Source organism: Paenibacillus eucommiae (genome assembly GCF_017874215.1).
GTDB lineage: Bacteria > Bacillota > Bacilli > Paenibacillales > NBRC-103111 > Paenibacillus_AI > Paenibacillus_AI eucommiae.
On the sequence record NZ_JAGGLB010000017.1, the window covers coordinates 57,672 to 115,342 of the forward strand.

44 protein-coding genes (2 of these 44 cut by a window edge) are annotated in these 57,671 nt (G+C 49.8%); 36 read left to right on the forward strand and 8 right to left on the reverse strand.

From position 1 onward, the window contains the following. On the reverse strand, positions 1-388 hold the 5' portion of the coding sequence (locus J2Z66_RS22870; protein ID WP_209974717.1) for a SprT family protein. Its footprint begins 86 nt before the window's first position; 388 of the gene's 474 nt are visible here — the first part of the coding sequence; the start codon lies at positions 386-388; its stop codon lies beyond the left edge, outside the window. Positions 389-495: 107 nt separating this feature from the next. On the opposite strand from J2Z66_RS22870, the gene J2Z66_RS22875 reads away from it, so the two are divergent. The 8 genes from J2Z66_RS22875 (at position 496) to J2Z66_RS22910 (ending at position 7,388) form a co-directional block, all read left to right on the forward strand. Continuing rightward, the gene (locus J2Z66_RS22875) at positions 496-849 is read left to right on the forward strand and encodes a hydrolase/acyltransferase (protein WP_209974719.1); all 354 of its coding nucleotides are present in this window, start codon (positions 496-498) and stop codon (positions 847-849) included. 70 nt (positions 850-919) lie between these two features. Continuing rightward, positions 920-1,084 carry a cortex morphogenetic protein CmpA gene (gene cmpA, locus J2Z66_RS22880; protein WP_209974722.1) on the forward strand — a complete coding sequence of 55 codons (165 nt, stop codon included), beginning with the start codon at positions 920-922 and terminating at the stop codon, positions 1,082-1,084. Positions 1,085-1,763: 679 nt separating this feature from the next. Next, positions 1,764-2,603: an HpcH/HpaI aldolase family protein gene (locus J2Z66_RS22885; RefSeq protein ID WP_209974724.1), complete on the forward strand. Its 840-nt coding sequence runs from the start codon at positions 1,764-1,766 to the stop codon at positions 2,601-2,603. Beyond that, positions 2,600-3,382, forward strand: a complete 783-nt coding sequence (locus J2Z66_RS22890) for an SDR family oxidoreductase (RefSeq protein WP_209974727.1) — start codon at positions 2,600-2,602, stop codon at positions 3,380-3,382. Before J2Z66_RS22885 ends, J2Z66_RS22890 begins: the two co-directional genes overlap by 4 nt. A 48-nt stretch (positions 3,383-3,430) precedes the next feature. Beyond that, positions 3,431-4,642 (forward strand): N-acetylglucosamine-6-phosphate deacetylase, encoded by a 1,212-nt coding sequence (locus tag J2Z66_RS22895; protein ID WP_209974729.1) that lies wholly within the window; start codon positions 3,431-3,433, stop codon positions 4,640-4,642. A gap of 74 nt (positions 4,643-4,716) precedes the next feature. Beyond that, positions 4,717-5,547: an IclR family transcriptional regulator gene (locus tag J2Z66_RS22900; RefSeq protein WP_209974732.1), complete on the forward strand. Its 831-nt coding sequence runs from the start codon at positions 4,717-4,719 to the stop codon at positions 5,545-5,547. 42 nt (positions 5,548-5,589) lie between these two features. Then, positions 5,590-6,537, forward strand: a complete 948-nt coding sequence (locus J2Z66_RS22905) for a Gfo/Idh/MocA family oxidoreductase (protein WP_245375765.1) — start codon at positions 5,590-5,592, stop codon at positions 6,535-6,537. Positions 6,538-6,611: 74 nt separating this feature from the next. Next, the gene (locus J2Z66_RS22910) at positions 6,612-7,388 is read left to right on the forward strand and encodes an SDR family oxidoreductase (RefSeq protein WP_209974736.1); all 777 of its coding nucleotides are present in this window, start codon (positions 6,612-6,614) and stop codon (positions 7,386-7,388) included. Between the two features lie 450 nt (positions 7,389-7,838). On the opposite strand, the gene murQ is transcribed toward J2Z66_RS22910, so the two are convergent. Together murQ and J2Z66_RS22920 are read right to left on the reverse strand one after the other, a co-directional pair. Continuing rightward, a complete protein-coding gene (gene murQ / locus J2Z66_RS22915) occupies positions 7,839-8,753 on the reverse strand; it encodes an N-acetylmuramic acid 6-phosphate etherase (protein WP_209974738.1) in 915 nt (304 codons plus the stop codon). 313 nt (positions 8,754-9,066) lie between these two features. After that, positions 9,067-10,206, reverse strand: a complete 1,140-nt coding sequence (locus tag J2Z66_RS22920; protein WP_209974740.1) for an N-acetylglucosamine kinase — start codon at positions 10,204-10,206, stop codon at positions 9,067-9,069. 377 nt (positions 10,207-10,583) lie between these two features. Here J2Z66_RS22920 and J2Z66_RS22925 point away from each other — a divergent pair, with 377 nt between their 5' ends. The 18 genes from J2Z66_RS22925 (at position 10,584) to J2Z66_RS23010 (ending at position 36,586) form a co-directional block, all read left to right on the forward strand. Next, positions 10,584-11,771 carry an exo-beta-N-acetylmuramidase NamZ family protein gene (locus tag J2Z66_RS22925; protein WP_209974742.1) on the forward strand — a complete coding sequence of 396 codons (1,188 nt, stop codon included), beginning with the start codon at positions 10,584-10,586 and terminating at the stop codon, positions 11,769-11,771. Next, positions 11,764-12,873: a serine hydrolase domain-containing protein gene (locus tag J2Z66_RS22930; RefSeq protein ID WP_209974744.1), complete on the forward strand. Its 1,110-nt coding sequence runs from the start codon at positions 11,764-11,766 to the stop codon at positions 12,871-12,873. The genes J2Z66_RS22925 and J2Z66_RS22930 overlap by 8 nt, the downstream gene beginning before the upstream one ends. 46 nt (positions 12,874-12,919) lie before the next feature. Further along, positions 12,920-14,224, forward strand: a complete 1,305-nt coding sequence (locus J2Z66_RS22935) for an ABC transporter substrate-binding protein (protein ID WP_209974745.1) — start codon at positions 12,920-12,922, stop codon at positions 14,222-14,224. A 226-nt stretch (positions 14,225-14,450) separates the two neighbouring features. Further along, a complete protein-coding gene (locus J2Z66_RS22940) occupies positions 14,451-15,392 on the forward strand; it encodes a carbohydrate ABC transporter permease (RefSeq protein ID WP_209974747.1) in 942 nt (313 codons plus the stop codon). Between the two features lie 17 nt (positions 15,393-15,409). Beyond that, a complete protein-coding gene (locus J2Z66_RS22945) occupies positions 15,410-16,234 on the forward strand; it encodes a carbohydrate ABC transporter permease (RefSeq protein ID WP_209974749.1) in 825 nt (274 codons plus the stop codon). Between the two features lie 37 nt (positions 16,235-16,271). Further along, entirely contained in the window at positions 16,272-17,126 is an 855-nt protein-coding gene (locus J2Z66_RS22950; RefSeq protein ID WP_209974751.1) for a MurR/RpiR family transcriptional regulator, read from the forward strand. 948 nt (positions 17,127-18,074) lie between these two features. Beyond that, positions 18,075-19,250 carry an alanine racemase gene (locus J2Z66_RS22955; RefSeq protein WP_209974753.1) on the forward strand — a complete coding sequence of 392 codons (1,176 nt, stop codon included), beginning with the start codon at positions 18,075-18,077 and terminating at the stop codon, positions 19,248-19,250. Between the two features lie 48 nt (positions 19,251-19,298). Further along, positions 19,299-20,894, forward strand: a complete 1,596-nt coding sequence (locus tag J2Z66_RS22960; RefSeq protein ID WP_209974755.1) for an N-acyl-D-amino-acid deacylase family protein — start codon at positions 19,299-19,301, stop codon at positions 20,892-20,894. A gap of 256 nt (positions 20,895-21,150) precedes the next feature. Beyond that, positions 21,151-21,612, forward strand: a complete 462-nt coding sequence (locus tag J2Z66_RS22965; protein WP_209974756.1) for a RidA family protein — start codon at positions 21,151-21,153, stop codon at positions 21,610-21,612. An 821-nt stretch (positions 21,613-22,433) separates the two neighbouring features. Further along, positions 22,434-22,646 carry a hypothetical protein gene (locus J2Z66_RS22970; RefSeq protein WP_209974758.1) on the forward strand — a complete coding sequence of 71 codons (213 nt, stop codon included), beginning with the start codon at positions 22,434-22,436 and terminating at the stop codon, positions 22,644-22,646. A gap of 200 nt (positions 22,647-22,846) precedes the next feature. Next, entirely contained in the window at positions 22,847-24,274 is a 1,428-nt protein-coding gene (locus tag J2Z66_RS22975) for a response regulator (protein WP_209974761.1), read from the forward strand. A 13-nt stretch (positions 24,275-24,287) separates the two neighbouring features. Continuing rightward, positions 24,288-26,033: a sensor histidine kinase gene (locus J2Z66_RS22980; RefSeq protein ID WP_209974763.1), complete on the forward strand. Its 1,746-nt coding sequence runs from the start codon at positions 24,288-24,290 to the stop codon at positions 26,031-26,033. 188 nt (positions 26,034-26,221) lie between these two features. Next, complete coding sequence (locus tag J2Z66_RS22985; RefSeq protein ID WP_209974765.1) at positions 26,222-27,859, forward strand: extracellular solute-binding protein; 1,638 nt, start codon at positions 26,222-26,224, stop codon at positions 27,857-27,859. An 89-nt stretch (positions 27,860-27,948) separates the two neighbouring features. Then, positions 27,949-28,902: an ABC transporter permease gene (locus J2Z66_RS22990; RefSeq protein ID WP_312894726.1), complete on the forward strand. Its 954-nt coding sequence runs from the start codon at positions 27,949-27,951 to the stop codon at positions 28,900-28,902. An 18-nt stretch (positions 28,903-28,920) separates the two neighbouring features. Next, on the forward strand, positions 28,921-29,802 hold the full coding sequence (locus tag J2Z66_RS22995) for a carbohydrate ABC transporter permease (RefSeq protein WP_209974767.1): 882 nt from the start codon (positions 28,921-28,923) through the stop codon (positions 29,800-29,802). A gap of 53 nt (positions 29,803-29,855) precedes the next feature. Beyond that, entirely contained in the window at positions 29,856-32,954 is a 3,099-nt protein-coding gene (locus tag J2Z66_RS43880) for a heparinase II/III domain-containing protein (RefSeq protein ID WP_209974769.1), read from the forward strand. 19 nt (positions 32,955-32,973) lie between these two features. Continuing rightward, on the forward strand, positions 32,974-34,629 hold the full coding sequence (locus tag J2Z66_RS23005) for a LamG-like jellyroll fold domain-containing protein (protein WP_209974771.1): 1,656 nt from the start codon (positions 32,974-32,976) through the stop codon (positions 34,627-34,629). A gap of 76 nt (positions 34,630-34,705) precedes the next feature. After that, entirely contained in the window at positions 34,706-36,586 is a 1,881-nt protein-coding gene (locus J2Z66_RS23010; RefSeq protein WP_209974773.1) for a hypothetical protein, read from the forward strand. A gap of 69 nt (positions 36,587-36,655) precedes the next feature. Here J2Z66_RS23010 and J2Z66_RS23015 read toward each other — a convergent pair whose 3' ends face one another. The 3 genes from J2Z66_RS23015 to J2Z66_RS23025 form a co-directional block, all read right to left on the reverse strand. After that, positions 36,656-38,563 carry a M56 family metallopeptidase gene (locus J2Z66_RS23015; protein WP_209974775.1) on the reverse strand — a complete coding sequence of 636 codons (1,908 nt, stop codon included), beginning with the start codon at positions 38,561-38,563 and terminating at the stop codon, positions 36,656-36,658. Continuing rightward, positions 38,556-38,927 (reverse strand): BlaI/MecI/CopY family transcriptional regulator, encoded by a 372-nt coding sequence (locus J2Z66_RS23020; protein WP_209974777.1) that lies wholly within the window; start codon positions 38,925-38,927, stop codon positions 38,556-38,558. The genes J2Z66_RS23015 and J2Z66_RS23020 overlap by 8 nt, the downstream gene beginning before the upstream one ends. Before the next feature lie 439 nt (positions 38,928-39,366). Beyond that, entirely contained in the window at positions 39,367-40,161 is a 795-nt protein-coding gene (locus tag J2Z66_RS23025; RefSeq protein WP_209974779.1) for an SDR family oxidoreductase, read from the reverse strand. Positions 40,162-40,367: 206 nt separating this feature from the next. Between J2Z66_RS23025 and J2Z66_RS43525 the strand changes: the two genes are divergently transcribed. Beyond that, positions 40,368-40,499, forward strand: coding sequence for a hypothetical protein (locus J2Z66_RS43525; RefSeq protein ID WP_281068878.1), 132 nt, complete (start codon positions 40,368-40,370; stop codon positions 40,497-40,499). A 130-nt stretch (positions 40,500-40,629) separates the two neighbouring features. On the opposite strand, the gene J2Z66_RS23030 is transcribed toward J2Z66_RS43525, so the two are convergent. Further along, positions 40,630-44,205 (reverse strand): NEAT domain-containing protein, encoded by a 3,576-nt coding sequence (locus tag J2Z66_RS23030; RefSeq protein ID WP_209974781.1) that lies wholly within the window; start codon positions 44,203-44,205, stop codon positions 40,630-40,632. Between the two features lie 125 nt (positions 44,206-44,330). Further along, a complete protein-coding gene (locus tag J2Z66_RS23035) occupies positions 44,331-44,822 on the reverse strand; it encodes an NEAT domain-containing protein (protein WP_209974783.1) in 492 nt (163 codons plus the stop codon). A 673-nt stretch (positions 44,823-45,495) separates the two neighbouring features. Between J2Z66_RS23035 and J2Z66_RS23040 the strand changes: the two genes are divergently transcribed. From J2Z66_RS23040 to J2Z66_RS23080, 9 genes are all read left to right on the forward strand, one after another. Then, entirely contained in the window at positions 45,496-48,951 is a 3,456-nt protein-coding gene (locus J2Z66_RS23040; protein ID WP_209974785.1) for an NEAT domain-containing protein, read from the forward strand. A 291-nt stretch (positions 48,952-49,242) separates the two neighbouring features. Next, a complete protein-coding gene (locus tag J2Z66_RS23045) occupies positions 49,243-50,175 on the forward strand; it encodes an ABC transporter substrate-binding protein (RefSeq protein WP_312894727.1) in 933 nt (310 codons plus the stop codon). Beyond that, on the forward strand, positions 50,172-51,170 hold the full coding sequence (locus J2Z66_RS23050; protein ID WP_209974787.1) for a FecCD family ABC transporter permease: 999 nt from the start codon (positions 50,172-50,174) through the stop codon (positions 51,168-51,170). The genes J2Z66_RS23045 and J2Z66_RS23050 overlap by 4 nt, the downstream gene beginning before the upstream one ends. Next, positions 51,171-52,298, forward strand: a complete 1,128-nt coding sequence (gene isdG, locus J2Z66_RS43530) for a heme oxygenase (RefSeq protein WP_209974790.1) — start codon at positions 51,171-51,173, stop codon at positions 52,296-52,298. Between the two features lie 198 nt (positions 52,299-52,496). Then, on the forward strand, positions 52,497-53,687 hold the full coding sequence (isdC, locus tag J2Z66_RS23060; RefSeq protein ID WP_209974792.1) for a heme uptake protein IsdC: 1,191 nt from the start codon (positions 52,497-52,499) through the stop codon (positions 53,685-53,687). A 56-nt stretch (positions 53,688-53,743) separates the two neighbouring features. Next, positions 53,744-54,718 carry a heme ABC transporter substrate-binding protein IsdE gene (gene isdE, locus J2Z66_RS23065; protein WP_209974952.1) on the forward strand — a complete coding sequence of 325 codons (975 nt, stop codon included), beginning with the start codon at positions 53,744-53,746 and terminating at the stop codon, positions 54,716-54,718. A gap of 23 nt (positions 54,719-54,741) precedes the next feature. Beyond that, complete coding sequence (locus J2Z66_RS23070; protein ID WP_209974793.1) at positions 54,742-55,722, forward strand: FecCD family ABC transporter permease; 981 nt, start codon at positions 54,742-54,744, stop codon at positions 55,720-55,722. Positions 55,723-55,755: 33 nt separating this feature from the next. Continuing rightward, the gene (locus J2Z66_RS23075; RefSeq protein WP_245375778.1) at positions 55,756-56,430 is read left to right on the forward strand and encodes a response regulator transcription factor; all 675 of its coding nucleotides are present in this window, start codon (positions 55,756-55,758) and stop codon (positions 56,428-56,430) included. Next, positions 56,427-57,671: the 5' portion of a sensor histidine kinase gene (locus tag J2Z66_RS23080; RefSeq protein ID WP_209974797.1), read on the forward strand. Its footprint extends 135 nt past the window's final position; the window shows 1,245 of its 1,380 coding nt (coding positions 1-1,245); its start codon is at positions 56,427-56,429; the stop codon falls past the right edge of the window. Before J2Z66_RS23075 ends, J2Z66_RS23080 begins: the two co-directional genes overlap by 4 nt.

Below are 57,671 nucleotides of genomic sequence, written 5' to 3' on the forward strand. Positions count from 1 at the left end.
TTTTGCGGTAATATTCAGTCTTGCAGGCTACACATTCGAGCCGGTATCGATAAGGCTGCTTGGTTGAAGCCCGCGGTGAGGCCTGACAAAATCGGGAGCCCCCGACTTGCTTCAGCAGCAGCTTGAAATCCTGATCACGGTGCATATAGCCTCTCTTCAAAATATGGAGGTGATAGTGGCAGAGCTCATGCTTGATGATTTTCTCCACTTCCACTTTGCCGAAGGTTTCCAGCTGAAGTACACTGATTTCAATGTCATGCGATTTGGTAAAATAGCGCCCCCCGGTTGACCTCAGTCTGCGGTTAAAGCGTGCCTGGTGCAGAAAGGGTCTACCGAACGATGATTGTGATATTTGCTCCACCCACTGCTGCAGCTCTGCGTCATTCATTGGAGAAACCCACCTTTTCTTAAGCTCTCACTTGAATTTGTACCCCAAGAGCCGCTATACTGTCAAGTATAAAAGAAGTTTGTACGAGAGGGGAACCAGATACTACCATGCCATCCATGAGATATGCGATACTAAAGCTGCACGATCAATTGCAATTTGTAGAAATGCCGTCCTCTTACACATACCAGCTTACCGCGCTGAACCGTAGATTGCATAAGGAGCTCGAAAAGCTTACTGCCGCCAACATCCCGCAGCTTCCCCACGTTATTGCTGAGTGCAATGATCTGGAGCTTGTAGGTACGGAATTCGTCGTTATAAATGGACTTGATTATATTAATTTATTAGAGAAAACCTTTGTTGCGGTTCGTGAGGATGCCTATCCGCTGATCTCCTTGCTGACAGAAATCAGAGCGCTTCAGGCACAGCTGGAGCAGTGGTATGAAGAAGAGTTAGAAGCTTAACAAGGACCTGCACCTATGCGCCCTTTTTCCCATATGCTGATACTACTCAAAGCGGGAAGGGGAGGGGCACATGCCGCAATGGCTCAGCAATCAAATCATGGGGGCTTTCCTGAACAAGAACAAAAGGCAAATCCGGTTACTGAACGATAGTTGGTTCTTTTACCGCACGCGCAGCTCTGATAATAAACAATGGATGGACCCTCATACGACGGAACACCCAAATAAACTTAAATAGCAGCAGCGAAGCAGCAAAAGGGCTCCTCGGGTATCATAACCTGGGGGGGCTTTTTTGGCTTTTCTCTGAGCGTATGCTTCAATTTAACGATGTTTTTCATCACTAAAGCAAGTGTTCCAGGTTAATCGTTATATGAACACGAATGGCCTCAATGGGCGGATATAAGGGATTTTAACGATGAAAATCATCGTTAAAGTAGTAGGTCCACTCGGTTGTAGACGATGGCGGGGCCGTTCTTCAGTCCCAGCGTCTTGGTCAGCCAGGAAATCTCCTCCAATCCAGAGATAAACCTTGCTTGCTGTCCGTTTGAACGTAGCGTGTTCTGCACTTTGTTGCTGAAGAGGGAAGGGCTGTGGGTGGAAGAGCGGTAGCGTCCGCATTTAAAGATAGGTTCCTACCGCCTAAGTCTAATAAAGGGGACCTATCTTTAACAGCGGCTGGAGCCCACAGTCATTCCCTCCCCCTAACACAAGCGTCACGAACACGCACCTCCAAGCACGCCGCAAGGCATGCTTTTCATTATTTACAGTCTATAGAAAGTAAGATATAATCAAAGTGGAATAATTAGATACGATGTATCACAATAAGAGACGATTTAGACGAATTAGACGACTTAACAGTAGCGAGCGATTTAGAGCTTAAGCAGAGCCAGCTACTCATACTTGGGAGGAATAACATAATGGCGGGAACAACTTATTCAATGCGCCCTAGCCGCGTGCTGCAGAAGCTTAGAGCTGGAGAAGTAGCTTATTGTACGAAGCTGAACTTAGGTGATTCGAGAGCTGCGGAGATCGCGGCTATGAGTGGTTTTGATTGTATTTGGACCGATATGGAGCATGTGCCGAATGACTGGTCTGTGGTGGAGAAACAAATTTTGGCCGCGAAGGTGCATGGCGTTGACACGATTGTCAGGGTAGCCCGCGGAAGCTATAGCGATTACATCAGGCCTCTGGAGATGGATGCTACTGGCATCATGGTGCCGCATATTATGAGCCTTGCAGATGCTAAGGCTGTTATTCGCAGCACGAAGTTTCACCCCCTCGGTCTGAGACCCGTAGATGGCGGAAATGCAGATGGCGCTTATTGTAATATAGATTTCCTGGACTATCTGAGCCAGGCCAATGAGCAGCGGTTTAATGTGCTGCAGATTGAAGATGTGGAAGCTCTGGATGAGCTTGAAGCTATTATTGCCCTTCCGGGTCTGGATATGATCTTTTTTGGCCCCGGCGACTTCAGTCAGTCTATCGGAGCTCCTGGCCAGATGGATCATCCGCTGCTGCTTGAGACGCGCAAGAAGATTGCTGAGCTCGCTCTTAAACATGGCAAATTTGCCGGAACGGTTGGTGCGGTAAGCAACTGTGAAGACTTGGTAGCGATGGGCTACAGCTTTATTAGTATTGGTGCCGATGTGATTGCGCTGAACCAATATTACCAGAACATTATTGGTCAATTGCATAAGCTTGAAAGCAAAAGCATTACAAGTGTATATTCCGATAAAACAGAGGAGGGTACTGTGTGAGTATTCTGAATTCGTTCTCTTTGGAAGGTAAGGTAGCTCTTGTTACTGGGGGAGCTGGCATGTACGGAAGGCAAATTGCTATGGCCCTGGCTCAGGCTGGTGCTGCAACGAACATAACGTCCCGCCACCTGGATCAACTTCCGGTTATGGAGGAGAGCTACGCAGAAAGCGGAGTAACTGTGAAAGCGCACAACTTGGATCAGGAGCATGAGGAATCCATACTGGCCTTGCGCGATAAGCTTATGGCTGAGCATGGCCGTATCGATATTCTCGTTAACAATGCGGTGGCAAGGACGATGGGCTCATGGAACGATCCGCTGGAAGCTTTTGCCCAAAGCATGCAGATTAATGCAACGGGTCTGTTCTCCTTAACGCGTGCGTTTGGAGATATTATGGCGGAGCAGGGCTCAGGCTCGATTATTAATATTGGCTCCATTCAAGGCATGGTTGGGCCGGATGCTACGTTGTATAAGGATATGGGCTTTCATGGCATGGTGCCGGATTATTTCTTTCATAAGGGCGGCATGATCAATTTCACCCGCTTCGTTGCCAGTTATTATGGTCCCAAAAATGTGCGCTGCAACTGCGTAAGCCCTGGAGGGCTTGCATCCCATCGAACACCAGAGGCCTTCGTGGAACGCTACAGTGATCGGACGCTGCTGGGCAGAATGGCTAATGAGACGGACTTGATGGGCAGCATCGTTTTTTTAGCTTCTGAAGCTTCTGTTTACCTTACTGGTGTTAACCTTCCTGTAGACGGCGGTTATACGGCAAAGTAAAATGTAGAAGAAAGCATTCCAAATTAGAAAGAGCAGGCGAACGGAGCTATGGACCCTAAAAACGAAAAGTTAAAGGCCATTATCAATGGGAAGCTGGTAACCACAGAGAGCGTTATTGAGCGTGGAGCTGTTGTTATTCAAGGAAAGACCATTATCGATTGCGGCCCGTACGATGAAGTTACTATTCCTGAAGATGCTGAAATTATCGACGCAGAAGGACTTCACATTGTGCCTGGATTTGTGGACATTCACTGCCATGGCGGCGGCGGGGTGCTCGCTTATCAGCATCCTTATGAATTTGCCTGCGCCCATTTGAAATTCGGAACAACGGCTATTCTTCCTACTCTTTCTTACAATGAAAGCAAGGAACAAATGGTTACAGGTGTAACCGATATTGTAGAAGTCATAAATTCCAATCGTATATATAGTGAAGCTATCATTGGCATTCATATGGAAGGGCCTTATATTAACCCTAAGTATGGGGCGATCACTTCCCCAATCAGACCTGTGGACCCGGAGGAGTATGCTGAGATTCTACGGATCGCCGGATCACACATCAAGGTGTGGACGTTAGCACCCGAGCTGGAGGGTCAGGAGGGCTTTGTGGAGGCCGCGAGCCAGTATGGCATTGCTTTATCTGTTGGACACTCGGAAGCCACGGCAGAGCAAATATACCGCTTTGTAGCGCAAGGGCTGCGTATTGGCTGCCATTGCACGAATGCTTCGGGGACGACACCTTCTCCCAGCCGTTTGGGCGGGACGCGGGAATTTGGCGTAGATGAAGCTGTACTGCTTCACGACGATATTTATGCCGAAGTTATACCGGATGCAGGCGGAAATCACGTCAGGCCCAATATGCTCAAGCTGATTCTTAAAACCAAAGGGATCGACCGGGTGATCATCATTTCAGATGCGATGGATACCCCAGCAGGCGTGCGTCCTGGCGATGCTGACCGGGCTTATGCAGAAACAGAAGCAGAAGCAGATGGACCTGATTTGTCAGATGTTAATTTTAATGAAAAAGGTCACTTGGCTGGCAGTTTGCTTACGATGGATAAAGCGGTCCGCAACATGATTCGGCATACGGGCATTGATATCGTTAAGGCATTCCGCCTGGCTTCCTTAAACCCTGCTGCAGTTATTGGTATGGATCATGAGCTGGGCAGCATAGACAAAGGAAAAATAGCCAACATCCTGCTGGTTACAGATAAAGTGGAGATTCGAAAAGTGCTGCTGCATGGCGAGGTTGTAAATTTGTAATGTAGGCGAAGCTGCAAAATTGATATAATGGAATGTATATCAAATGCCAAGCCTAAGGAGATAGTGAATTTAAGATGAAAGATAGCAAAGTGAATATAGATGACAATGAAAATATAGAGGTTAAAGAAACTAAGGCCGCTAAAGAAGCTCCTTATTTTATGATCCAGTCTGTGGATAGGACGTTAAATATTCTGCAGTGCTTTATCGAAGAGCGCCGCCCCTTAGGGGTTAGTGAGGTTGCCCGTAAATTAAAGCTGCACAAAAGCGTCGTACACCGCCTCATGCTGACCCTGCAAGCCCATAGCTATCTGGAGCAAGTGAAAAATACGGACAAATATATGGTCGGACCGAAGGCTTTTGAATTTGGATCGGTATACACGAACTCAACGAATCTGGTTGATGAAGGCAGAAGGACGCTGGTCGAGCTGGTTGACCGTCTTGGTTTTACAGCTCACCTTGCTATTCTGGAAAAGGATTCCGTGCTTTATTTATTGAACGTAGAGCCCGAGAATCTAAAATATTTATTTGGTGCGGTAGGACAGCGAAGACCTATTTACAACACAGCGCTCGGAAAATGTTTGACAGCTTGGCTGCCTGAAGAAGAAGTCGTAAAGGCGCTGGAGAATTGCAAGTTCGAGAAGATGACGGATCATACGATTTTATCCTTGGAAGCTTTCATTACCGAGCTTGAGCGGGTGCGTCAAGTAGGCTTTGCCATCGATAATGAGGAGTCGTCATTTGGAGTGCGCTGCTTTGCGGCTCCGGTCCGGAATCAAGATGGCGAGGTTATTGCTGCGATAAGCGTCAGCGGCTATGCTGTGGCCGAGGAGAAAATCAATGAATTCGGCATTACGATCAAAAGCATGGCGTCCCAATTGTCACGGAGAATGGGGCATTTTGAGTAGTTTTTTTATCCTTGAATCGAGGTGCGAATGATGGCATTACCTATGAAACAAGACACAATTCGTCTCGCTATGCTTGGAATGGTGGATGGCAACGGCCATCCCTATTCCTGGAGTGCTATGTTTAACGGATACAACCGCGAGCTGATGAATGAATGCCCGTTTGCTGGCATACCCGTTTATTTGAACAAGGAGCCCGCTGAAACGCTTCAGATTAATGGTGCCAATGTCACCCATATATGGACTGATAATCCAGATGATGCTGAAAAGGTGGCCAAGGCGTCCCTGATTCCCCATATCGTCACCAGACCAGAGGATGTCATTGGACAGGTAGACGCTGTCATCGTCGCTACAGATAAAGGGCATGAGCATGTAGAGCGCTGCCGCCCGTTCATTGAGGCGGGTATTCCCATTTTCGTGGATAAGCCGCTGGTGGACAATGAAAAGGATTTGCAAGTATTCACCGAGTGGGTCAATCAGGGGAAAGCGATTCTTTCTTCGAGCAGCATGCGCTACACCAAAGAATTTATTCCGTATCATCTTTCCACCCGTAATCTGGGGGAGCTTCGTTTTGCATCCATCACCATGGCGAAATCCTGGGAGCGTTACGGTATTCATGCCTTGGAAGGTATTTACCCGATTCTGGGACCAGGGTTTATTTCCGTGCGCAACACAGGTACTATCGATCGTAATGTTGTGCATCTGAAGCATGCGAGCGGAGCTGATGTCATCGTATCCGTTGTGTCTGATATGTATGGGGCTTTTGGGCTGCTGCAGCTTTGCGGCACGTCTGACCACGTATTCGTTAAATCCCAGGACTCCTTCTTTTCCTTTAAAACACAGCTGCAAAGCTTTATAACCTATCTGCGGACTGGGGAACTTCCATTTCCTTTTGAGGAAACTATTGAACTAATGAAGCTGATCATTGCCGGAATTCGCAGCCGCGAGGAGAATGGCAGAGAAGTATTCCTGTCAGAAATCAATGCTACCTAAGCAAAATCTTTACAAAGCGAGCAGTCACAATGTTGCCGGGCGGTAACAAAAATTGAATTGGGAGCGATCCATCCATGTATGAATCCTTGTTTTCATTAGAGCATAAAACGGTGGTTATAACAGGAGGAAACGGATTTCTGGGCAGTGCGATTGTCCGCGCGCTCTATGATTTCGGAGCCACGGTGGTCATTGCAGATTTAGAGGTAAAAGAGCAGGAGAAAGAAGATGCACGGATCATCGGTATCCGCTGTGATGTTTCGGACACTGCCTCTATCAAGGCTATGTTCGAGGAAACCAACAATCGCTGTGGCGGCATAGATGTGCTAATCAATTGTGCCAGTTATGGAGCAGGCTACGGGAAACAGGGCACTATTGAGCAGATGTCAGATGAGGATTGGCAAAAGGGGATAGACGGAGCGGCGGGTACAGCATTCCGCTGTACGAGGGAAGTGGTTCCCTATATGGAGGCGAGAGGCGGCGGCAGTATCGTCAATTTCGGCTCTATGTACGGGCTGGTTTCTCCGGATCCGTCTATTTACGGCGATAGCGGAGCGAATAATCCTGCCAACTACGGAGCGGGCAAGGCGGCAGTCACCCAGTTTACCCGTTACAGTGCAGCGCACTTAGCGGCGAAGGGCATTCGCGTTAACAGCGTATCTCCCGGACCATTCCCTAATCCACATTTTCAGCAGGACAAACAGTTTCATGAAGAGCTCAGCAAGAAAACAATGCTTAAGCGTGTAGGAAAGGCAGAGGAGATGATCGGCTCCATCCTGCTGCTGGCCTCCGGTGCTTCCAGCTATATGACGGGAACTAATATTGTAGTTGATGGCGGTTGGACTGCTTGGTAGAAGTGGTAAAGAAGCAGTAAGAAGCAGTGGTATAAAGGAAGAATGATGGTTTTAAAAAAAATACGTAGCTCTACCCAAAACAAGTATTTGACTACATTAGGCCCAAAATGCTCTCTTATTCGCGAACCAGCTTGCATCGCTCCCTTTAACGATGTTTTTCATCGTTAAAAGATGAAATACCCAGCAACCCAGCACTTTAGCGATGTTTTTCATCGCTAAAGTGCCTTTTTTTACGCGAGAACCAGGTAGTGTCGCTCCCTTTAACGATGTTTTTCATCGTTAAAAGCTGAAATCCCCGGCAATCCTGCACTTTAGCGATGTTTTTCATCGCTAAATAAGACCCTGGCCATCTGATGTCCGACGGCCAGGGTTTTCCTGCTCCAAAAAAAGGTAAACGGCTGCGCTTGTCCCATCAGGGATAAAGCGCAGCCGTTGTGCCAATTAGTTAGATTACGAATTGGAACGGGAAAGTGAAATCGCGTCCCGCACGTACCCGTTTGCCTTCTTCAGTAGTGCCGCGGCTTCTGCTCCACTGCTGCCGATCAGAATCATCACGATCGCGGTTTTCACATGATGCCCGCATTCCTCGTAAGCTTGCTCAATGGTATCGGGGTCTGCACCTGTTGCCATTTCGATGAGCCGCTTGGCCCGGTATACCAATTTCTTGTTTGAGGATTGCATATCGACCATTAAGTTATCGTACACCTTGCCGCTTAAAACCATGGATGCTGTAGTCAGCATATTCAAGATAAGCTTTTGAGCTGTGCCGGCCTTCATCCGTGTAGATCCAAGCACTGCCTCGGGTCCGACGACGGCTTCGATCATGATGTTGGCAACCTTGCCCATTTCGGAATTGCTGTTGTTTGCAACGCCGACAACGGTTGCTCCCAGCTCGAGTGCTCTCTTCATTGCGCCGATCGCATAAGGCGTGCGGCCGCTTGCAGAGATGCCGACGACGACATCAAGCGAGCTCACTGCATGCCTGTCTACATCAGTTCGGCCCAACATATCATCGTCTTCGGCGCCTTCGACCGCATTCTGAATCGCTTCAACGCCTCCGGCAATAACGCCGATGACCTGATTGGGATCAGTGCCGTAAGTAGGGGGGCATTCCGATGCATCCAATATGCCCAGCCTTCCACTAGTGCCCGCACCAAAATAAAGCAGGCGTCCCCCAGCTTTGAAGCTGCTCACAATGGCTTCGACTGCCTTGCTGATTTCTGGAATGCATGCTTCTACAGCAGCGGGAACCTTCTGATCCTCTTGATTGATAAGCTTTATAATATCGATGGCTGATTTTTCGTCCATATGGCGTGTGTATTCATTTTGTTGCTCTGAAGTTAGGTCTTGGATGTAAAGATTCATGTTAATCCTCCTTTATATATTAAGCAGAAGCACCTTGCTGGAGCGTTTGTATTGCTTAGTTTTCTTGTATTGTTTGTATTACTTGTTTGTTCGATTGCTGGATTGCTGGATTGCTGGATTGCTTGTATTACTTGAATTGCCTATATTGCTCGCTCGTACGTTTGTTTGATTTGTTGTTAGTTTGTTTCGTTTTTTTGTTGCTTGTTTTGTCTTTCATAATGATTTGTTTGTTTTATTTGTTTTGTCTTTCAAAATGATCAGTTTGTTTGTTTTGCCTTTTTATTGTTTCGTTGGTTTCGTTTGTTCGTCTTCTTTATTCAACCCTCATCGCCAGCATAGCGGCTCCGTAAGAAGGCTTCTGTTCGGACAATGTAACGTTAGGCTGCGTCCATACAGATCCCAGCTGTTCCTTGTATGTGTCCCTGAACAAACGGGAATATTTGAAGATCGAACCAGTTACGGCAACAGGGGAATTCACGAACCATTCGTCCTTTGCGTATATGGCTGCTGTCAGGCCTGCAAGCTCTGTGGCTTCATTTGTAATAATGCCCTGGGCTGCCGGATCTCCTGCCTCTGAAGCTTGTATGCACAATTCTGCAAATTCGGCGATGTGCTTTTTTTGAATATGGGATTGATATATATACGTGCGCAGCTCAAGCGGGGAACTCAAGCCGTATTTATCAAGGATTAATTCGGTAAGCGCGGTAGGCGGGCGCACGCCATCATAGCTGAACATAACCGTCTGCAAGGCTTGAAGACCGATTTCATAACCGCTTCCCTTGTCACCGAGAATATGTCCCCAACCGCCTGCGCGATAAGTATGGCCAGCTGGTGTAATGCCATAAACAATGGCGCCGGTTCCAGCGATAGCGATGATGCCCTTGTTATCACCCAGTCCGGCCATTAGCGCAATTTCCGCATCATTTGTGACCCGGACCGGAAGTGCATGCACCCCGCGAATTGCGTAATACTGGCGAATATGCTGCTGGACGAGGAGCTTTTCTTGTTCCAAAGTAATTCCTGCAAGACCGAGGCAAATTCCTTGGCACAGCCCTGGCTCCAAAGAGATAGCCTCAGTAGTTCCTGGTTCCAAAGAACCTGGCTCAGTTGAATCTGACTCATTAGATCCTTGCTTGGCAGAATCTGACTCATTAGATCCTTGCTTGGCAGAACCTGACTCTTTAGATCCCTGCTCAGCAGAACCTGACTCATTAGATCTTTGCTCAATAGAACAAGACTCAGTAGATCCGGCCTCAACAGAACCCGACTCAACAGATCCTTTTTCATATAATCCATCCAAAAGCTCAGTGATATGGTCCATGGCTTTCTCGAAGGTTACAGCCTTGGGGTTGCTGGCTCCGCCTTTACGCAGGAACAATTCATGTCCATTCATATCGACAACGACCATTTCCGTTTTTGTGCCTCCACCATCGAAGCCAATCGTGTATTTCATTCTTTTCACCCGCTTTTTACTCAATTTACATGAATTTTTGATTCGTTGAGAATATTAATAGAATAATCTATAGAGGTGTAATTGTAAAATAAAATTTTACGAATTGGGAAGGGGAGAATCATTTAAATGCGTTATCACAAGAAAAAAATAATAAAATAAATTCACTTTGTATATAGAAGTTTTACAGCATACATCCTTATTTGAAAAGGTTTTACGTATGTAACTTCTTCTTATGGTTTACTTAATTGCGGGTATATAATCCATGAAAATATTTTGAAAGAAAATTTCATATTGAAATTAAATTTCAAAATGATATAATGACGAAGTGAGGCGGCAACAACAACATACCATTAACATTCAAAGAGGGGGGATGTGGGTTGAACAAGCAGGTGCTGGTAGGAGCGGATCAGCTTCCGGCAATCGGAGGCAAGCTGCTGAGAGGTAAGCGTTTCGCCATTCTCACTAATCCGACGGGGGTCGATTCCAGGTTTCGGTCCACGATTGATCTTTGCAAAGAGATTGAGGGTGCGGAACTGGCAGCATGCTTTGCATGTGAGCATGGTTTGCGCAATGAGAAACAGGCCGGTGTTTTGTTTGAGGATGAGATCGATCCGGAATACGGTATTCCTGTATACAGCCTTTATGGAACAAACCGTAAACCGACAGCGGAAATGCTGCGGGATATCGATGTAGTCATTTTCGACATTCAGGATCTGGGCATCCGGTTTTATACTTATCTAACTACACTTATTTATACGATGCAGGCTTGTGCTGAGAACAAGGTCGCACTGATAGTGCTGGACCGTCCTAATCCGCTTGGCGGCAACCGGATTGAAGGAGGCATTTTGCAGGAACGCTTTTTCTCGATGGTGGGACTGTGGAAGATGCCGGTCATGACAGGGATGACGATAGGCGAGTTTGCAAGGCTTGTGAACGGTCAGATGGAAGTGTCTTGCGACTTGCAAGTAGTACCTCTGGAGGGCTGGAATCGTTCTATGGAGTTTACGGACACAGGGCTTCCTTGGATCATGCCTTCACCAAATATGCCTACAATCGATACCGTTCGGGTGTATGCGGGTAACTGCGTGTTTGAGGGAACTAATGTATCCGAAGGTCGCGGGACGACGAAGCCTTTTGAAATGGTAGGCGCTCCTTGGCTGAAGCATAATAAGCTATGTGATGCCATGAACGACATGAAGCTGCCGGGCGTTTGGTTTCAACCTGTTACTTTTTCTCCTTCTTTCAAGAAGCATACGGGCGTTCTTTGCAACGGTGTTATGACTTATGTAACAGATAGAACGCAATTTCAATCTACAGAAACCGGATTGCGGTTGCTTCATCAGATCATGACGATGCATCCGGACGATTTCCAGTGGGTAGGAAGCGAAGATGGAAATTTATTCATTGATATTTTGACAGGCAGCGACATTGTGCGTACTACACTGCATGAGCCTGGTGCCCTGGAAGCCATAATTGCGAATTGGCGCAAGGATAGTGCGGAGTGGGAGCAAACTAGAAAGCCGTACCTACTTTATGAAGAAACTGGAGCAACTGTGAATGGATGAACAGACGGATTTCCGGGAAGCTGCGAACTGGGGGATATCCCCTGCTCAGTTAGACGGTGTATGGGAGCCGATCCGTGAGGCGATCAGACAGAAGCTTATTCCAGGAGCAACGGCAGCCATTCTATGGAAAGGCGGGCAAATTAGCTACGCGTCAGGCTTGGCCGTTGATACCAAGGAGAAAGCAGTGCCTGCGCGGTTCAATACGATTTATGACTGTGCTTCGTTAACGAAGGTTGTTGCAACTTTGCCTGTCCTGTTACTGCTGATAGATCAGGGCAAGCTAAAGCTTGAGGATCCAGTCGTTCATTACGTCCCGGAATTCGATCATGGCGGGAAGAGAGAAATAACGATCCGCCATTTGCTAACGCATACATCCGGACTTGCTGCTTCAGAAGACTTTCATACTCAAGCATGGGATTTGGAGCGGATTCTTCGCTCGATCGGAAATAAGCCGCTTTCCTACGAACCAGGGAAGCAGGTTATCTACAGTGATCTGGGATTTATCCTGCTGGGCGTTATTGCAGCCCGTCTGCTGAATATGAACCTGGATCAGGCAGCCAAGCAATGGATTTTTTCTCCGCTCGGTATGCTTGAAACCGGTTATTGTCCACCATCTGAGCTGCTGCCGCGCATTGCGGCTACCGAGCTGTCCCAAGAAACCGGTACGTATTGGCATGGCGTGGTACACGATGAGAATGCGCGTGCTGCGGGCGGTATAAGCGGCCATGCGGGGCTGTTCTCAACTGCTGGTGATCTGCTGAAGTACGCACGCATGTGGTTGAACAGCGAAGATAGCATACATCATAGTGTACTTTCACCATCTGTGATTGCGGCTTCAACTGGCTTGCAGACCTCCGGTATAAGTGGCAGCAGACGCGGTCTCGGCTGGGTGTTGAAGGGGGATCAGGCCGATGTGTCCGGTTCTTTCTCTAGCGAGGCTTATGGACACACCGGTTTTACGGGTACCAGCCTTTACTTTGATCCTCAGCTTGATCTGGCAGCCGTATTGCTCACCAATAGGGTACACTACGGACGAGGTCAAAACATTACACAACTGAGGTCGGATTTTCACGATGCCGCAGCGGCATTGATTCGTCCTTAATACTTCTTAGTCCAAACAAAACCAATCATTAGGAGGATTTACCCAGATGAAATTCAAACAGTTAGCTCTGGTATTGCTCGCTCTGACAATTATGGTAGTAGCAGCAGGTTGCGGCAAGAAAGAAGATACGAATCCCGCAGCTTCGCCAACACCTGGCACGAACACACCTGCAGTAGATAAAGTGAAAGTGTCGATTACTTCCTGGAGATCTGAACAAAGTGAACAAGATCTGTACAAAGCCATTCAAGCAGAATTGAACAAAACATCCCCAGAAATTGAACTGGAATTCAAACCTGTTAAAGCGACTGAGTACAACACTACTTTAAATGTGGCCCTTAAAACGAATACAGCGGCAGATATTATCCACCTTCGTCCTTATGCAGGCGCCAAGGCACTTGCAGATGCTAATTACTTGGAGCCAATTGACGGCTTGAAGGGCCTCGACGTGTTCACGGATGCTCAATTGCTTGCAGCTCAAGGTACTGATGGCAAGCAATACGGCGTGCCTTACATGCTGAGCTCCACACAAATTTTGTATAACAAAAAAGTATTCGCAGACAATAATCTTACAGAGCCTGCAACTTGGGCTGATTTAATCAAAATTGCAGACACACTGAAAGAAAAGAAAATCACTCCATTTGCTTTCGGTTCCAAAGAGGGCTGGGTACTTTCATTGATGCATGGAGCAATTGGCCCGCAATTTTACGGACCTGATTTCATTGATAAATTTCTGAAGGGTGAAGTTACACTTGATAGCCCTGAATTTTTGAAATCCGTTGAAGCTATGAAGAGCCTGACACCTTACTTCCCGAACAATTTTGAAGGCTTGGGCATGGAAGATATCCGTACCATGTTCGCAACTGGTCAAACAGGAATGGTTATTAACGGACATTTCGAGATTGCATCGATTCTGGCTTTGAACCCTGATTTGGAAATTGGAGCGTTCCCTGTACCTCCGGTTGATGCTGGCGGCAAGGCTTCTGTATCCACTTGGGTAGACGGTTCCTTTGGTATTAACAAAGAATCCAAAAACAAAGAAGCTGCAAAGAAAGTTCTTGAGTTTATGACAACAGAAACATATGGCAACATGATTCTTAATGCAACGAAATCACCTTCACCAATCCCAGGCGTGAAAACAGATGATGAATTAACGAATAAAATTGCTCAATTATCTGCTACTAATGCGGTTCCTTATTTTGCAGTAACTTACCTGAACTCTGGTAACCCGACGACTAAAGCTACACTGGAAGGCTTGCTTCAAGGCATGTACTTGAATAAATTGACACCTGAACAGGTTGTTAAAGACGCTCAGAAAAATGTAGACACCTGGTTTAAACCAGCTGGCAAATAATTATAAATGTTGTAGTTCATCATAGCTGCCGCCTCTATTAGTCAGGTGTGCTTCCATCAGGAACGCGCCTGCAGGTGGCGGCAGTTGTTTATTTTGAAAATCCAAGAGAGTAAACTCTTCATTTTTCATACATGGTTTGGATTTTACCGCGGGACGGCCTTTAACTCCCTGGAGGATGCTGCAGTCGTTTACGCTTGCCTAAATTTGATTGTGAGGTGAGTACTTAATGGAAAATGTCAATAAAGCCAGTTTAAACGGCAAGAAGGTGTCCTGGAAACGTCACCTCATCCATATTTTTCCGATTCCAGCAATCGTGATTTATACGGTATTCGTCGTTTACCCGATCCTGGCTGCTTTCACCTATAGTTTATTTGATTGGAACGGCTTGACGATGGGGAGCTTCAATAATTTTGAGAACTTCGTCACCCTGTTTACCAAGGAACCGTTCAATACTTTGTTCTGGAATGCGCTCGGCCATAATATTTACTACTTTGCAGTCGAGATGGTCGTCCAGAATGGTATCGCCTTTGGACTCGCCTATATTATTTTCAAGAAAGTGAAGGGTGCGCAGTTTTTCAAAGTTGCCTACTTCCTGCCGCGGCTGTTGTCCATCATCATTGTCGGCTTTCTATGGAAATTAATTCTGAATCCGAACCTTGGTATCTTGAATGTCACGTTGAAAAAAATAGGACTCGATTCCTGGGCTGTAGCTTGGCTGGGTAATCCGGATACAGCGCTCACGGCGGTTGTTCTGATTAACAGTTGGTTTGCCATCGGATTTTTTATGCTTATCTTCCTGGCGGGGCTGCAGTCCATCTCTACAGAGGTGCTGGAAGCAGCTAAGATTGAAGGAGCAGTTGGTTTCAGACTTGTCCGCTCGATCATTCTTCCCATGATGTTCCAGCCGCTTGTTATTGTTATTGTAATGACCTTTATCCAAGCTTTCGAGGCATTTGAACTAGTATTTGCAATGCAGGGTTCAATGGGAGAGCCTTACTATTCCACAGATTTGCTGGCTGTTTTCTTCTATCGTACGGCATTCGGCAGTAGTGCAGGGGATTCGGGCGCATTAGGCATTGGTTCAGCGCTTGCCGTTGTAATGTTCGTAATTATTGCGACGATATCCGCCGTATTCATGTCTTATGTGAATAAAAAGGAATCGGCTTAAGAAAGGGGATCGACTGCATGAGCTTTAAAATAGTTAAAAGAAGTCTTTTATACACTGTAGCGATCGGATATGCGCTTATCTCGCTGTTCCCGTTGGTCCTTATGGTGATATCGTCGCTTAAGCCGAACATTGAGATCTTTACCAAACCGCTTTCCTTGCCTTCAAAAATCAGCTATACCTCTTACGAAACACTTTTTGTCAAATTAAACTATGCGAATTATATAAAAAATAGTATATTTGTGAGTGGAGTAACACTGCTCCTCCTGCTTGTATTTAGTATTATGCTTTCTTATTATCTGGCCAGATTTAAATTTAAATGGAGCGGGCTGCTGTTCTTCTACTTCTTGATTGGTATGATGCTGCCGATTAAGCTTGGTCTTGTTCCACTGTTTTTACTCATTAAAGATCTTAATTTAGTCGATTCCTTATGGTCCATCATTCTGATTCATATCGGAACGGGTATGTCGATGGCTGTATTGATATTGACCGGATTTTTCCGGACGCTGCCGAAGGAATTGGAGGAGGCTGGCCGGATAGATGGTGCTTCCAACATGGGAATACTGATGAAGATACTTATTCCTCTGATGCGTCCGGCTATCGGTACTGTGGTGATTATTAATTTCATCGGGGTTTGGAATGAATTTTTCTTCCCTATGATTTTCATCCAGGATGAAGCGAAGAAGACGATTCCGCTTGGTATGCTGAAGCTGTTCGGTGAGTTCACTACCGATTGGAGTGTATTGTTCGCAGGCTTGACGTTGTCTTCCTTACCCATGATCATTATCTTTGCCTTCGCTTCCAAACAGTTTATGGAGGGATTAACGGCTGGTGCTGTTAAATAATGAGGCAATGATAGATAGACTGAAAAGGAGCAAGCCGATGAACGGTGGATTAGTGAGACTGCGGGAAATTCTAAATGCAATTACGCCTTCAGAGCGCAAGGTTGCAGACTTCATCCTTCAAGATCCGCAGCGGATTGTCGGCATGTCTGTAGCCCAGCTTTCCCAGGAGAGCGGAGGCAGTCAGGCAGCGGTCATCCGGCTGTGCAAATCTGCGGGCTTTAAGGGCTATCAAGAGCTGATGCTTAAAGTATTGGGAGATCTGCAGGAAGAGAGAAGCGGGATTGGCAGCGGCGGCGGCTATCAAGAGTTCATCCGCGGCGATTCCATTGAACGGATTATAGAGAATGTATCCAACAATAACATTCAATCGATTCGGGATACACTCAAGATCATGACGCCTGCACACATCGAGAAAGCCGTCGATGCGCTGCTGCGTGCGAAGCGGATTTACTTCTACGGGATCGGCGCTTCCAACTTGATCGCTGTGGATGCCCAGCAAAAATTTATCCGGATTAACAAGACCAGCTTCTCCTTCACAGACAGCGATTTGCAAATCATTACGGCTGTCATGCTGGAGAGAGACGATGTCGCTGTCGGCATTTCCTACTCCGGCGAAACGCAGGAGATCGTGGAATGTATGAAGCGGGCACGTGAACTTGGCGCAACGACGATTTCCATTACCCGTTATGGAAACTCAACGGTCAGCCAATTGGCTGATATTCCGCTCTATATTTCCTCCACGGAAACGGAAATTCGCAGTGGCGCCACCTCATCGCGTATTACGCAGCTGAATATGATCGATATTCTGTATCTCGGCGTTGCCAGCAGGGAGTACGATAAGTCCGTTCGCTATTTGGAAATCAGCCGAAGTGCGGTTAAGAAGAAGAAATGATGTTGAGAAAGACGCCTTGCGGCGTCCTTTGATGTGCGTGTTCGTGACGTTGGTGCATAGGGGGAGGGAATGGCTGTGGGCTCCAGCCGCTGTTAAAGATTTGTTCCCTTGAATGGAAATGATAATGAGGTTGGAACAAATCTTTAAAGGCGGACGCTACCGCTCTTCCACCCACAGCCATTCCCTCTCTTTAGCTACAATCGCACGAACACCAGGCTCAAACGGACAGCCAGCAAGAGATTTTTTCTTGGGTTTGAGGAGATATCCTAGCTGGCGCAGTTGCTGGAGAAGAAGAGAACGCGCAGGTGAGAAGGATTTGCTACTTTAACGATGATTTTCATCGTTAAAGTAACAGATCCTCTCGACAACCTTGCTTTAACGATGAAAATCATCGTTAAAATCCCTTTTAACCACCCTGAGAGGCCAACATGCCTCTTTTAACGATGAAAAACATCGTTAACGTGACGGATTGACCTGGAACACTTACTTTAACGATGAAAAACATCGTTAAGTGGAGTACACGCTCATTTCAGCGAGGGTGGGCTGCTACTACCACGATTAAATGGATAACGGACTGTCAGTAGAAGTTACATTCCTGAGGGAGAGGGATCGTGGCAATAGGATAATCTGGGTTTCCTTTCTGATTCCCTCAGAGGATGAAGGATCCCCCCGTCTACTTTCCCACTGTAAAGCTACACTGTGTATTCGGGAATTTTTCAATCCAGGCATCACCCCAAAAAACTTATACTTTCTAAATAGTTCATGAGAAAGACGCCTTGCGGCGTCCTTTGATGTGCGTGTTCGTGACGTTGGTGCTAGTGGGAGGGAAGGACAGTGGGATCCAGCCACAGCCCTTCCCTCTATCAGCTATTATCGCACGAACTCCAAACTCAAACGGACTGCTACCCAGAGTGCTGCTGTAACGATGTTTACGAAAGTGAGGAATTCATGGTGGAAACCCCTTATATCATCATAGACGAGCTAACAATGAAGCGAAATATTACGAGAATGGCCGAAAAAGTTGCTTTGCACGGTGTAAGCCTGAGACCTCACATTAAGACACATAAAATGCCCGAGCTTGCTAAACTTCAACTGCAGGCCGGAGCTAGTGGAATCACAGTAGCAAAAGTCGGAGAAGCTGAAATCATGTCGGCTGCGGGTGTACAGGATATTTTTATAGCCTATCCCTTGGTCGTACGCTCCAAAATTGAACGCGCGGCTGCTCTGATGGATAAGTCGAGAATCGTGTTTGCAGTTGACAGCATAGAAGGCGGCTCGATTCTTTCGGAGATTGCGTTAAGCCTGAATCGCGTGCTGGAAGTAAGACTGGAGATTGATTTGGGTCTGAAAAGAACCGGTGTCCTCTATGAGGAAGCCGAGCAGCTGGCACTGAAGCTCCACGAGCTTGAAGGAATAAAGCTGACTGGAATTTTCACCTACCGGGGATCGATGCTTTCCGGACAGCCGACAATGGATACGAAGGCCGCAGGTCTGGAAGAAGGAACACTGATGGCTGCTCTTGCTGCCAGACTTCGGGAGCTGCAGCTTGATATCCGTGATGTTAGCGTGGGCTCGACACCAACGGGCGAATATGCTGCCCAGGTGCAGGGAGTAACGGAAATTCGGCCGGGTACTTATATTTTTAACGATCGTATGCAGGAAACGATTGGTGCCTGCAGTGCTGAGGACTGTGCCGCATCGGTGCAGGTTACAGTAGTCAGTGTGCGGAAGGATGGACTGGTTATTGTCGATGGCGGCAGCAAAACCTTTGCTACAGATGTCCAGCCTGGCGGCTTGCTGGGTATGGTCGGATTCGGCAAAGTAATCGGACATCCGGAGGCTGTTTTCGAGCGGATGAACGAGGAGCATGGCATTTTGCGGTTCCCTGAGCCTGCGAAAGCTGTAGCAGGTTCAGAGGCAGGAGCTGGAGCAGGTACTGGTACAGAGGCAGAAGTAGGAGCAACGGGTACAGGTAAAGGAGCAATGTCTTTTTCAATTGGAGATACTCTCCAGATTGTCCCTAATCACATTTGCAGTACTGTGAATTTGCATAATGCTGTTTACTTGAAGCGTGGAGATCAGTTGGAGAAGCTTGTCGTTTCAGCTAGAGGAGCACTCACATAGATTGATTTTGCAGAAACATAGCTTAAGTTCGAGAAGGAGTTCCTAAACATGTTGGATCTTATTGTGAAAAATGCCCGAATTGTAGATGGTACAGGTAATCCTTGGTACAAGGGAGATATCGGAGTTCGTGACGGTCTCATTACAGGTCTCGGCTACATTGATCAAACGGCGAGAGCTGTTGTCGATGCAGCGGGACTTGTTGCGTCTCCTGGCTTTATCGATGGGCACAGCCATTCTGATTTATTAATCATGGACCAGCCTCTTGGGCAGATCAAGCTTCTGCAGGGAGTCACGACTGAGGTCGTCGGTAATTGTGGTCTGGCGCCTGCTCCTTATTTTCAAGAAACGGCCGATATGCTGAGACAGTATGTGGAGCCGGTCATTGGGGATACGGGTCTCGTTTGGAATTGGAACACAGTAGGTCAGTTCATGGATGCTCTGGAGAAGAACGTTGCATCCGAGAATGTGGCCACCTATGTGGCTCATGGTGCGCTGCGGATTGCAGCCATGGGCTTTGCCAATCGGCCAGCGAATCAAGAGGAGCTTCGAAGGATGAAGTTTCTGCTTGAGGAAGGCTTGAAGGCAGGGGCCATTGGCCTCTCGATCGGCCTCCTGTATGCACCTGGAAGCTACACGACGAAAGAGGAGATTGCCGAGCTGTGCAGTGTGCTGCCTGCTTACGACGGGTTGTTAGCGACTCATATCCGTGGTGAAGGCAGCACACTCCTAACTTCTATAAGCGAGGTAATCTGGATCGCTGAAACGAGCGAGGTACCTCTACATGTGTGTCATCTGAAGGCTGCAGGTAGACGCAACTGGGGAATTATGGCGGAGGCACTGACGCTGATCGACCAGGCGCGTGCTCGCGGCATGGATGTAACCTGTGATGTTTATCCCTATAACGCCAGCTCAACTATGCTGACTACCTTGCTGCCGCCTTGGGTACTCGAGGGAGGCATCGATGCTTTGCTGCAGCGGATCAAGGATCCGGCCGTCCGTCGTCAGGTCCGTGCTGAGCTTGCAGAGGAGCGCAAGGATTGGGATAATTTACTGGCCTCGACCGGATGGAAGGCAGTGGTGGTGTCGTCCGTTCAGACTGAGGCTAACCGCCATCTGGAAGGACTGCATATGGAAGAAATCGCCGAGATGCGCGGACAGCATCCCGCTGAGTGTGTGATGGACCTGCTTCTGGAGGAAGAGGGGAAAGTAGCGATGGTCTACTTCCTGATGTCCGATGAGGATGTCGATCAGGCTGTTCAGTATGATTATTCGCTTGTCATCTCCGATAGCCTGGGCTGCACAACAGGTAAACCGCATCCTCGCTTGTACGGCGCATTTCCGCGGCTCTTTGCCCGGTATGTCCGAGAGCGCAAGCTGCTTTCCCTGGAGCAGGCCGTCCGCAAAGTGACTTCATTCCCAGTCCAGCGCTTCAAGCTGGGGCGCAGAGGAAGACTGGATGAGGGCTACCGCGCCGATATCGTTCTCTTTGATCCTGAGCGGATCCAGGATATGGCGACCTATACCGATCCTTGCCAGTATCCCGAGGGTATAGCCCATGTTTTCGTGAACGGTGTGGAAACCATCAGGCAGGGTGCGCACACACATGCTTGTCAGGGGCAGTTGATCCGGTATAAGCGCAGCTGAGGAGAACTTAACGATGATTTTTATCACTAAAAGATGGGAATCTCAGAAATCTGACAGGTTAGTGATGTTTTTCATCATTAACTAAGCTAATTTGCGCCGAAAGTGTTGGGTTTTCTCCAGGTAACGATGTTTTTCATCATTAAGTGATGAATGGCTTATAAATCTGGCCCTTTAGTGATGTTTTTCATCATTAAAGGGCGGTTAAGTGAAGCCGAAGTAAAAGCGCAATAAAAATGAATTTTTAAGGAGAATACACATGGCTCTAATAGAGAAGCGCTTAGAAGAATTGGGAATTGAAATTGAGGCAGTACCAACTCCTGTGGCTAAATACGTGCCTGCGAAAACAGTTGGCAACCTTGTATATACATCCGGCTGCGATTGCCGCATCAAGGGTGTGCTGATGTATGAAGGTAAAGTTGGAAGCGACCTGACTGTGGAGCAAGGAGCTGCAGCGGCGAGACAAGTAGCTATTAATTTAATTGCTGTGCTGAAAGGACATCTTGGTGATCTGGACCGGGTTAAGCAAGTGGTTAAGCTGTTGGCGTTTGTTAACTCTGCACCTGGCTTTGTGGAACAGCCTTTTGTTATCAACGGAGCTTCTGATTTGCTGGAGCAAGTGTTTGGGGAGAAGGGTGTACATACCCGCTCGGCTATTTCGTCCAATGAGCTTCCTTTTAACACTCCTGTTGAGATTGAGATGATTGTTGAGATTGAGTAGGTTTCAGTAAGTTTGAGTAGGTTCGGTTGGTTAAAAAGTAAATTGAAGAATTCTAATTCTTCAAATAAAAGATTGGCTTTTCTCCGGTAAGGAATAGGGGAGGAGCCAATCTTTTTTATTATACCTTATTGGTATAAATTTACATTTGGATAAAAAACCTGAATCAGTGAAAGGAACAGTGCGGTGAGAGGATGTATCCAATTTCGAGAGTCAACGTGAGAATCTTGTGCGTATCGGGTTCACAACCTGAAAAAAAGGACAGGAAATCAGAGATCTGCTTGAAACAGTCTCATCAGTCCGATAGAAGTGGAGCAGCCGGGTGAATAATCGTCCGCTAGAAGGAATCATTTCGTCCGAAAAGGTTGCGGAGAGGTCATGCGAAGTTCATGCAATCGTGCTCTTCATTCAGGATGATTATGACCTCTCAAGCTGCCTTTTTTGTTCTATATTGAATAGACTACAAAAAGAAAGTCGCTACTTACAAACTGATCGAAAAGGAGCGTGTCATCCGGATGGAGTAGGCTCGAGCAACAATCTGGATATGAGCGTTCTTATTTGGCATCCTGGGAAGAATCCGTTCATGGATCACTCCATAATATTCATCATCTGTGGATAAAATGTGCATAAAGTTGGGGATAAGTGATTGTCGCCCGAAGGGTAGTTCTACACTCGATATTGCATTTTCAGCAGCTTTGAAGACATTATAGCAATTGCAACGTCTTTATCCGATTAATTGAAAGCGCTAACATTAAACTGAGCATCGGATATCAGGGGTTTCCTTACTGCGATATATTCGCACACGCAGAAAGGCAGGAAGAGGAATGAATAAAAGGGCGCCCACTCAAAGAGCTTTCCAACTGGTTTCGTTCATTATTCTGCGGGGCAAGGGCTTTCAAGAGGAAAGGCTAGGTTCGCTCCTATTATTCCGGCTTGGCGTTTTCGACGAAACTTGGGAACCTATCGAAAATCCGGAATACTATTATCGTATTGTTATTCCAATCGTCAACGGTCAAGGGGGAAACCATGTACCATAAAGGAAACTTCGACTCCATGGTGGAACGACGTTTCTTTTTTTATTTGTGCCAGTAAAGTAAGTCGTGGAAGCGGCTATAAACCTTCGGTTATCGCGCAGCTTATCCAGTTCCAAGGATAGAAATAAAGGAGGTATGCGAAAGATGAAGAATTTAATGAGAATCGGCTTCGGTTCACATCAAGAAGTAGGAGGAGGTACGAAATGCTGAAAACGCTTATAGTCGATGACGATAAATTAGTGCGAAAAGGCTTGATCCTCACGATGCCTTGGACGGATTTTGGCATGAAGGTTGTCGGTGAAGCTAATAACGGAGTCAAAGCGCTGGAGTTTCTTGGCGGACAAGAGGTCGATCTGCTAGTTACCGATTTGGAAATGCCGGTTATGAGCGGCATTGAACTGATGAAGCAAGTAAAGGCCGAGTATCCGCATATATGGATGGTCGTATTGACGTTTCATCAAGATTTTGACAATATTCAGCAGGCTCTGCGTATCGGCGCGATTGATTATATTGCCAAAGTTCAGCTCGAGCAGGAGCGGATGGAGGAAGTGCTCGCCCGGATCGCCAACCGGATTCGCGAGGAACGTATGCAGAGCGGCGTGCGTCAAAGCTTGACCGAAGGCTCACCGGAAGCGTCCGGGTCGACGGCCGGCGATATGAAGAAAGTCCTCGTGTTTGCCAGCTTGCTCGACAAAGCGGATCCGCAAGCGTTGCAAGCCATACCGTTCGTCCGTACGCAGCCGCTCAGCGGCATCGGCTTCGGGTTGTGGGCGCTGAAATGCAGCGGGGCGCTGCCCGAAATGGACGAGGATGTGCTGCGCCGCTGCGGACTAGAACGCGAATGGGCGATCCTTCATGTGAGAGGAGCAGGCGGAGGCCAACACGATTGGCATATTATGCTGCACGCCTACAAAGAGCATGATTTTTTCTACGACTACGAGCCGGAACGAAGCGTTTACGATTTTGTGGCCGACCAGCCGACAGGCGATGGTCCGCAAATGCCCGCCGATGCAGATATGAGACGGATTAGGGAAGGCTGGTCGTCGTTGTTCTGGGTGACGGATGATGTGATCTACGAACAGCTGCTTGCGGAGACGCAGCGGCTTCGCCCTTCCGTGCCGCTGCTGGAGAGCATTTTTTATTCGGCCGCGGCGGAATGGAAACGCATCCTGCCAGATTCGGCGATTCCTGAGCTCGGCTCGCAGCGGCCTTTTGCCTATTGGGTGAACGCGGTGGAATGGCTGCATACGGTAAGGAGCCAACTGCGCGGCAAGTTGCGCAAAACGTATTCGGACGAGGTGCTGCAAAGCGTTATGAAGGCGGTATCTTATATCCGCGAGCATTTCAATCAGGAACTGCGTCTGGCCGATGCGGCGAGAGAAGCCAATATAAGCAGAAGCTATTTCAGCCAGTGCTTCAAGGATATCATCGGTCAATCGTTTAACGATTACGTGCGGAGCTTGCGTATCGCCCATGCCGAGGTACTGCTCCAGCAAACGGCGAATCCGATCTACTGGGTGGCGGAGCAATGCGGCTACGAGAACGAAAAGTATTTCAGCCGGGTATTCAGCGAGCGGGTCGGCATGCTGCCTAGCGAGTACCGCCAGCGGCCGCGGCCCAACCCGAAGTGAGGTGCAGACGTACATGATGAAGAGGTTCGAAGAAGCCGTTTCCCGTTTGAGGCCGTATTTGTTCTACACGCTCAGAAGCAGGGTGATTGCAATACTGCTGCTCAGCTCGCTCGTGCCGCTCGTTCTGATCGGCGGAGTTTCCTATTACATGATCGCCTCGATGCTGAACAACAAGGTGATGAACGGCGTTCGCAGCCAGCTGGAGCAAACCGCTTTTTCGCTGGACAAGGAGATCCAGAGCCTGAATCACGTCGCCATGCAGCTTTCGTTCGAAGGCGGAGTCGGGCTGGATTTTAAAGCGTATTTATCATCCGCGGACTTCTATGAACAATATATGTTGGAGCAGTCGATTCAAAATTATATCGACCTGATCACCTATACGAGTCCGAATATCGGTCTTGTTCACTATTATTTCTCCGATACGCGCAAAAATGCGTTCAGATCGAACGACATGACGAGCGATTTTTACCCGGACAAGCTTCCGAAGCTATACTCGTTCAGCGGGATTACGTATCATGCGATCCACAAATCGTTCAAGCTCGGCGTCGATTCGCTTGTTTTGTCCGTTGACCGGCGCATTTTTATTCCCGAATATGGGACCTTGCACGTTTATGTCGAAACGAATCCGCAGCTTGTCTCGCATATTTTGGGTACTGGCCAGTCCGGCATGGAAACAGCCTATTTGATGACCGACGAGCACAACCGTATCGTGTACAGCGAGAAGGAAGACGAGTTTGCAATCGGGCAGGAGTTGTCGGACAAACAATCCGATGGAGCGCGCAGCGGCTACCTGTTTACCGAGAAGGCGGGCGACTGGACGTGGGCGGCGATCATTTCGAAGCAGGATTTTGACAAGGAAAAATACAGCTGGCTTCGTAATTTTGTCATTTTTGGAACGGTATCGCTGGCGGTGGCGCTGGGCTTCGCTTCGATACTGTGGAGGACGGTGTACAAGCCGCTGGCCGGCTTCAACAAGGAAATCCGTTTGCTGCAAAACAACGGCGGCTTTCATTCGATTCTGAAGTATCCACGCATCGCTGAATTCGATTATGTGCTGAACCGCTTCGATGAGATGCGCCAGCGCATCTGGCGGCTTCTGCAGGAGGCAAGGCGGAACGAGAAACTGAGGGCGGAGCTTGAGGTGGAGAAACTGATGGTCCAGATCAATCCGCATTTTATTCACAATACGCTGGATACGGTGCGCTGGTTGGCGCGGTTGAACTCGCAGGATGAGATTGAACGGCTTGTCGCCACGCTCAACAAGGTGCTTTATTACAATATGGGCAAGGGCGGGACAGCGACGATTGGCCAGGAAATCGCGCTCTTGAACGATTATGTGACGTTGCAGCAAATCCGCTACGATTTTCGTTTCGAAATCGGCATCAAGGCGGAGGACGACCTGATGGACGTGCCGATTCCGCGCTTCATTCTCCAGCCGCTGGTGGAGAACTCGCTTTACCACGGGCTTGGTGACGAGGGTAAGATCGAGGTAAAGGCTGCTTTCGACGAAGACAAGCATATCCGCATCGAAGTGAACGATAACGGAGCGGGAATGAGTGAAGAGGAGATCCGTCAGTTGTTCGAACCGGAGACAGGGAACCGCAAAAAAAAGGGGATGGGAATCGGCATCGGCTACGTCCGCCGGGTGATCGCGGCGCGGTATGGAGACGACGCAAGTCTCGATATTCGCAGCAAGCCGGGCGAAGGCACGTCGATTGTGCTGTGCATTCCGATAGAAGTGGAGCAGACTGGTGAATAATCGTCCGCCGGAAGGAATCATTTCGTCCGAAAAGCTTGTGGAGCGGCCATGCGAAGTTCATGCGATTATGCTCTTCATTCAGGAGGATTGTGACCTCTCAAACCGCCCTATTTGTTCTATACTGACAATAGACTCCAAAAAGAGAGTCGCTACTTACAAACACAGATCAAAAAGGAGTGTGTCGTTCAATGAGAAAAAAGAGAACGGTTACAGCGGTGATGTTGGCGGTCTTGCTATTGAGCGTCGTTGTTGCCGGCTGTTCCGGGAACAAGCCCCCGGCACCGTCAGCGTCAGCGGGTGCGGCTTCATCCTCTGCATCTCCGAAGGCGGAAGAAAAGAAGCTGAACATGAAGATGTTTATGTCTAACTCCGGCCTTGCGTATCCGGATGGCGTAGACCCGAGCAGCAACCCGTACATCAACATCGTCGAGGAGTATGCAAACGTCGATCTGGACCTTGAGGTGCCGAGCTATACGGACTTCCAGACGAAGTTCAATTTGATGCTCTCCTCTGGCAACTTGCCTGACATCGTACATTCGCCTTATCCGAATGAAACTGAACAGCGCGCGGATGAAGGCGCATTCATCGATTTGAAAGCGTACTATGACAAATCGCCTGTCGTTCAGAAATTTATTTCTCCGAAAATGATGGAGATGGCCAAGTCCGCAAGCGGTCACAATTATCGCATTCCGATGTCCTATGCTACACGCCAGCAAGGCGACGGTGTCATCGTCCGTTATGATCTGGTCGTCAAATACAACAACGGCAAAATGCCGGAAACCGTCGAGGAATGGATCGAGCTGGCGCGTAAAATCAAGAAGGCGGAGCCGGATTCGCTTCCACTTACGAACCGTGTCATTGACGATCAGGCGATTTCGTACGCAGGCTTGCCAATCTTCTATTGGTACGGCGCCCAGCCTTATATGTACAGAGTCGAGGGAGGTAAGGTGGTAGACAACTTTACACTGCCAGAATATAAGGCGGCCGTTCAGGTAATGAAGCAGCTCTATGACGAGGGCATACTTGACAAAGAATTCGCTACGACGGACTCGGAAAAATATAGAGACAAGCTGAAAAACCGCAACGTCCTGCTTAACGTCAACAGTGCGGACCAGCTAATCCCGAACGGATTGCCGAAGGAGGCCGGGACCGAGAATCAAGAGAAGCAGTTCGCGCCGCCGCTCAAGCAGTATCCTTCTGTGCTGAAGGACTCCAAATATGCGCAGCCGAAGTCGTTATACCTGATTGGAGGCGACAGTCTCTACATTTCGGCCAAAACCAAGGACAAGGACCGGGCATGGAAGGTTATCGAAGGCTTCGCTACGGATAAACTGCATGAAGCGATCTTCTGGGGCTTTGAAGGCGAAGACTTCAAGGTGGAGAACGGCCAGAAGACGCCGATCGAAGGCCAGGGCATGTCGAACAAAGACAGGGTCTACAAGCTGCAGCTGGGTCTGATTTTCGGCTTTTACGACGGGAAGGAAGCCAATATCGCGGCAGCCGAGAAAGCAATGGATAAGGACGAATTTACGAGACGGATCGACAGCTTGAAGCAGGTCGAGGATTCTGCGAAGCAAAACGGCTTGGCGCTGGGGGATTTCGTAACGCTGTCTCCGGAAATGTCCGCCAAGAAGACGGAGGCGAACCGGTTCGTTTCGCAGGCTACAATCGAAGCGATCATGGGTAAAATAACGATGGATCAGTTCGACCAGAAGGTCGGGGAATACAAGAAGAAATTCGGATTCATCTACGACGAATACACGAAATACATGAATGAGAACAAGGATAAATTGCGGCAGTTGGGTGTTAATGAGGTAGACTGGTAGGAGGCGGTGCCGCGCATAGCTTTTCGGGCGAACTTGCGGCGTCCTCGGACGCCGCAAGTTTTTTATAAATAATGAGGGAGGAATTGACCGTGAGCATAACCGCAGAGGCAAGAACAAACGGCAAGCAGCCCGCTATGCGGACCAAGCGCCGTGTGTACAGGAAAACGGTGTTCGCCCTTTATTTGATTTTGGCGCCGACCTTGCTGCTGCTCCTCTTGTTCAAATATATGCCGATGTACGGGATTTCGATCGCCTTCCAGGACTTCTCGCCGTATCGCGGCATAAGCGGAAGTCCCTGGGTCGGGTTGAAGCATTTCGCGCATTTTATTCAGGACGAAACGTTCTGGAAGGTCATGCAAAATACGCTGATCATTAACTTTTACGATATACTGTTCGGATTCTCCGCCCCGATCGTGTTCGCGATTCTTGCCAACGAGTTGACGCACGGCATGTTCAAGCGGGTGACGCAAACGATTTCATATTTGCCGCACTTTCTTTCATGGGTTGTTGTGGCAGGGGTGTTTTATCAAATTTTATCGCCTGCCGACGGACTTGTGAACGAGATGCTCGGCTGGTTCAGCATTGAACCGATTTATTTTACGACAGAGAAGGAACTGTTCCGCGGCCTCATCGTATCCGTGGGAATATGGAAGGATGTCGGTTGGTCGGCGATTTTGTATTTTGCAGTTATCGCGGGCATCGATTCCAGTCTCTACGAAGCGGCGAAGGTCGACGGCGCCAGTCGGCTCCGGCAGATTTGGCATATTACGCTCCCGGGCATGGTGCCGATGATCATTCTGCTCTTGCTGCTGCGCTTATCAAGTATATTCGAAATTGGCTTCGAGCGCATGTTCGTCATGCAGAACCCGATTGTGCTCGACGTCTCCGACGTGATTAGCACCTACGTATACCGGATCGGTCTGCAGAACTCGCAATACAGCCTCACGACCGCCATCGGCTTCGTGCAAAGCGTGCTCGGCTTCCTGATGCTGATTACCGCGAACAAGGCATCGAAGAAGCTGTCTGGCATGGGACTTTATTAATGGAGGGAGAGAAAACTCATGCTGCACCGGAGCACACTCGGACGCATTTTCGATATATTCAACGTGCTGTTGTTTATCGTGATCTGCATTTCCATTCTCGTTCCATTCATTAACGCGATTGCAATTTCACTAAGCAGCTATAATGCCGCGGCGATCGGCAAGATTGGACTTTGGCCGAAAGGCTTTAATCTCGAAGCTTACCATAAGCTTGCGTACAGCAAACAGTTTTTGCGGACCTTCTTGAACACTGTGTTTCTGGCGGCGGTCAATACAGCGCTCGTCATCATCCTTTCGCTCTCAGCAGGTTACGTGATGGCGCATAAGCATCTGATCGGGCGGGGCTTCCTGTTTATCTTGCTGATTATTCCGATGTATTTCAGCGGCGGGCTTATTCCGTTCTACTTGCTCGTCAACAAGATCGGCTTGAACAATACGTATTGGGCGCTTATTCTGCCGAACGTGATCAATGTGTTCTATATTATCGTGTTCCGGAATCAGATTAACCAACTGCCGCAAGAGCTGATCGAATCGGCAGAAATCGACGGGGCCAGCGAAGTCCGCATCCTGTTCAAAATCATTTTGCCGCTCGTGCTGCCGATGGCCATGGCGTTCGTTGTGTTCAGCGCGGTGGCCTATTGGAACGAATGGTTCGGTGTCCTGATCTTCATTCGCGAGAAAACGATGTGGACGTTACAGTTTCAACTAAGGGAAATATTGATCAGTGCGGAGATGATCGATTCGGAGACAAGGAAGACACTTATTAATCAAGAAGCGCTGATACATCCGAACAACTTGAAAATGGCCGCGCTCATGCTGACGATTTTACCGATCATCGTGATTTATCCGTTCGTGCAAAAATATTTCATTCACGGTCAGCTGGTCGGCGCAGTTAAAGGCTAACCGCATACTACAGATGAAAGAGAGTGATACGCGACATGACGAGGTTTACGTCCGTGAAAACACGCGCAACCCTATGGACGCAGGAAAAGCGGTCTGCCGCGCGGACAAACATCGCGGCTTACGTGTGGGCCAGAGAGCAGGCGGACGCTGTCTGCCAACTGGCAGACGAATACGCCATGCAGGCGGAGCGGATTTACGAATTAATCGTTGCTGAGGGGCTCCCGCGGTATTATCACACGGGGCATACCCTGGATCCGAAAATTTTTTATTGCCGTTACTGCGGTGTGAACATCTGCGAGAAGTACGCGAAGCATTACCCGTGGATTGTCAGGCCGCTGGAGGATCCGTGGAAGATCCAATGCCCGGACTGTCTGCGCCGGTTTCCCTCCAACGACTTCGGCGGGTTTTACCGGCTGGGACTGGATGCGCACGGCGTGTTTCAGCATGAGCTTGCGCGGCAAAAAAACGAGAAGAGCAAGGCCGCTGGAGGCCCGGATTATCTGATAAACGAGCTGTACCCCGAAATGGGCGAGGGCTGGGGCGTGGACGACGGCTTCGGGTATTACACAGGCCATGTTTACGACAACGGTGTGCGGGAACGGCATAATTACATTGCCACCTATCTGGACCGCGGACTCTGGGGCGGCGGCTACGATGGCGGCGTTATCCTGCTTGCGATCAATACTCTTGCCAAGGCCTACGTCTATACGGGGGAGGCCCGATACGGCCGTGCCGGAGCGATGCTGCTCGACCGGGTAGCGGATTTCTATCCCGGCTATGACTGGTACCAGTGGGCCGAGTTTCGCGGGGCGGAAAATTTCCGTGGAAAGATTTGTGACTCTATCTGGGAGTGCTTCGTCACCCAGCAGCTTGCGAGCGCCTACGATGCGTTTTACCCTGTGTATGAGGATGCCATCCTGATTGATTGCCTGCGGGAAAAATCTTTGCGGTATGGACAGGAGAACCCAAAGAACAGCGCCTCGGCTATACGGGCCCATGCAGAGCATAATATCCTGCGCGAAATATACAGCGGCTGCCGCACAGGGCGTATCTGTGGCAATTTCGGCATGGAACAAGCCGCACTGGCGAAGGCGGCAGTCGTACTGGACGCCATGCCGGAGACGGGCGAATGGCTGGACTGGATTATGCGGCCAGGACCCCCCCGCAACAACGGGGATCCGGCGCAGGATACGCCCATTTCTGGCGGTAATGTACTCGGTGTGCTGACGGGCAGCGTGGATCGCGATGGCATGGGCGATGAGGCATCGCCGGAATATAACGCATTATGGCTGAATCACATGGTGGACCTGGCGGAAGTGTTGCACGAGTACGACGCCTGCCCTGTTGTGGACCTGTATGAAAACCCGAAGTTCGCACAGATGTTCACCGCGCATATACCGCTCATGATGGCGGAGTATTATACGGCACAGATCGGAGACAGCGGCCGCACCGCGTCGAAAGGCTTTGTGTTTCGAATGGATAAGGCGCTGAGCGGGTATCGGCACCTGGGCGGTGTGCGTCTGGCGCAGTATATCCACTGCATGAACGGAAATTCTGCAGAGAACCTACACGGTGTTATCACGGATCGCGATCCCGAGGCGTTACGGCGAAGCATTGAAAACGCCATACGGGAACATGGTCCTCTGAGCGCGGACAGCGATATGATGACCGGGTATGGCTTTGCCGTCCTGCGGGACGGCGAAAAAACGGCGCATACGAATACGCTGCGGGACTTTTCTCTGTATTTTGGTCTTGGAGACGGGCACGGGCATGCGGACGCGCTGAATCTGGGGATCGATGCATACGGCCTGAATTTTGCGCCTGACCTGGGGTATCCGGAGGTGACGGGCACACAGCCCAACCGCCTGCAATGGGTGAGCGGCACCTTGTCGCATAACACCGTCATGGTGGACGGCCGGATGCAGCACCAACTGACCGCTGCTGCCGCCCCGCTGCATTATGACGATGCGGGTCGTGTCAAGCTCATGGATATGGAAGCGGGGAGCGCCTATCCGCAGACGCGGGCATACCGACGCAGCATTGTTATGGTAGATGCGGGGGACGGCGTGTCATACGGCGTGGATTTCTTCCGTATCCTGGGGGGAGACGACCATCTGTACAGCTTCCACGCGCAGTCGAACACCATCCATGAAACACGAGGACTGACGCTCATCCCACAGACGGATGAAAGCGGACAATTTGTCGGCAGCTACGCAGGGCCGGAGGTGCCTTGGGGTCAGGATCCAAACACGGTGGAGACCTCCTGGGAGGTCGATATGCTGCGCCATCCGCCGGGCATGACCTGGCTGTATAATGTGCGGCGGGATCGAGCGCCGGAGTTGCGTTTTACGGTCGATTTTCAAATCACTGATTTTCGCCGGGTGCTGCCCGAGGAGAAAAACCTGCATCTGCGCATGACGATGCTGGGAGATTTTGCGCCGGATGAGGTGGCGATCGCCCGTGCGAAACCGCCGCACTATAATACTCCCGATATCCCGTATCTGGAGTATGTCCTGACACGCAGAACGGGGAACAACCTCGACAGCTTGTTTACGACCGTGTTTGAGCCGTACTGTGATACGCCGTACATAACCGACAGCCTGACCGCGGTGCCGGTGGCCGTGCTGTCGGGAGAGCCGGGACGGGAGGATGCGGTTAAAGCACTCAAAATCCCGCTGAAAAACGGCAGAATCGATTATGTGGTGTACGCTACAAACCGGGAAATCACCTACCGGGTGGACAATTTGTTTGATTTTCGCGGGTTTGCCGCTGTCTGCAGTCTGCGGGAGGGTAAAATGGATTTCCTGTACGGCAATGACTGTGAACTGCTGTGCGATATGCGGCATCCTGGCGCGTTGACAGGCGTTGTCGCGGATTTCACCCGTGAGCTCACGTTAGAAAACAGCATTACCGTCGCGCTGGAGCAGCAAATAGAGCTTGAAGCGCTGACTGGGCGGTATGTGTATATCGACAACGACGGCGCGCAGAACGCGGTCTACCGGATACACCGGGCACATTCGCAAGGTGTGCAGACTATACTCGACATCGGGCAGGTATCACCTATCCGCGCGTTGGGAGAAGGTACGGCATATAAGTACAACATTGATGTGGGACAAAAGCTGCGGATTCCGTTGTCATTTTTACAAACTTGATCATTGGAGGAAAACAAATATGGAGAATCAACAGACAAACAGAATGTTCGGGAACAAGCAGGAGGAGCGTTCCGCAAAGGGACAGCGCATCGGTTATTGGCCGCTGCGTACCGATTGTCAGGACGCTTCGGGAGAAGGTGGACACGGCGAGGCAAGCGGCCGGCTAGTTTTTGATGAAGAAGGCGCTGTATTTGACGGCCTTGGCTCGGCGGTGACACTGCCGGTATCGGCAGCAACGGATGGAAGTCGCTCGTTCAGCTTGTCGCTGCAGTTTCAGGTGAAGGACGGCAAAGGCTTCTTGCCCGGCGGCCTCGCCAGTGTCTACTCAGAGGAGCGAATGGAGGGCTGGCATTTGTCGGTGCTGACCCAGGCCGGGGTAACTTCGACCCAGTCCAACTGGCGCAACCTGCAGTTCGGCTGGAGCGCCGCTCATGGCGAGGACGTTTGGCGCGATTGGGGCAGTCCGGGCGACGGCCGCATGGTCAGCGCCCTGTGTGTTCATGCGGGGCATCTGTACGCCGGCACATTCGATAATGCGAAGGATCACCTCGGCAGGGTTTTTCGCTTGGATGAAGCTGCCGGAACATGGATCGACTGCGGCCATCCGGACGAGAGCAATGCGGTTTACGCGTTGGCCGAGTTTAAGGGGATGCTTTATGCCGGTACGATGCGCTACCGAGCAAGCGGCTCGTCGTTGCCGGCCTCGCCCAACGAAGAGCCGGGCGGTCGGATATTTCGCTACAAGGGAGGTCGGGAATGGGAGCTGTTTGCCGAGCTGCCCGTGCCGGACAATGACAGCATCGGGGCGATGACCGTATATGACGACCGGCTGATCGCGATGTCGTTCTATCCGCATGGAGTGTTCGCTTATGATGAGGACGGCCGTTGCGAGGTGCTTGGCGCCCCAGGGCCTGAGGGCACGACGCGAACGTTCAATATGGCGCCGTATCGTGGCGACCTGTATATCGGCTGCAATGAAAGCGCAGGCGTTTATCGCCGCAAACTCGGGGAACCTTGGGAATATTGCGGCAACGTACCGCAATGCTCCCAGGTATATTGCTTCTCCGTCTTCCACAACGATCTGTTGATGGGCATCTGGAATGAAGGCCGAATGCTGCGTTATGAAGGCGGGATCGAATGGAGCGATTTCGGGCTGATGGGCGATGAGTTGGAAGTCATGGGAGTATCGGTGTTCAACGGCAAGCTGTATGCCGGCACGCTGCCGAGCGGCCATGTGTATCGTTACAAGGGCAATCGTGAATGGGAATTAATGGGGGTTCTCGAAGATCCAGATCCGGATGTTCGCTATCGCCGCGTTTGGTCCATGGCGGTATATAACGGCAAGCTGTTTGCCGGCACGCTGCCGAGCGGCAAAGTATGGAGCCTGAGCAATGATCCGCTGGCTACATGCGATACCGCACTGACAGATGGTTGGCACCACACAACGATTACGTATGACAAAGAGCGGCTTGCGCTTTATCTGGATGGGCAGTTTATTTCTTCCGCAGAGTGCAAGGATACGACAAGCTTGGCCCTTGATAACGTTTCGCTTGTGTTGGGAAAAGGCCCGCAATGTCACTTTTCCGGCTTGATCCGCGAAGTCGAGCTGTGGGATTCAGCATTGTCCGCAGCAGAAATTACGGAAGGATACGTTGAAAAACAACGGCATTTGTAAACAATCGTTGTAAAAAATGCTCACAGGTGGAAATTCTTTAATTCACACTTTTATAAAAAAATTGGAGGATGTATTTATGAAAAAAAGAGCGATTTTCTCATTTTTCATTGTATTCACCCTGCTGACATCTTTAACTACACCGGTTTTTGCCTACGACAGTTTATCAACCTGGAAAACCCGATTTGACAACCTTCTCACTGCCTATGATACATCAGATGGTCATTACGGATGGACCGATACGGCGGACAGTGCATACAGTGGATGGGATGGAACGTATACCCTCAATGGACTTTATCGGATGTACAATCTTACAAAACAGACAAGCTATATTGAAAAGTTGAGTCAATACATTAACAATATGTATGGTACCCTTGCAGACACCAATAATGATGGTTATCTCAGTTGGGGGACAAGTCATTATGCTGGTTCCTATAGGGAGTACGTCGTCCATGTTGGTAATATTGTCAGTGAATGGGCGAATTTTATTTTGACCGTTAGAAATGATCCAACCTTAAGTGCAGCAACCAACCCGCAAGGGATCACTTATGGAACCCAAGCCAATCAACTTGAATCCGTTATTAATAGTGATCTAATACCCAGATTCGATATTGCATGGTCGGAATACTATAACGAATATTTGGATCATGACGATCCGGGTCATTCTTTGCCGACAAATATGAATATTGGGATGGCAAAAGCATTGTATGCCATGGCTCAAGTAACCCCTTCCAAACGTCATTATTTATTATGGGCAGATCTTATCCTCGGAAATTTCAAGAGCCTTCTTACAACGAGTGGAAGCTCATATACCTGGAACTATTGGGAAAGGAAAACGCCGTCCGACGCCCAATCGGTAAAATTCGAAGATTGGGGGCATGCACCTTTAGATATTGGTGGAGCTATATCCAACTACATGCGGGGAGGCAGTTTCGCAGGAAGTGATATGACCAAGCTTGGAACTACGGTGAATAGTCTGATGTGGAACGGATCATCAACTGATCCATGGCTTTCTTATTATGTAAACGGGTCTGGGGGTTATTCAGGAGAATTTACGCTTGATTTTGGTGACTTGGAAAGATGGAAAAGTGGTATTTGGGCACCTTATGAAAAATATCTTTCTCTTCATGGGGGCGGTGGTACTCGTGGTTTTGAAAGTTATGCCACTCTAATGCAACTTCATCCTGGACAGTCTTCGCCGCAAGCATTTACACTTGGCACACCATCCAGTGGGGCAACGGGTCAGAACACTATTTTAAGCTTCCAATGGCAACCTTCGGTAAACTCAGCAGATTACAGGCTGCAAATAGCCACAGATAGCAATTTTACTAATATAGTGATAGACAGTGATAAAATAATTTATCCCTATGCTGCAGTATCTGGTCTATCCTATAGTACAACTTATTATTGGAGAGTAACTTCAAGGAATATAGCCGGCGCTACTTCTACGACCAGTTCCAGAAGTTTTACTACTAAAGCGGCACCGACTTATACGCTTACTTTTTCGCATTATGATGACAGAGGCACTACTGCTCCCAAGACATATCATTATAAGCAGGTTTTAGTTGATGGTGTGGTTGTTTGGGAAAAAGATGTGGCAGATGATGCCGCAGGAACTTGGTATAACGAGTCCGTTGATATTACTGCTCAAGTCTCAGGGAAGTCAAATGCTGTAATTAAGTTACGTGTCATTGACAAAAAATCAAACGGTGGAAATTACAGTGTTAGTGTAAATTGGGATGACTTGGCGATTACCAATAGCGATGCTTTAAATGGAGATTTTGAGGCTTCTAAATTATGGTATTTTAGTAAGGCCGGGTCATACTTTACCGGTGCTTATGACACAGTTATCAAACATGGTGGCAATAAATCTTATAAAATAAGTCTGCCTGGTGTTGTAACAACCAGTGGGGCAGATTACGGCTCAATTCAGCAAAGAGTTGCTTTACAGGCACCATAGTATCATCGTTTTTACCATTAAGGCCCCTGCTTTCTCTCTAGTAGGGGCCTGCTATTAACGGAGATGTTATCAACGGAGGATCAGAGGCGGAGTGAAGGGGAGTACTTTGGTTTCCTCCTCGCCGCTTTTATAAGTGAAAACTTCGATTTTAGCAGCGTCTTCCTCTTCGCCGCTTGCCACTATCTTAAAAGAATGGTTTGCGGTATTTTTCCCGGGTGTAAACATATACCGCATACCGCTGGAAGCTGCGGGATACCAGTATGCGACGGCGCCCGTTGTCTCATCCAGGATGGCCAAGCTGACGGTCGGCGATTTGTCGGTCGTTTCTTTGATATCGAGCGCCAAGGTTTCTCCGCTTTTCATCACAAAGGTTTTGCCAATCTGAAGGCCCTGAGAACCGTCGGCGCTTTCGCTGTAAACAGACTTGGGGAGCTTCACGCTTTTATTGAAAATATCCGTTAATTTGGATTTCTTGTCATAGGCCGTGATGGGTTTGTAGCCTACAATTTCTTCGTTTTTCGTTATGGATAGTTCGAATGCAAATTGCTCTGGGGCTAAGATCTCATTGAATACGTAGGCTCCGCGCTGAATGAGCTCGTTCGTAAACGCAGCATGATCATACTTATATTTTTGATCTTTGTTATAGTTGTTCAATTCGAATGCGATCTGGCGCGTAATCATGTTTTTAATGACCTTATCATCCTTGTAGGCCGCCGCCTTATCGGCGAAAGCAACCGTTATGGTGCGGTTTTCTACGAAAAACGTTTTCTGGGTCATGCCGGCAATATCGGGACTGTTTTTGTCCATCCACTGGATCGCCACCTTGTAGTAAGGCTCTGTGCGGTTAAAATAATCGATTTTCAACCCGTCTTTATCGATATACAGTTCTCCCCAGAACACTCTAACGCTATCTTTGGATATGCCCAGCGTATTTTTAATATTTTTTTCCAAATTCGCATTTAGATCGTAATAGGTTCGGATTCCCCCGCTGTACTCCGTAATCGGTTGGGGCGCTTTCGCAAACACAACGGAGGAGGAGAAGAGAGACACGGCCGCGATCATAGTGGCGAACAGGATGCCGGAGAGGGCGGGACTTTTTCCCGTATTTCGGTTCATGATCAGCTTAAATCTTCTGTATAACTGTTTCTTAGGCTGCGCCAGACCGCTATTGAAGGCAGGAGACGCTTGGGCAGCAAAGTGCAAAATCATTTCGCTATAGTGCTTCTTGTCCATAGGCTTCATCGTTTTGGACACAGTCTCATCCACGGCGTATTCACAGGCTTCGCTTATATTGGCCAGGGCCAGATAAGAAACCGGATTAAACCAGTGCAGGCAGTTCACTATCACGGCGAATAGTTTAAGCCAGGCATCTTTTTGCTTATGGTGAATCAATTCATGCGTTAACGCTAGCTGATATTCCATCGCACTGATGTTCGTTTGGGGGAACACAATTTGGGGCTTAATGAACCCGATCAGCATAGGCGAATGAACATAGTCGCTGGCCAGCACGTTCAAGCCTCCCGCCTTATCGATCAAGATACCTTGAAGCGCTTTACGTTTGAAACGAAAGTAACTGAAGAAATAGTAAAAAAGTGCGATGGCAAAACCGCTTATCCAGATGCCGATGATCCATACAGATGCGGGTAAAACTGGAAAGTTGCCTTTTGAGGCCCCTTCAACGGATGGTGCAGGTTGCTCCAAGGCTTGAACGGATGAAGCTTGTTCCGAGGTTGTCGTCTCAGCTGCAGCAGCCGGATTTCCGTTAAATGAGGCTGTGACGGTTTCCGGGAATAAGGACTGAGGATAAAGGGCAGGCACGTTTAAACTCAAAGGGACTATAAACAGCAGCAGGGAAGACAAACAAACATAATAATACCAGCGCCCTCCGTATTTGGCAGAAAGCCTCGTTTTCAGAAAAATAAGACATAAACTCGCGATACTACCAGCAAGAGAAGTCATAAGCAGCCATTTAATCATCAGAGTCGACCTCGCGGTTAATGAATTCACGGAGCTCTTCGATATCCTTTTTACTGAGATTCTCATCCTTGAATAAAGCGCTGATCAGGCTTTTGGCAGAGCCGTTATGAATGGAGCGAACGAAGCTCTGTGTTTGCATTTTTTGGTATTCTTGTTCACTGATAGCCGCCCAATATTCAAAAGCGTGGGAGCGCCCGAGCTTGGCAGCATGCAGAGCGCCTTTGTCAATGAGTCTGCCGGCGAGGGTGATAATCGTCGTGGTTTTTTTATCCGGCAATTTTTCCGCGATTTCTTTGGTGGTTATCCTGCTTCCGCTGGCCCATACCACTTGCATAATTTCCATTTCTGCTTTGGTTATTTGCATAGTAAATGTCCTCCTTTTTGTCGTTTCTACAACTTGTTTTTCATTATACAAGATGTAGAAGCGAAAGGCAACACATAATCAGTTATCAATCAATCATCAATCAGATATCAGTTGCGGGTTGATACAAAGAGGTAGGAGAGCCTTGTTTGTTGTTCATTTGAGCTGGGGGGCATCCCATATTTCAGCTTAAACAACCAGGAGAAATCATAGATGCTCAGGCAGGCTACTTTAAAGGAGGAAAATGGAAGGGCGGCATGGCGACGGAAGGGATAGAGGCTAACTGTGGCAAGGACTTAGGTATCGGCTGGAAAATTCGCCTAGTGTTGAAGCGCCAGCCGGTACAATCATTTAACTGTAGCAGAAGCGAAAGAGCAAAAAGCAAAACCAAAAAGCCCCCAAGCCAAGGCATACTTCTGCCGCAGCTTGAGGGCTCCGCAAGTTAGCCTTGAATCAGAGATTCCCCGCCGTCGATATAGATCTCGGTGCCGCTGATATGGGAGGACTCGTTGGACGCGAGGAACAGCACCAGGTCAGCACACTGCTCGATGGAGCCTGCATGTCCTTCCAGAGGCTGATTGCCTTCGGGGAATTCCACAGGAATTTTCACCTTTTCCAGCTCCGGGGACGTCTCCGTATTTTCACCGATATTGGTATCGATTGCTCCCGGGCAAATAGCATTTACGCGGATTCTGTAGGTGGCAAGCTCTAATGCCGTCATTTTCATAAAAGCAACTTGTCCCGCTTTACTGGAGCTGTAGGCGCTAGCCCCTGTGTTGGAAAATATGCGATTGCCGTTCACCGAGCTGGTGATGATGACGCTGCCGCCGTTTTTTTTCAGATGAGGCACTGCGTATTTCAAGGTAAGGAATGTTCCCTTCAAGTTAATCGACAAGGTAGTGTCCCAGTCCTCAGGGGTCAATTCCTCAAGGGGCGCCCATTTGCCGTTAATGCCGGCATTGGCGAAGACGATATCTATCCTGCCGAACTGCTGGGCAGCTTTGTTCATGGATCTCTCGACCATTTCAGGCTTGGAGATGTCTGTTTCGAACACCTCGGCTTTTCCGCCTTCCTGTTCGATTTGTTTTTTTACGGCTTCAGCGTTTTCAACTGTCCGGTCAAGCAGGCAGACGATGGCTCCATGCTGGGCAAGACGGAGGGCAGCCCCCTTGCCGATACCGGAGCCTCCTCCTGTAATGACGGCTACTTTCCCTTTTACACGCTGCTGGGTATTCATTAGCTGTATCGCTCCTTTACTTTATGGGATGGTCATGCTAGTTGTTATCAGGTTAAGTTCACAAGTTATGCTGCCAGGTTAGATGACCAGGTATATCGGATAATTACACATCAGGCCGGTTATTGAAACCATAAGCATAAACGGCTAACCTCATCAACGGTATTCAGGGACATCGAGCATGTAGTATGGGGCACGGAAATGGAATCATGGAATCGTGGAACACGGTACATGGAATCATGGAACATTCGGACGAGATAGCTGTTAGTTTTTACCGGTTTTCCGATTTTTATTCGGAGGAAGACGCGGTTGCCCTGGGTTTTCTTATTATGGAACGTTAGATCTGTTGACGCGGATGACTGTTTAAGTCCATAGAAAAAAGGCAGCTTCAACGGTCTGTCAAGACTATTGAAAGCTGCCTTTTCGTACTTATTATAGTTTTACTACGTGTTGGTGCCGGACAAAAATTAGTTATTTAACTGCCGCCTTCGTTAACTCCAACAGTCGGATAATGAGCGTGAGCGCTTCGGCTCTGGTGGCTGTTGCGTTTGGATCAAACCGGTTGCCGTTTTTACCTTCAACTAGACCGGCCTTGGCAACGGCCGCAACTTCCTGCTGTGCCCATGTCGGAATGGATGCGGCATCCGAGAAGGAAAGCGCCGCATTCACATCAAGCATGAGACCCGCTGCCCGGGCAATGATGACCGCAAGTTGTGCGCGAGTCAGTTGTCCGCTCGAACGGAATGTCGCGTCCTCATAGCCGCTAATAATGCCCGCTGCAACCGCACGGGCCACGTGCGGTTGCGCCCAGCCTGGAATGCTGCTGAAGTCTTGCAGCGATTCTCCATCGCCTTCGCCTTCCAACTGCAGCGCCCGGCTGATCATGACGGCGAATTCACCGCGCGTTACAATGCCGTTCGGACGGAAGCTGCCGTCGGCGTAGCCGTTCACAATCCCCAGCTTGACCGCTTGCTCGATGCTGGTTTTCCCCCAATGCGTGGCCGTGTCGGAGAATACGACTGTTGGCGCACCGCTGCCGGTTCCTACTGAATTGCCAGGCTGTGTGTGATCTCCGCCTTTGCCTTCATCATCCTTGGCTCCAGCATCTTTGGTTCCGTTTCCGGTCCCGGTCCCACTGCCATTCCCTTGATTTCCATTCCCATTATATTCTTTCTCTTTATCACCATCGGTATTGACATTGCCGCTTACATCTGCTCCAGGTACAGCAGCATCGGCAGCAACTGACGTAGCCGAGGATTCGTCAAATAAAACTTGGATGTTGTACGTATGGACATAGTCAAACCCTTTATTCCCCACATTATACCATTCGATATAGACAGTGCCGTTCAGCTTTCCTGTGAGGGAAGGGAGTGTAAAAGATGTCACCCTTGTATTCTTGGCCGTATTTTGACTGACGACGTTTTCGCTGCTGCCGTTGATGCTAAAGTTTTTGATTTCATAGCTTTGCTTGACGACGAACTTGACGGTGCGGCTGCCTCCCTGCACCTGGACAAGCGCCTGACTGACTACATAGTCATGGGCCATAGAATTGGATTCTTTACCGTTCTCCAATATACGGAAGTTCATGTAGTAGTTTCCGTCGGCAGGGTATACGGGCGCATTAGGATTTGTACCCGAGCCATTGCCTGGGCCATTACCGGGACCGTTGCCTGGACCATTGCCGGGGGTGGACGGCGTGTCTGACTCAGGGATTTTAGCAGCCTTAAGCTGCTCAATAGCTGCTGTCAGGAGCTCCAGTGACATTTGGGTCTGCTGCTGGGTAGCTTCAACTTTGGTCGCCACTTTGCCAGCCTCCGTCAGCGCGAGTTGCAGTGTCGTTTTCGCAGCTTGCGGGTACTCACCCGGATTGGTGCCGACTACGGCGGTACGGTTGAGTGTTGTCGCTGCAGCTATCGCCTCTTGCAGAGCCCGATTGTCAACACCATTAATGTTGAAGCGAATGTCATATGTTTCATCATGAATTTGCCCCGGGCCTCTGGGGGTTACAACCCTAACCTTGGCGCTAAGAAGGCTTGTAAAGTCATTGACGCTGAACGCTACCACACGAGTATTGGCAGTTGTATCCTCACTTATGACTTGAACATCCTCGTAAATTCCATTTCCGCGATCAATTTTCAACTCTTTGATGGTTGAGCTATCTTTAATAGTAAACGATATGGTTGCTTGCCCACCGGCGGATGTTTCAATTTTGGCCGGCTTCAGGAAGTACGCGTCCATAGAGGAGAAGGTGTCCTGTGTGGCATGAGCGACAGTAAAGTTCTTTTCGTATACCTTCTGCCCTTGAAGCAGCGTTACAGCTTGCTGCAGTTGTTGTGCGGCCTGGGTCAGCTCGCGTCTGATTGCAATCGGATTGGCCGTCACTTCAGAGGCCGCACTAATAGCTGTTGCAAGCTGCTCAATTGCCGATTCCGGGTATAGACCTGCGCTGCTCTCGTCCGTAGCCTCATCCAGCAAATCTTGTGCAGCTGCAAGCTGTGCTTTCAATGACTCAGCCTGCTCCACATTGAAGTTAAGAATGACGGTCTTGTCAAGGAGCGTGTTATCGAACCAGAATTGCACAATGCCGCTTGTGAACATTTCAGGTACCAGCGAATTGGGAGCATTTCGCAACATAATCTGGCATGTAACGATGTCATTGTCCTCATCATACGAGATGACAGGGCAGGCCTGTTGTGTCCCCAAACTTCCGTTGGCAGCCTTCAAATCCCCTGTGTTTGGCGGGGTGCTTGCCCGGATTCTGCCGTTGCCTGCTGTAGATACAGGTTGAGTTAGCAACTCCTTTATGTTGCGTAGAACAAGGCGAATATGCTGCCGATTGGAAGCATAGTGATCTACTTCCAGATCCAAATATTTCTCATAAACAGACTTGCTCACAGTAGGATTATTCAGAACATCGACATCCATCACAGCCATCTTGATAGTGGAGCGAGTGGCTCTATTTGCCTCAATGTCGTTCAGATATTGCTGCAGCTGCTCATAGGCGGCATCTACTTGCTGCTGAGTGGCCTGTGCATTATTGAGAACATCGGTGGCTTGAGCAATGCGGTTTCCTAACTGAGTTCTGGAATTTTCAGGGGACCGGGGATATTCCCCTTCGCTTATTAAATTAGTAGCAACAGCCCCGCTAACATTCGGACCGCCTATGACTTCTCCTACAATTTTTATTTTTGAGTGCAGCTCGCTGGCGGTGTCCAGTAGTGCCGACAAAAGGCTCTTGTCGACAACAATGCGCAGCTGTTCAACTTGCTTCAGGGCACTGTCCAACTGCGCATAAGCTGCGGATATTTGGCTTGAAGTCTGGTAAGATGAATTTGCAATAAATTCAGCGAACGTGATGTTAGTCTCCAGATACTGTTTGCTTCCGGATGGATAATAACCGTGACCGCTACCCTCCTCGAAAGTGGCATATACCGATTTGGCGACCGTTATGAGATCCCGGAGCTCGTTAAGAGTTCTAACGGCAGGTTCGCCGCCACTTCCCGGATCTTCCGGGAACACATAAGGCAATGTGCTGGTATCCAGCTCAAGTTGTATGTTGTACCAATGATCGTAACCATTCGGTGGAATTTCAGGAATAACAATATGAACCAAAATATCTTGTTTGCTTGTCAGATCGGCGAGATCAAAAGAAACCCTCGCATGCTCGGAGTCATTGTTGATAAAAACTTTTTCAGCATCCTTGTAACCGGCAATGCCTTCTACTGTTTCATTTACAATGCTGGCTTTGTTGTGTCCGGCCATCCTGGTCATAAAGCTGTGAAAAACACCGTATGTAGTGAATTCATTAGAAAATCGGTAGGTTCCATTGTTTACAACAAGTTTTCCTGTATTCACCAACGCATACGTTTGGACTCTGGAATCGTTGGATGTAGAATCTTCTAAATAACGAAAGCTTATATTATATTCACCATTGGGCACTATTTTTTCTGCTGCTGCGCTTGCTGATTGTGCCCCGACTCCTGTTAAAGTTGCGAATAAGATAATGGAGAGCATAATCGATATTATTTTTTTTAGTTTTTCGCTCACTTGAGTAATTCTCCTGTCTTAGTCTAATTTGAAGCATAAAAGATAATGCACAAGAGCAGAGTACAAAAGCTTTACGAATAAAGCTTCCGTACTCTGCGTCAAAATCGATCAAATGTGGTGTTTACTTAAATTTCGTCAATAGTGCCGAACGAGAAGCGAGCTTCACGCCAAGTGCTGTATCCGTCCGGGAAGCCTGGCAGCGGACCCGGGATTTCAATGTACGCCCGTACTTTCAGCAGACTTTCAAAATCGCTGTAAGGGAAGGAATAGGTAAAGCTGGTTCCGCTGACGAGTGTTGCAGGCACATAGCCGGAGCCAAGTTCAACTTCGAATGCAGTGATATAGCTGTCGTTAGTGAATCTGACAGTTACAGTTTGCGTGCTACCGCTACCGCTTACCTCCAAAAATGCCTTACCCCCATAAAAGGTGGTATCGCGGTAAGCATCCAACATGGAAGTAACGTTATTTACTGCATGCAGCACCGAATACTCGACTGTGTAATCTCCATCATCCGGGTAGGTTGCGGCATGAGCCGGAACGACCAAAGCCAGTACCAAAAGCAGAGTGGCCATCAGGGTAACAAACGTCTTATTCAATGATTTTGTATGATTCATCATTTTACTACACTCCTTTTAATTGTTTTTTTAAAATCACTAGAGTCAATGCCCTTCCCTCAGTGCTTAATTGCAATTACAGTGGTACTCTTCTCCTTTCTGTATCGGACTGCCGAGAAATTCTAACCACAGAATGAAACTGTGTTTAAGATAATGATAATCATTATCAACAAGGATGCAAAAAAAATTTCTGTGGCAGAAGCTTGGACGCACCGGTATACGTGCCGTACTTCTCTCTCAGAAAGCCGCCAATGTGTACATCATCGGCGACATACTAAATTTTACAATTCAATTATGAACGGAGTATGAATTTTAAATTACATTTTCCAAAAGGAGGAAAGACCATGGCCAACTCCTATCTACGGTCATAACCGATCCTCGAGACTGTCTTTTTCAATTTGTAATTTATAATTCATGTTCCGTTCACATTCGAGTTGTAAGATTCATAACGATCCTGCTGCGTCCGCACCTTTAAGGTTTTTTTTTTTGCTTATATCGATAATGATTATCATTTTCTTAATTCAGGGGACTGTACATAGAAAAATGCGATATAAGTAAATACCTTCGCTGCACAAGGGACAGGCATATTGGCTCCCCCCACGATGCTGTCGCTTGCGCAAAGAAGGTGGCTTGCCGCTTTCTACACTCATATTGGAAAAGGAGAGAATGATTAGAGATGATTTTGAAAAAGTCCATACAGCGTTTTATAGCTATTCTGCTCGCAAGCTTTATGCTGATATCCGCCGTGCCCGTCGTGGCAGCAGATTCCGCCCCCGCCACCAAAGTGAGGGACGGGGAATATTCGGTGGATTTCAGAATCCTGAAGAACAATAGCAACGAAGATTCGTACGCCGTGCAGCATCTCCAATCTGCAACGGGCAAGCTGATTGCCGAAGACGGCCAGTACAGGCTGCAGGTTGGCTTTATCAACTACGACTGGTACGAGTACTGGGGAAGCCTGAAGCCGGGCGGGACGCCAGGGTACGCAGAAGCAGTGTCTCAGTATGAGCCCGCACAAGTTATCTCCGTTACGGATGGATATGTCAATCGTGGTCCTAACGGGGAAAGTAAGCTGGTTGAAGGCTATCAGGCTACAGTTGAATTTGCGATTGAAGATGTGAGAGTCAAACAGGATGTGCTGATGCACATCATTGTTAAGGATTTTTATATTAATGGAGAACCCCTGGTTTATGACAACTGGTATATGGCGCAAGTGGCGATTGATGTATCGAATCTGCCGTTTGTTCCTGTTGGGCAGGACGGAGGATCGGGGGAGACCGGTGTCGATCTGGAGGAGCTTTCCTGGCAAATCACGGTGGCCCAGGCCGTATACAACAGCACTGAAGGACAGGAAGGCCATTGGGATGGCGCGTATGCCCCCGGAGCGAGAGCTTCTCTGCTGTATGCCATAAATGATGCCAGAGCAGTTCACGGCGATGCCGGCGCTACGAAAGAGCAAATAAACGCTGCTTACAGCACGCTCACCCAGGCGTTAAATCTGTTCAAGCGGCAGCGGGTAACCGTCGACAAGTCGGCTCTGCTTGCAGCGCTTGAAGAGGCGGAGGCGCTTGCATCCACACTGACGTTTACAACTAACGCAGGTTTGTATGCTCCCGGTGTCATTGTCGGCGCGACAACAACTATCGGAAATCCGGTTGCGGCAGGCCGGACCGTCTACAACGATGCTTTGGCGACACAGAAGCAGGTGGATGACAGCAAGAATGCCGTACTTACGGCCATGACAACGATCAACAACAACAGGTTGTATGAAAGAACCGCAAGATTAATCGTGCTGGACTCCATGGATGCCGAGGCGCAGGTGTCATCGAAGAGCTCTCTCTTTGAATCTGAAGCCACCATTCTGAAAAGAAACACGACCCGTGAGCATGCCAATATTGTGCTCAACAAAGCGAAAAGCCAATTCACTCACTTGTCCTATTATCGTCCGAACAGCGATGGAAGCGCAGGTTTTCAAACGGATGCTGAAGTGATCCCGCTAGATACAGGAATCGATAAAGGAGAGAATAAATACTCCATTCAGGTTCAGCTTAGAGTGTTCGCGAATGTCAACGGAATGGTTAGGCTCAATTACACAACAGCAGATGAGCCTTCTGTTGTGCAGTCTGTTTATTTGAGCTTCAACGGTACGCTCCTTGACAATTTGAACGAAGCTGTTTCAGATGCTCAAGAACTGCACGATCGTGCCTTAAACGGCGATCTGAGCGGGCAATTTGACGATACTGCTCTTGTGACGCTTCAAGCTGCAATTGATTCGGCCAGAGCAACCGGGTCGCGTTTGTCCGAGACATGGCTGAACATAAACGCTGCTTCGACCGTACTTGGTAAAGCTGTAGACGCCTTCCTGGCTGCGCAGCGTTCAACCTTGCATTTCACTGTAGCGCATGCAACAGATGCGGCTTTCTCCAGCGCAGATTCCTATTTTGAAAAGCCGGCCAGGATTACGCGGGTTACCGATACTACGTATGATGCGGTCGTCACAATTTTAAACAGCTCACAAGTTCCGGAATTCCAGTACAAACGGGAGAACGGCGTTTATGCGGATGCAGAAACGTTGTATGGAAATTCAACAGACAATTACCGTGTCGTGTTATTGAAGGACATCAGCTTGAGCAATCTGCTCGAGGCAAAATTGCATGTGGTCATTCCGGCAGCCAATTATGATCAGCTGCATCATATTCGATTGAATTGGAACAATGTCAACAATTCGCTCCTGTCGGAGGAGTTCAGCGCCGCCACGGGGCAGTTGAGAAGAGCCAAGGCAGGCAGCGCCCCGGGCCAATATCCTGCCGGAGCCATTCAAGCATTTAAGAGCGGGGTAGATACGGCAGGCCAGGCAGCTGTCAGGCTGAACGGGACTCAGCTCGAGACAGATGCGGCTTTGCTGGCATTGCGTCAGGCGGTTGCAACGTTCAATGCTTCTGTAATACAGTCCGGCACGAATCCGGGTACAAATCCTGGTACAAATCCAGGGACCGATCCTGGCACAAATCCTGGACCTGTATACCCAGCCGACGGCAGCTACTTCATGAATTTCCGAATATTGAAGGATGGGCAGGACAGCACTTCCATGGCCCATGATTACGTGGTCAATCAGGCGCTGGTCGAGGTGCGGGGAGGAAGCCGCTCTGTCAAGTTTGTCGTCAAGCAAAGCAATGAAATCAAGTACTTTAGCATCAACGGCAGCAGCGAAAGCGTCGTTAGTCAAAATTCGGCCAAGAACACGCGAGTGACTTCCTTCACGTTGTCTTCCTTGTCCGGCAAGCTGAACGGAACTGTCTTTATCAATTGGCCGCTATTCAATTATTTCGACAAGCTTTATGATATCCAATTCCTGTTCGATGAGTCTTCGGCCACACTGGCCGGAAGCAACCCTTCCGTACCGGGTGCGGATACGTCGGGCGAAGTCGGGGTCAACCCGGGTAAGGTCGATGAGCTCAATGGTGACGGCGGACAAGGACAGGGAGCTCCCGGAAAAAATGAGGAAGAAGCCGTGAAGAAGGAGGAGGTAGCCGGCGCAGAGAAGGGACAGCCGGAAGAGAAAAATGGCAGCGGCTCAGGAACTGTTCAGTTCCCGGATATCACCAGCCACTGGGCGCGCTCGAGCATCGAGCAAGCGGTCAAGCTTGGGATCGTGAATGGCTACGCCGACGGAAGCTTCCGTCCGAACGGCATTGTGACACGAGGCGAATTCGTCGTCATGATCAGCCGGGCGCTGCAGCTGGAGGGCGAAGGGGACGCCGGATCGCTCCAAGACTTCGGCAGCATTCCTGATTGGGCGCAGGCCCATGTGGCACGCGCGGTTGCCGCAGGCCTAATTGGCGGCTACGAGGACGGAAGCTTCCGTGCAGGCGGCCATCTGACGCGCTCGCAGCTTGCAGTGATTATCACCCGGGCAGCCAATCTGGATGCGGATGTGAATGCGGTGCCGGACTTCGCCGATCTGGCGGATATTCCGGTATGGGCGCGGCCGGACGTTGCCGCTGCGGTCAAGGCTGGGCTCATCCAGGGCAAGGGTGGCAATCGGTTTGATCCGAATGCGACCGCTACCCGTGCTGAGGCGTTGACTCTGATTGTTCGCCTGCTTGAAGCGTCTGCGCAGAAGGCCAAATAATAGGAGCTAATACGTATAGTGTAGCGCTGGGCCACCAGGATGGCCCCTTCCGTTGGCGGCCATCGCTGGCATGCAGGGCAGTTCCCGAGGGCCGTGATTTGGTCTTTAAAGGCTGCCCTGTGATGTTCCGGGCAAGATTGGCAGCGTGACATGTAAATACAAGCAGACCAAACAAAATCTGTAATCTAACATTCATACTGAGTTCATAATTGGCATGTAGAATGAAATCATCTTGATGATAATGGCTCTCATTTAGTTGGGCTTGGAAATGTGGAGAAGGTGGAATTGACAGTGAGACGTCTTATAGCGTTGTTGCTGGTCACTGCGCTTGTCACAGGCATTATGGCCGGCTGTGGAGCGATGGCTATGCAGGAAGAAACAGGCGATGCGGCTATTGCCGTGGTTGATTTTGCACAGAGGAAGATTGGCTTCGATCAATCGCCGGAAAGGATAGTAGCGCTCGGCAACGGCGAGGTGGATATTATCTACGCGCTGGGGGGCGAGGTTGTGGGAAGGCCGCAGGCGGAAGGGAAGCTTGTGAATGAAGCGGCTGGAAAGGCGGAGGAAATAGGTTCGGTACATACTGTGGATCTGGAGAGAATAGCCGCTCTTAAGCCTGATGTCGTGTTGGGCAATTACCCGATCAACGTCAATGACGTGCCTTTGCTTGAAGGGATTGGCGTCAAGGTTGTCTTGACACAGGCCAATTCCATAGACGATATTCGCAGACAAATTCAGCTGTTTGCAGCGATACTGGGGCGGGAGGAGCGGGCGGACGAACTCGTTGCGGAAATGGATACATCGCTGCTGCAATCGGCAGAGCAGCCGGCGGACGAACAGCGCGTGCTCCTCGTATATGGAGCACCGGGTACATACTTGGCGGCGCTGCCCAATTCGCTGGCCGGAAATATATTGGAGGAAGCCGGGGGAACCAATGTCGCGTCTCAGTTCCCAAGCATGCAGAACTTCCCCCAATATGCGCAGCTGAATACGGAGAGGATTGTTCAAGCGGCTCCCGACATCATTCTGATTATGACGCACGGAAGCACGGAAGAAGTAGAAGCAGGCTTCCGGCGGGAGATGGAGAGTAATTCGGCTTGGAGCTCTCTGGAAGCGGTGCGTGACGGCCGTATCCATGTGCTCCCGGCCGAGCTGTTCGGGACAAATCCCGGCACAAGGGTGGCCCAAGCGGTCCTCCATCTGAGGGAGCTGCTGTGGCCATGAATGTAAGCACCAGAAACAAGAGAAGGCGTTGGCTGGGCATTGCAGCAATCCCTGTTGCTACCATCATAGCGCTGTATGGCATGGCAAGCGGGGCGGTGATGATCCCGCTGCCGGAAGTATGGCATGCGCTGCAAGGCAGCGGCGATGCCGTGCATCTTACGATTGTGTGGAATTTGCGTCTGCCGAGAATATTGGTCGGCTTGCTTGCGGGAGCCTGCCTTGCAGCTTCTGGGGCACTGCTGCAAGGGGTGATGCGCAATCCGCTGGCAGACCCCGGCATTATTGGCGTTTCCGCGGGAGGCGGCCTTGCGGCGGTCATTGCACTTGTGCTTTTCCCGCAGTTTTCTTATTTGCTGCCGGCTTTCGCTTTTACGGGCGCACTGATCTCCTCCCTGGTCATTTATGCTCTTGCCTGGGACGGTGGAAGCTCCCCGACAAAAATCGTGCTTGCCGGCATAGCAGTCAATGCGCTGCTTGGCGCGGTGATGAATGGCATTATGGTGCTGAACAGCGATCGTATCCAAAGCGTGATTCCTTGGCTGGCGGGAGGACTTAGCGGCAGAAGCTGGCAGCATTTGACCTTTATGCTGCCATACGCCCTAGTAGGGCTCGCACTGACACCGCTGGCGGCAAAGACCGCCAATCTGCTTGCTCTAGGCGATCAATCGGCGCAATCGCTGGGGCAGCATGTGGAGAGACAACGTTTTCTTATCATTGCGCTCGCTTCTCTGCTGGCCGGTACTGCGGTAAGCGTAGCAGGGCTGGTCGGCTTCGTCGGCTTGCTTGTACCGCATGCGCTGCGGCTCGTCATCGGAGATGATTACCGGTATCTGCTGCCTTTCTCGATTGTGGGAGGAGGGGCTCTCATGGTGCTGGCCGATACGATGGCGAGAAGCTGGTTCGACCCGCTTGAGCTGCCTGCTGGCGTATTGCTTGCCTGCGTAGGTGCGCCGGTATTTCTCATTTTGCTCAAAAAAAGGAGGCTGATTCGTTAAATGGCGGTCGATATCAAAGATTTGTCCTATCAATTCGAACGGTTTCAGCTTCAATCCATCAATGAGTCGCTGCCGAAGGGGCAGATAACGGCCATCGTGGGTCGTAACGGATCAGGCAAATCGACGCTTCTGCGTCTTCTGGCGAATCTGGTCAAGCCGGACGACGGCGAGATTCGTTATATGGGGGAAAGAGCGGACTCCTTCTCCCGCAAGGAGTTTGCCTGCCTCGTATCGCTGTTGGGTCAGGATAAGGGGACGATACCGGACATCACGGTCCGCGAGCTGGTAGTACTCGGCAGATCTCCGCGTCAGCGGTTGTTCCGTCACCGGCTGACGGCTGCGGACGAGAAGGCGGTGGATTGGGCGTTGTCCACTGCCGGCATCCGGCATAACGAGGACAGAATGTTCCATACGCTGTCCGGCGGGGAGCAGCAGAAGGCTCGCATTGCGATGGCGATTGCGCAGGAAGCGGGCATCGTGCTGCTGGATGAGCCGACAACCTATCTGGATCTATCGCACCAGCTCGAGCTGATGGAAATGCTGCGCCGTCTCAATCGCAAGCTTGGCCTTACGATTGTGATGGTCATGCATGATTTGCAGCAAGCGGCGGCTTACAGCCATTACCTGATCGCTATGGATAATGGCAGAATCGCTGCCAGTGGCGCGCCAAAAGAGATTATTGACGGACGTTTTATGCTAAATGTTTTCGGAATAAGGGCCAACATTGATCTTCGAGGCACCTATCCTGTTATAACACCAGTTCCACAACAATTGGAGGAGGAATTAACAATGGTTATCGTGACGAACGTGTCGCAAATTACGAAGGGCAGCGGAGAGAAGCTGATCGAGCGTTTCAACAAGGTAGGCAAGGTAGAGGCCATGGAGGGCTTCATGGGACTTGAGGTATTACTGACGGAAAATACGAAGGAATACGATGAGGTATCGGTTGTCACCCGCTGGGCGAATAAAGACAGCTTCCAGGCCTGGACGCGCAGTGACGCATTCCGTGAATCCCACTCCCATCGTGAGAAGCCGGAATACATTCTTTCGAATAAAATCGTATTTTACGATGTCAAAGTTGTGCGCGAGCCGCTGCCCCAGACGGAAACAGAACCTCAAAGCGTGTAATGGTCTTAAAGCCGGGCTTTCGGGAGACGAGCGGTTTCTCCTGAAGCCTTTTTCCTTGTGATTAGGAACAATATCCAGCATTTGCAAAAAAAGAGATTGACATAAAGACGAATATACTGGTAGCATTATTTCAATTGATAATAATTATCATTATCATAATCGAATGGACTATGATTTGGAAATGAGGTTGAAGGAGCGATGAAGTTTCGAATAACAGCCGCTGGCATAATCGCGGCTTTATGGATAGGGATACTGCTGTTTCCTGCTGTGGCGCTGGGTGCGGCTGAGCTTGAGGATGGGACGTATACTTCCACTTATTTGGTATTGAAAGCGGAGAACGACTCCGTGTCCATGGCCAACGATTATTGGGAAAAGCCCGCGACGATTAAGGTGAAGGACGGCAAAGCAACCGTGCGCCTGACGATCAACCACAGCAAGTGGGTGACGGAATTCAAGGTGCCGGGCAATGGCGGCCACGTCGATGCGAAGGTGATCGTGACGAACAAGAAGGAGGATAAGCGGGTAGTCGAGTTTGCCGCGAATGTTTTGGAACCGATCCTATCCAAAATTCACGTCACGGTAGCGGATATCGATTACGACCACGACTACACGATTCGTATCGTATTTGATCAAGACAGCTTTAAGCTGGTGAAAGCGGCTGACAAAGAGACGGCGCCAGCAGCAACGGCGAAGCCTGCGAAACCGACTGCAGTCGCGGCTTCCGGCAGCAGCGCCACTGAAGCTGGCAGCTCTTCCGGGGCGGAGGCAGCTGTAAGCCCGAAGCCGGCCGCTGCCGGGACGGCGAAGCCTGAGGCGACCGCAAATCCGGGCGCAAATGCGGCTGCAAATGCGACCGCGAAGCCGCCAAAGACGCCAGCTGCTGGTGAAGCTGCAGCTGCGCAGAGTGATAACGCCCGAGGCTCCGGCGGTCAAGCGTCTTCATCTTCAGGCAGCGCGTCTGGCGAAGATGCTGCAGCTGCGACTGAAGCGGGCGCTGTGGGCGAGGTCAGGGATGGAGAAGCTAGTGAAGGCGTATCTGCTGCGGATGGAGTGACTGCAGCGAACGGCGCGGGCATTGAGGCGACCAAGGACGGCGAAGCTGCCGCAGCCGCAGCCGGAACTGGAGCCGGAGCCGGAGACGACGGCACCGGGACAGGCGGTGAAGCGGGGAATGGTGGTTCGACAGGCGGAGAGGAGCCCCAAGAGGGCGATGCAGCTGCCGGTGAGCCGGTTTCAGGCGAGGCGATTGAAACGTTTGCGGCCGCAGGAGATGCTGGTCCGGACATGGTTTCAGCCGGATTTAACTGGCGGACGCCGATTATTGCCTTCCTGCTGCTGCTTGTCGGAGGCGCCTATATTTGGTGGAGAAGAAAGGTGCGGGAATCATGATCGGTTCGTGGAAAGGACGGCTAACGGCTGCTGGATACGGCTGGAGAATCCCCATCATGATCGCTGCGGTTGTACTCTGCCTGGCGGGCTGTGCCGGAGGGGACAGGAATGAGGGCACAGTGGGCGGGAATGCCCCGAGCAGCCCGCAAGTGAACTCGCAAGTGAATTCGCAAGTGATCCCGGATGGAGCAAACGCGATCAATGACGGCAAAAGCGAAGGTGGCGCAGCGAACGATCAGTCTTCGACGTCCAACGGCGGAGAACATCGCATTGTTTCGACGACGGTGGCCATCACGCAAATCATGGATATGCTTGAGATCGATCTTGTGGGTGTTCCGACAAGCGTCAAGACGCTGCCGGAACGATATAAGGGCGTGATGAAGGTCGGCAATCCGATGAGTCCCGATATGGAACTGGTGAAGTCGCTGAAGCCGACGGAGGTGCTGTCCGTCACGACGCTGCAATACGATCTGGAGCCGGTCTTCGAGAATGCCAAGATAGGTGCCGCGTTCCTCGATCTGACGAGTCTTGAGCGCATGCAGGAGGAAATAGTGAAGTTGGGCGACAAGTACGGCAAAAGCGAAAAAGCGGCGGAAATCGTTAGCGAATACGATGCGACGCTGAAGGAGATACGAAGCGTTACCGAAGGCAAGGAAGCGCCGAAAGTCCTTATTTTGCTGGGCGTCCCGGGCAGTTACCTCGTCGCGACGGAGCATTCGTATATCGGCGATCTGGTACGGCTGCTGGGCGGTGTCAACATCGTGCAAGGCGAGAAGGTGGAGTTCCTCGCTTCGAACACGGAATATTTGCATCAGTCCAATCCCGATGTTATATTGCGCGCTGCGCACGGCATGCCGGATGAGGTCGTCAAAATGTTCGACGAGGAATTCAAAAAAAATGATATATGGCGTCATTTCAAGGCGGTGCAGATGGGACAGGTGTACGACCTTCCGGAGCCGCTGTTCGGGACTACCGGCAATCTTGCCGTCGGGGAAGCGCTGAAGGCGCTGCTGCCGATGTTGTATCCCTAGTTTTTTTAGAAGGATTGTGAGTCATGGCCAAAAAAATAAGAGTTTTCGTTGTTACAGCATTGCTATTGATCGCGCTGGTGCTGTATTCCGCAATGACGGGCAGCATCAAGGTCGGCGCCTTGGAGCTTGTGCAAGGATTATTTTACGGGATGAATGAACGGGTGGACATTATTAAGGATTTGCGTTTTCCGCGCATTCTGGTATCGATGATGTCCGGTGCGGCTCTGGCGGTGGCGGGTGCTCTGCTGCAGGCTGTCATGAAAAATCCGCTAGCGGAACCCGGCATCATCGGGATTTCCTCCGGTGCGGGACTCGTTTCGATTACGGTAGTTACGATTTTCCCGGCGCTCTACTTCTGGTCGCCGCTATTCTCAGTACTGGGTGGAGCGCTGGCCTGTTATCTGGTCTATTCCTTGTCCTGGCGCGCGCATCTCAATCCGCTGCGCCTGCTGCTGGTCGGCATTGCAGTCAACGCTACTTTTACAGGACTCGGGCAGTCGTTCAATTATCGTGGCAGCTATGCCGTCACCAGCGTCAATCAGGCGATCTCCTCGATCTTTACGATGAAGACCTGGGAGGATGTATACATACTGGGATTGTTCGGGGGAATCGGACTCCTGCTCGCTCTTTTGCTTGGGAAATGGTGCAATATGCTCGCGTTTCAGGACGAAACGGCACGCAATTTGGGACTTAGGGTTGTACGCGTGCGGCTGGTCATCTCTGCCGTGGCCGTGCTACTGGCATCGGTGGCGACTGCTATCGGAGGCTTGATTATGTTCGCGGGCTTGCTCGTGCCACATATCGGAAGAGCGCTGGTCGGCTCCAACTACAAGCTGCTGATCCCTTTCTCCGCGCTGGGAGGCGCCATACTTATTCTGGCTGCGGATACGATTGGACGGACGGTGCTGGCACCTGCGGAAATACCCGCTTCCATCATTATGGCGGTCATAGGCGGTCCTTTTCTCATAGTCATGCTGAAGAAGAGCGACAAGCTGTATCAGTAACTGGCTGGCAGCTGCCGTCAAGGAGGTTTGGAACTGGCGATGAAGCAATTGCTTATTACGGACGACGATTACAATAGCCGCGCTCTGCTGGGCCACTATATGACCAAAGAAGGCTTCCGTGTGCTGGAGGCGCAAAATGGCCGGGAGGCGATGCAGGTGCTGGAAAGTCAGGCTGTCGATCTGGTCATTATGGATATTATGATGCCAGAGGTGGATGGGCTGGCGTTGTGCGAATACACGCGCAAAAATTACGATATTCCGATTATCATTTTGTCTGCCCGGGACCAGCTTAGCGATAAGGAGCAGGGGTATTTAAGCGGTACGGACGATTATGTGACAAAGCCGTTCGAGCTTCCGGAGCTGTTGTTTCGAGTCAAAGCGCTGTTTCGCCGGTATTCGTTCGCGTCCAGTGACAAGATCCGGTTGAACCGGCTCGTCATCGACCGCAAAAATTATGAAGTGGTGAACGGTGACGAAGTGCTGCTTCTTCCTTTGAAGGAGTTCGAGCTGCTGGCCCAACTTGCTGAATATCCGGGACGGGTGTTCTCGCGGGATGAGCTTATTTATTTGATCTGGGGTTCCGATTACGGCGGAGACGAACGGACGGTCGATGTACATATCAAGAGGTTGCGGCAAAGGTTCGACGGCGGCTTCCGGATCCATACGATAAGGGGCATCGGCTATAAGCTTGAGGTGCTGGAGCAATGAGATCATTGTATTTTCGCGTATTCCTAATCACACTGTATACGATTATTATCAGCAGCTTCCTCGGCTTCTACATAGCCAACGTATATTATCATTGCTCCTTGAAGCCTTATCAGGATGCTAAGCTGTTCGAAACGGTCTTGCATCTTAAAGCACACATCGAGCGTCACCCGGAGGCCATGGGCGATCTGCTGCATACCTCGGCCATGCTGGGCTACCAGCTGTATGCATACGATGAAGCCGGCAATGACTACTTCTACGGAAGAGCGTTCGGAAAAAACGATCTTTCCGCCGACGTCAAGAAGAGTGTGCTGGAAGGGAATGAATACCACGGCGTTGCTGAGTATCCGAACAAGCCGTTCGCTTCCGGTTATTTCGATAGCCACCTGAGCAATTCCGTGGGCGTACACGTAACGGCAGGGGCCGAACGGTACGCTCTTTTCCTGCGTCATGACAGCAATGTTCATTTTGATGAGCTAAGAAAGTTCTTTTTGCTGATGTTTGTGATGACGGTATTATTCAGTGTGCCTTATTTCATGTTGAGTACGCGCTATCTGGTGCAGCCGATCATTCAGTTGAAGGAAGCGACTAAGCGGATTGCGCAAGGGCGATACAATCTTCGGCTGCCGACCAAACGGAAGGATGAAATCGGCCAGCTGGCGTCCCATTTTCAGAAAATGAGTCTGGAGCTGGAACGTGCTGACCGCCGCACGAAGGAATTTGTCGCCAATGTCTCGCACGAAATCCATTCGCCGCTTGCTTCGATTCAAGGGTATGCCGATTCGCTGCTTGGCAAGGATACCGAACCGGACCGGATTCGCCAATATGCTGCCATTATCGGGCAGGAGACCCGGCATTTGGCTACGCTGAGCAGGCAGCTTCTGCTGCTCTCGATGCTGGAGCATCCCGGTCATGAGCCGGAGAAGAAGAGCTTTCCGCTGCAGCCGCAGCTAAGGCAGACGCTTCAGCTCCTGGAATGGCAGCTTGCGGAGAAGGAGATTGCGGTAAGGCTGCTCATACCTTCGGGTCTGCACGTATATGGCGACGAAGTACTGCTGATGCAGGTATGGTCCAATCTGCTTTCCAATGCCGTCAAGCATATCCCTGCGGGGCGTTCGATTCAGGTTCAAGCGCACCGTGAGGATGGATGCTGCGTTATGACCATAGCTGATACGGGCGATGGCATTCCGGAGGAGGAGCTGCCGCTTATCTACGACCGGTTCTACCGGGGTGACAAGTCGCGA

What these genes read in the sequence shown, in the direction of transcription:
- J2Z66_RS22930 (WP_209974744.1), top strand. Translation starts at nt 11,764, where the DNA reads ATGGATGAACAGACGGATTTCCGGGAAGCTGCGAACTGGGGGATATCC.
- J2Z66_RS22900 (WP_209974732.1), top strand. Translation starts at nt 4,717, where the DNA reads ATGAAAGATAGCAAAGTGAATATAGATGACAATGAAAATATAGAGGTT.
- J2Z66_RS22885 (WP_209974724.1), top strand. Translation starts at nt 1,764, where the DNA reads ATGGCGGGAACAACTTATTCAATGCGCCCTAGCCGCGTGCTGCAGAAG.
- J2Z66_RS22920 (WP_209974740.1), bottom strand. Translation starts at nt 10,206, where the DNA reads ATGAAATACACGATTGGCTTCGATGGTGGAGGCACAAAAACGGAAATG.
- J2Z66_RS22905 (WP_245375765.1), top strand. Translation starts at nt 5,590, where the DNA reads ATGAAACAAGACACAATTCGTCTCGCTATGCTTGGAATGGTGGATGGC.
- J2Z66_RS23040 (WP_209974785.1), top strand. Translation starts at nt 45,496, where the DNA reads ATGATTTTGAAAAAGTCCATACAGCGTTTTATAGCTATTCTGCTCGCA.
- J2Z66_RS22895 (WP_209974729.1), top strand. Translation starts at nt 3,431, where the DNA reads ATGGACCCTAAAAACGAAAAGTTAAAGGCCATTATCAATGGGAAGCTG.
- J2Z66_RS22955 (WP_209974753.1), top strand. Translation starts at nt 18,075, where the DNA reads ATGGTGGAAACCCCTTATATCATCATAGACGAGCTAACAATGAAGCGA.
- J2Z66_RS22910 (WP_209974736.1), top strand. Translation starts at nt 6,612, where the DNA reads ATGTATGAATCCTTGTTTTCATTAGAGCATAAAACGGTGGTTATAACA.
- J2Z66_RS23050 (WP_209974787.1), top strand. Translation starts at nt 50,172, where the DNA reads ATGAATGTAAGCACCAGAAACAAGAGAAGGCGTTGGCTGGGCATTGCA.
- J2Z66_RS22965 (WP_209974756.1), top strand. Translation starts at nt 21,151, where the DNA reads ATGGCTCTAATAGAGAAGCGCTTAGAAGAATTGGGAATTGAAATTGAG.
- cmpA (WP_209974722.1), top strand. Translation starts at nt 920, where the DNA reads ATGCCGCAATGGCTCAGCAATCAAATCATGGGGGCTTTCCTGAACAAG.
- J2Z66_RS22980 (WP_209974763.1), top strand. Translation starts at nt 24,288, where the DNA reads ATGATGAAGAGGTTCGAAGAAGCCGTTTCCCGTTTGAGGCCGTATTTG.
- J2Z66_RS23005 (WP_209974771.1), top strand. Translation starts at nt 32,974, where the DNA reads ATGGAGAATCAACAGACAAACAGAATGTTCGGGAACAAGCAGGAGGAG.
- J2Z66_RS22995 (WP_209974767.1), top strand. Translation starts at nt 28,921, where the DNA reads ATGCTGCACCGGAGCACACTCGGACGCATTTTCGATATATTCAACGTG.
- J2Z66_RS22935 (WP_209974745.1), top strand. Translation starts at nt 12,920, where the DNA reads ATGAAATTCAAACAGTTAGCTCTGGTATTGCTCGCTCTGACAATTATG.
- J2Z66_RS22970 (WP_209974758.1), top strand. Translation starts at nt 22,434, where the DNA reads ATGAATAAAAGGGCGCCCACTCAAAGAGCTTTCCAACTGGTTTCGTTC.
- J2Z66_RS23020 (WP_209974777.1), bottom strand. Translation starts at nt 38,927, where the DNA reads ATGCAAATAACCAAAGCAGAAATGGAAATTATGCAAGTGGTATGGGCC.
- J2Z66_RS22940 (WP_209974747.1), top strand. Translation starts at nt 14,451, where the DNA reads ATGGAAAATGTCAATAAAGCCAGTTTAAACGGCAAGAAGGTGTCCTGG.
- J2Z66_RS22945 (WP_209974749.1), top strand. Translation starts at nt 15,410, where the DNA reads ATGAGCTTTAAAATAGTTAAAAGAAGTCTTTTATACACTGTAGCGATC.
- murQ (WP_209974738.1), bottom strand. Translation starts at nt 8,753, where the DNA reads ATGAATCTTTACATCCAAGACCTAACTTCAGAGCAACAAAATGAATAC.
- J2Z66_RS22985 (WP_209974765.1), top strand. Translation starts at nt 26,222, where the DNA reads ATGAGAAAAAAGAGAACGGTTACAGCGGTGATGTTGGCGGTCTTGCTA.
- isdG (WP_209974790.1), top strand. Translation starts at nt 51,171, where the DNA reads ATGGCGGTCGATATCAAAGATTTGTCCTATCAATTCGAACGGTTTCAG.
- J2Z66_RS22960 (WP_209974755.1), top strand. Translation starts at nt 19,299, where the DNA reads ATGTTGGATCTTATTGTGAAAAATGCCCGAATTGTAGATGGTACAGGT.
- J2Z66_RS22975 (WP_209974761.1), top strand. Translation starts at nt 22,847, where the DNA reads ATGCTGAAAACGCTTATAGTCGATGACGATAAATTAGTGCGAAAAGGC.
- J2Z66_RS23070 (WP_209974793.1), top strand. Translation starts at nt 54,742, where the DNA reads ATGGCCAAAAAAATAAGAGTTTTCGTTGTTACAGCATTGCTATTGATC.
- isdC (WP_209974792.1), top strand. Translation starts at nt 52,497, where the DNA reads ATGAAGTTTCGAATAACAGCCGCTGGCATAATCGCGGCTTTATGGATA.
- J2Z66_RS22950 (WP_209974751.1), top strand. Translation starts at nt 16,272, where the DNA reads ATGAACGGTGGATTAGTGAGACTGCGGGAAATTCTAAATGCAATTACG.
- isdE (WP_209974952.1), top strand. Translation starts at nt 53,744, where the DNA reads ATGATCGCTGCGGTTGTACTCTGCCTGGCGGGCTGTGCCGGAGGGGAC.
- J2Z66_RS43525 (WP_281068878.1), top strand. Translation starts at nt 40,368, where the DNA reads ATGGAATCGTGGAACACGGTACATGGAATCATGGAACATTCGGACGAG.
- J2Z66_RS23035 (WP_209974783.1), bottom strand. Translation starts at nt 44,822, where the DNA reads ATGATGAATCATACAAAATCATTGAATAAGACGTTTGTTACCCTGATG.
- J2Z66_RS23015 (WP_209974775.1), bottom strand. Translation starts at nt 38,563, where the DNA reads ATGATTAAATGGCTGCTTATGACTTCTCTTGCTGGTAGTATCGCGAGT.
- J2Z66_RS23010 (WP_209974773.1), top strand. Translation starts at nt 34,706, where the DNA reads ATGAAAAAAAGAGCGATTTTCTCATTTTTCATTGTATTCACCCTGCTG.
- J2Z66_RS22875 (WP_209974719.1), top strand. Translation starts at nt 496, where the DNA reads ATGCCATCCATGAGATATGCGATACTAAAGCTGCACGATCAATTGCAA.
- J2Z66_RS23025 (WP_209974779.1), bottom strand. Translation starts at nt 40,161, where the DNA reads ATGAATACCCAGCAGCGTGTAAAAGGGAAAGTAGCCGTCATTACAGGA.